Source organism: Stutzerimonas stutzeri (genome assembly GCF_002890895.1).
Classification (GTDB): domain Bacteria; phylum Pseudomonadota; class Gammaproteobacteria; order Pseudomonadales; family Pseudomonadaceae; genus Stutzerimonas; species Stutzerimonas stutzeri_AB.
Window position 1 is genome coordinate 57672 of record NZ_POUL01000006.1, and the last position, 55382, is coordinate 113053.

Annotated in this window: 61 protein-coding genes (2 of these 61 cut by a window edge); 26 read left to right on the forward strand and 35 right to left on the reverse strand. The window is 59.3% G+C overall.

From position 1 onward, the window contains the following. The 4 genes from CXK96_RS12815 to CXK96_RS12830 form a co-directional block, all read left to right on the forward strand. Positions 1 to 1369 carry the 3' portion of a penicillin-binding protein activator gene (locus CXK96_RS12815; RefSeq protein ID WP_102836841.1) on the forward strand. The gene continues 398 nt to the left of window position 1, outside the view, so only the last 1369 of its 1767 coding nucleotides appear in the window; the start codon falls outside the window, past its left edge; its stop codon occupies positions 1367 to 1369. Next, on the forward strand, positions 1366 to 1734 hold the full coding sequence (locus tag CXK96_RS12820) for a YraN family protein (protein ID WP_102836842.1): 369 nt from the start codon (positions 1366 to 1368) through the stop codon (positions 1732 to 1734). Before CXK96_RS12815 ends, CXK96_RS12820 begins: the two co-directional genes overlap by 4 nt. 108 nt (positions 1735 to 1842) lie before the next feature. Further along, entirely contained in the window at positions 1843 to 2436 is a 594-nt protein-coding gene (locus CXK96_RS12825) for a phosphoheptose isomerase (RefSeq protein ID WP_102836843.1), read from the forward strand. Next, complete coding sequence (locus CXK96_RS12830) at positions 2433 to 3011, forward strand: BON domain-containing protein (RefSeq protein ID WP_102836844.1); 579 nt, start codon at positions 2433 to 2435, stop codon at positions 3009 to 3011. The genes CXK96_RS12825 and CXK96_RS12830 overlap by 4 nt, the downstream gene beginning before the upstream one ends. Positions 3012 to 3128: 117 nt before the next feature. On the opposite strand, the gene CXK96_RS12835 is transcribed toward CXK96_RS12830, so the two are convergent. The 7 genes from CXK96_RS12835 to rplM all read right to left on the reverse strand — a co-directional run bounded on the left by CXK96_RS12835 (position 3129) and on the right by rplM (position 7969). Next, a complete protein-coding gene (locus CXK96_RS12835; RefSeq protein ID WP_102836845.1) occupies positions 3129 to 3542 on the reverse strand; it encodes a ClpXP protease specificity-enhancing factor in 414 nt (137 codons plus the stop codon). Positions 3543 to 3553: 11 nt separating this feature from the next. Continuing rightward, positions 3554 to 4171, reverse strand: a complete 618-nt coding sequence (locus tag CXK96_RS12840) for a glutathione S-transferase N-terminal domain-containing protein (RefSeq protein WP_102836846.1) — start codon at positions 4169 to 4171, stop codon at positions 3554 to 3556. A gap of 85 nt (positions 4172 to 4256) precedes the next feature. Further along, positions 4257 to 5066 (reverse strand): cytochrome c1, encoded by an 810-nt coding sequence (locus tag CXK96_RS12845; RefSeq protein ID WP_102836847.1) that lies wholly within the window; start codon positions 5064 to 5066, stop codon positions 4257 to 4259. Continuing rightward, positions 5066 to 6277: a cytochrome b gene (locus tag CXK96_RS12850; RefSeq protein WP_102836848.1), complete on the reverse strand. Its 1212-nt coding sequence runs from the start codon at positions 6275 to 6277 to the stop codon at positions 5066 to 5068. The genes CXK96_RS12845 and CXK96_RS12850 overlap by 1 nt, the downstream gene beginning before the upstream one ends. Continuing rightward, a complete protein-coding gene (petA, locus tag CXK96_RS12855) occupies positions 6277 to 6870 on the reverse strand; it encodes a ubiquinol-cytochrome c reductase iron-sulfur subunit (RefSeq protein ID WP_045424793.1) in 594 nt (197 codons plus the stop codon). The genes CXK96_RS12850 and petA overlap by 1 nt, the downstream gene beginning before the upstream one ends. A gap of 263 nt (positions 6871 to 7133) precedes the next feature. Then, positions 7134 to 7526, reverse strand: a complete 393-nt coding sequence (rpsI, locus tag CXK96_RS12860; RefSeq protein WP_021209313.1) for a 30S ribosomal protein S9 — start codon at positions 7524 to 7526, stop codon at positions 7134 to 7136. A 14-nt stretch (positions 7527 to 7540) separates the two neighbouring features. Then, positions 7541 to 7969 carry a 50S ribosomal protein L13 gene (gene rplM, locus CXK96_RS12865; protein WP_019342644.1) on the reverse strand — a complete coding sequence of 143 codons (429 nt, stop codon included), beginning with the start codon at positions 7967 to 7969 and terminating at the stop codon, positions 7541 to 7543. 398 nt (positions 7970 to 8367) lie between these two features. Between rplM and CXK96_RS12870 the strand changes: the two genes are divergently transcribed. Both CXK96_RS12870 and CXK96_RS12875 read left to right on the forward strand, forming a co-directional pair. Beyond that, positions 8368 to 9405: an NADP(H)-dependent aldo-keto reductase gene (locus CXK96_RS12870; protein ID WP_102836849.1), complete on the forward strand. Its 1038-nt coding sequence runs from the start codon at positions 8368 to 8370 to the stop codon at positions 9403 to 9405. A gap of 90 nt (positions 9406 to 9495) precedes the next feature. Further along, the gene (locus tag CXK96_RS12875) at positions 9496 to 10188 is read left to right on the forward strand and encodes an energy-coupling factor ABC transporter permease (protein WP_102836850.1); all 693 of its coding nucleotides are present in this window, start codon (positions 9496 to 9498) and stop codon (positions 10186 to 10188) included. A gap of 53 nt (positions 10189 to 10241) precedes the next feature. On the opposite strand, the gene yacG is transcribed toward CXK96_RS12875, so the two are convergent. The 5 genes from yacG to pilB all read right to left on the reverse strand — a co-directional run bounded on the left by yacG (position 10242) and on the right by pilB (position 15200). Further along, positions 10242 to 10439, reverse strand: coding sequence for a DNA gyrase inhibitor YacG (gene yacG / locus CXK96_RS12880; RefSeq protein WP_102836851.1), 198 nt, complete (start codon positions 10437 to 10439; stop codon positions 10242 to 10244). Continuing rightward, entirely contained in the window at positions 10436 to 11044 is a 609-nt protein-coding gene (gene coaE, locus CXK96_RS12885; protein WP_102836852.1) for a dephospho-CoA kinase, read from the reverse strand. Before coaE ends, yacG begins: the two co-directional genes overlap by 4 nt. Positions 11045 to 11399: 355 nt before the next feature. Continuing rightward, a complete protein-coding gene (locus CXK96_RS12890) occupies positions 11400 to 12263 on the reverse strand; it encodes a prepilin peptidase (protein ID WP_102836853.1) in 864 nt (287 codons plus the stop codon). A 4-nt stretch (positions 12264 to 12267) separates the two neighbouring features. After that, entirely contained in the window at positions 12268 to 13491 is a 1224-nt protein-coding gene (locus tag CXK96_RS12895; protein ID WP_102836854.1) for a type II secretion system F family protein, read from the reverse strand. Between the two features lie 2 nt (positions 13492 to 13493). Then, positions 13494 to 15200, reverse strand: a complete 1707-nt coding sequence (pilB, locus tag CXK96_RS12900; RefSeq protein WP_102836855.1) for a type IV-A pilus assembly ATPase PilB — start codon at positions 15198 to 15200, stop codon at positions 13494 to 13496. A 505-nt stretch (positions 15201 to 15705) separates the two neighbouring features. Here pilB and CXK96_RS21105 point away from each other — a divergent pair. From CXK96_RS21105 to CXK96_RS12930, 6 genes are all read left to right on the forward strand, one after another. Beyond that, positions 15706 to 15891 (forward strand): prepilin-type N-terminal cleavage/methylation domain-containing protein, encoded by a 186-nt coding sequence (locus CXK96_RS21105; protein WP_102836856.1) that lies wholly within the window; start codon positions 15706 to 15708, stop codon positions 15889 to 15891. A 19-nt stretch (positions 15892 to 15910) separates the two neighbouring features. Further along, a complete protein-coding gene (locus CXK96_RS12910) occupies positions 15911 to 16357 on the forward strand; it encodes a hypothetical protein (RefSeq protein WP_102836857.1) in 447 nt (148 codons plus the stop codon). Positions 16358 to 16653: 296 nt separating this feature from the next. Beyond that, positions 16654 to 17463, forward strand: coding sequence for an ABC transporter permease (locus CXK96_RS12915; protein WP_102836858.1), 810 nt, complete (start codon positions 16654 to 16656; stop codon positions 17461 to 17463). 2 nt (positions 17464 to 17465) lie between these two features. Beyond that, positions 17466 to 18305, forward strand: coding sequence for a hypothetical protein (locus CXK96_RS12920; RefSeq protein ID WP_102836859.1), 840 nt, complete (start codon positions 17466 to 17468; stop codon positions 18303 to 18305). Further along, positions 18302 to 19198: an ABC transporter ATP-binding protein gene (locus CXK96_RS12925; RefSeq protein ID WP_102836860.1), complete on the forward strand. Its 897-nt coding sequence runs from the start codon at positions 18302 to 18304 to the stop codon at positions 19196 to 19198. Before CXK96_RS12920 ends, CXK96_RS12925 begins: the two co-directional genes overlap by 4 nt. Before the next feature lie 199 nt (positions 19199 to 19397). Then, the gene (locus CXK96_RS12930) at positions 19398 to 19835 is read left to right on the forward strand and encodes a YtoQ family protein (RefSeq protein WP_102836861.1); all 438 of its coding nucleotides are present in this window, start codon (positions 19398 to 19400) and stop codon (positions 19833 to 19835) included. A 155-nt stretch (positions 19836 to 19990) separates the two neighbouring features. Here the strand turns inward: CXK96_RS12930 and cysN are convergent, their stop codons facing one another. From cysN to CXK96_RS12945, 3 genes are all read right to left on the reverse strand, one after another. Then, on the reverse strand, positions 19991 to 21889 hold the full coding sequence (gene cysN, locus CXK96_RS12935) for a sulfate adenylyltransferase subunit CysN (RefSeq protein WP_102836862.1): 1899 nt from the start codon (positions 21887 to 21889) through the stop codon (positions 19991 to 19993). A 12-nt stretch (positions 21890 to 21901) separates the two neighbouring features. Continuing rightward, positions 21902 to 22819, reverse strand: coding sequence for a sulfate adenylyltransferase subunit CysD (gene cysD / locus CXK96_RS12940; protein WP_102836863.1), 918 nt, complete (start codon positions 22817 to 22819; stop codon positions 21902 to 21904). Between the two features lie 177 nt (positions 22820 to 22996). Then, positions 22997 to 23755, reverse strand: coding sequence for a Nif3-like dinuclear metal center hexameric protein (locus CXK96_RS12945; protein ID WP_102836864.1), 759 nt, complete (start codon positions 23753 to 23755; stop codon positions 22997 to 22999). Positions 23756 to 23968: 213 nt separating this feature from the next. On the opposite strand from CXK96_RS12945, the gene algW reads away from it, so the two are divergent. Then, on the forward strand, positions 23969 to 25126 hold the full coding sequence (gene algW, locus CXK96_RS12950) for a Do family serine endopeptidase AlgW (RefSeq protein ID WP_102836865.1): 1158 nt from the start codon (positions 23969 to 23971) through the stop codon (positions 25124 to 25126). Between the two features lie 264 nt (positions 25127 to 25390). Here algW and hisC read toward each other — a convergent pair whose 3' ends face one another. From hisC to CXK96_RS13005, 11 genes are all read right to left on the reverse strand, one after another. Continuing rightward, positions 25391 to 26446 (reverse strand): histidinol-phosphate transaminase, encoded by a 1056-nt coding sequence (gene hisC, locus CXK96_RS12955; protein WP_102836866.1) that lies wholly within the window; start codon positions 26444 to 26446, stop codon positions 25391 to 25393. Positions 26447 to 26573: 127 nt separating this feature from the next. Next, positions 26574 to 27884 carry a histidinol dehydrogenase gene (gene hisD, locus CXK96_RS12960; RefSeq protein WP_102836867.1) on the reverse strand — a complete coding sequence of 437 codons (1311 nt, stop codon included), beginning with the start codon at positions 27882 to 27884 and terminating at the stop codon, positions 26574 to 26576. Positions 27885 to 28015: 131 nt separating this feature from the next. Then, positions 28016 to 28645 carry an ATP phosphoribosyltransferase gene (gene hisG, locus CXK96_RS12965; protein ID WP_102836868.1) on the reverse strand — a complete coding sequence of 210 codons (630 nt, stop codon included), beginning with the start codon at positions 28643 to 28645 and terminating at the stop codon, positions 28016 to 28018. A 111-nt stretch (positions 28646 to 28756) separates the two neighbouring features. Continuing rightward, a complete protein-coding gene (murA, locus tag CXK96_RS12970) occupies positions 28757 to 30022 on the reverse strand; it encodes a UDP-N-acetylglucosamine 1-carboxyvinyltransferase (protein WP_102836869.1) in 1266 nt (421 codons plus the stop codon). A 102-nt stretch (positions 30023 to 30124) separates the two neighbouring features. Continuing rightward, the gene (locus CXK96_RS12975) at positions 30125 to 30364 is read right to left on the reverse strand and encodes a BolA family protein (RefSeq protein WP_073298764.1); all 240 of its coding nucleotides are present in this window, start codon (positions 30362 to 30364) and stop codon (positions 30125 to 30127) included. Positions 30365 to 30464: 100 nt separating this feature from the next. Continuing rightward, positions 30465 to 30947, reverse strand: a complete 483-nt coding sequence (locus tag CXK96_RS12980) for a phosphate-starvation-inducible protein PsiE (RefSeq protein ID WP_102836870.1) — start codon at positions 30945 to 30947, stop codon at positions 30465 to 30467. Then, on the reverse strand, positions 30947 to 31273 hold the full coding sequence (locus CXK96_RS12985) for an STAS domain-containing protein (RefSeq protein ID WP_102836871.1): 327 nt from the start codon (positions 31271 to 31273) through the stop codon (positions 30947 to 30949). Before CXK96_RS12985 ends, CXK96_RS12980 begins: the two co-directional genes overlap by 1 nt. Further along, on the reverse strand, positions 31266 to 31916 hold the full coding sequence (locus CXK96_RS12990) for an MlaC/ttg2D family ABC transporter substrate-binding protein (protein ID WP_102836872.1): 651 nt from the start codon (positions 31914 to 31916) through the stop codon (positions 31266 to 31268). Before CXK96_RS12990 ends, CXK96_RS12985 begins: the two co-directional genes overlap by 8 nt. Before the next feature lie 11 nt (positions 31917 to 31927). Further along, positions 31928 to 32386 carry an outer membrane lipid asymmetry maintenance protein MlaD gene (gene mlaD, locus CXK96_RS12995; protein ID WP_102836873.1) on the reverse strand — a complete coding sequence of 153 codons (459 nt, stop codon included), beginning with the start codon at positions 32384 to 32386 and terminating at the stop codon, positions 31928 to 31930. Then, a complete protein-coding gene (gene mlaE, locus CXK96_RS13000; RefSeq protein ID WP_102836874.1) occupies positions 32386 to 33183 on the reverse strand; it encodes a lipid asymmetry maintenance ABC transporter permease subunit MlaE in 798 nt (265 codons plus the stop codon). The genes mlaD and mlaE overlap by 1 nt, the downstream gene beginning before the upstream one ends. Next, positions 33176 to 33991: an ATP-binding cassette domain-containing protein gene (locus tag CXK96_RS13005; RefSeq protein WP_102836875.1), complete on the reverse strand. Its 816-nt coding sequence runs from the start codon at positions 33989 to 33991 to the stop codon at positions 33176 to 33178. The genes mlaE and CXK96_RS13005 overlap by 8 nt, the downstream gene beginning before the upstream one ends. A 260-nt stretch (positions 33992 to 34251) precedes the next feature. Here CXK96_RS13005 and CXK96_RS13010 point away from each other — a divergent pair, with 260 nt between their 5' ends. From CXK96_RS13010 to CXK96_RS13055, 10 genes are all read left to right on the forward strand, one after another. Then, a complete protein-coding gene (locus tag CXK96_RS13010; RefSeq protein ID WP_102836876.1) occupies positions 34252 to 35226 on the forward strand; it encodes a KpsF/GutQ family sugar-phosphate isomerase in 975 nt (324 codons plus the stop codon). Continuing rightward, positions 35227 to 35748: a KdsC family phosphatase gene (locus tag CXK96_RS13015; RefSeq protein WP_102836877.1), complete on the forward strand. Its 522-nt coding sequence runs from the start codon at positions 35227 to 35229 to the stop codon at positions 35746 to 35748. Positions 35749 to 35756: 8 nt separating this feature from the next. Then, positions 35757 to 36329: an LPS export ABC transporter periplasmic protein LptC gene (gene lptC, locus CXK96_RS13020; RefSeq protein ID WP_102836878.1), complete on the forward strand. Its 573-nt coding sequence runs from the start codon at positions 35757 to 35759 to the stop codon at positions 36327 to 36329. After that, entirely contained in the window at positions 36316 to 36861 is a 546-nt protein-coding gene (lptA, locus tag CXK96_RS13025) for a lipopolysaccharide transport periplasmic protein LptA (RefSeq protein ID WP_102836879.1), read from the forward strand. Before lptC ends, lptA begins: the two co-directional genes overlap by 14 nt. Then, entirely contained in the window at positions 36861 to 37586 is a 726-nt protein-coding gene (gene lptB, locus CXK96_RS13030; RefSeq protein ID WP_102836880.1) for an LPS export ABC transporter ATP-binding protein, read from the forward strand. The genes lptA and lptB overlap by 1 nt, the downstream gene beginning before the upstream one ends. Before the next feature lie 145 nt (positions 37587 to 37731). After that, a complete protein-coding gene (locus tag CXK96_RS13035) occupies positions 37732 to 39249 on the forward strand; it encodes an RNA polymerase factor sigma-54 (RefSeq protein WP_102836881.1) in 1518 nt (505 codons plus the stop codon). A gap of 78 nt (positions 39250 to 39327) precedes the next feature. Continuing rightward, positions 39328 to 39636: a ribosome hibernation-promoting factor, HPF/YfiA family gene (gene hpf, locus CXK96_RS13040; RefSeq protein WP_102836882.1), complete on the forward strand. Its 309-nt coding sequence runs from the start codon at positions 39328 to 39330 to the stop codon at positions 39634 to 39636. 6 nt (positions 39637 to 39642) lie between these two features. Continuing rightward, positions 39643 to 40107: a PTS IIA-like nitrogen regulatory protein PtsN gene (gene ptsN, locus CXK96_RS13045; RefSeq protein WP_102836883.1), complete on the forward strand. Its 465-nt coding sequence runs from the start codon at positions 39643 to 39645 to the stop codon at positions 40105 to 40107. A gap of 131 nt (positions 40108 to 40238) precedes the next feature. Beyond that, complete coding sequence (gene rapZ, locus CXK96_RS13050; protein ID WP_102836884.1) at positions 40239 to 41096, forward strand: RNase adapter RapZ; 858 nt, start codon at positions 40239 to 40241, stop codon at positions 41094 to 41096. Between the two features lie 8 nt (positions 41097 to 41104). After that, positions 41105 to 41377, forward strand: coding sequence for an HPr family phosphocarrier protein (locus CXK96_RS13055; protein ID WP_102836885.1), 273 nt, complete (start codon positions 41105 to 41107; stop codon positions 41375 to 41377). Positions 41378 to 41469: 92 nt separating this feature from the next. Here the strand turns inward: CXK96_RS13055 and pmbA are convergent, their stop codons facing one another. After that, the gene (gene pmbA, locus CXK96_RS13060) at positions 41470 to 42816 is read right to left on the reverse strand and encodes a metalloprotease PmbA (RefSeq protein ID WP_102836886.1); all 1347 of its coding nucleotides are present in this window, start codon (positions 42814 to 42816) and stop codon (positions 41470 to 41472) included. A gap of 105 nt (positions 42817 to 42921) precedes the next feature. Between pmbA and yjgA the strand changes: the two genes are divergently transcribed. Further along, positions 42922 to 43443, forward strand: a complete 522-nt coding sequence (gene yjgA / locus CXK96_RS13065) for a ribosome biogenesis factor YjgA (protein ID WP_102836887.1) — start codon at positions 42922 to 42924, stop codon at positions 43441 to 43443. Positions 43444 to 43480: 37 nt separating this feature from the next. On the opposite strand, the gene tldD is transcribed toward yjgA, so the two are convergent. The 8 genes from tldD to mreB form a co-directional block, all read right to left on the reverse strand. Further along, positions 43481 to 44923, reverse strand: coding sequence for a metalloprotease TldD (gene tldD / locus CXK96_RS13070; protein WP_102836888.1), 1443 nt, complete (start codon positions 44921 to 44923; stop codon positions 43481 to 43483). A gap of 2 nt (positions 44924 to 44925) precedes the next feature. After that, the gene (locus CXK96_RS13075; RefSeq protein ID WP_102836889.1) at positions 44926 to 45771 is read right to left on the reverse strand and encodes a carbon-nitrogen hydrolase family protein; all 846 of its coding nucleotides are present in this window, start codon (positions 45769 to 45771) and stop codon (positions 44926 to 44928) included. Between the two features lie 45 nt (positions 45772 to 45816). Continuing rightward, positions 45817 to 49608 carry a YhdP family protein gene (locus CXK96_RS13080; protein WP_102836890.1) on the reverse strand — a complete coding sequence of 1264 codons (3792 nt, stop codon included), beginning with the start codon at positions 49606 to 49608 and terminating at the stop codon, positions 45817 to 45819. A 49-nt stretch (positions 49609 to 49657) separates the two neighbouring features. After that, the gene (gene rng, locus CXK96_RS13085) at positions 49658 to 51115 is read right to left on the reverse strand and encodes a ribonuclease G (RefSeq protein ID WP_102836891.1); all 1458 of its coding nucleotides are present in this window, start codon (positions 51113 to 51115) and stop codon (positions 49658 to 49660) included. 89 nt (positions 51116 to 51204) lie between these two features. Next, positions 51205 to 51795, reverse strand: a complete 591-nt coding sequence (locus tag CXK96_RS13090; RefSeq protein ID WP_102836892.1) for a Maf family protein — start codon at positions 51793 to 51795, stop codon at positions 51205 to 51207. A gap of 79 nt (positions 51796 to 51874) precedes the next feature. Continuing rightward, on the reverse strand, positions 51875 to 52363 hold the full coding sequence (gene mreD / locus CXK96_RS13095; RefSeq protein ID WP_102836893.1) for a rod shape-determining protein MreD: 489 nt from the start codon (positions 52361 to 52363) through the stop codon (positions 51875 to 51877). Further along, entirely contained in the window at positions 52360 to 53331 is a 972-nt protein-coding gene (mreC, locus tag CXK96_RS13100; protein WP_219807534.1) for a rod shape-determining protein MreC, read from the reverse strand. The genes mreD and mreC overlap by 4 nt, the downstream gene beginning before the upstream one ends. 123 nt (positions 53332 to 53454) lie before the next feature. After that, positions 53455 to 54492, reverse strand: coding sequence for a rod shape-determining protein MreB (mreB, locus tag CXK96_RS13105; protein WP_045424672.1), 1038 nt, complete (start codon positions 54490 to 54492; stop codon positions 53455 to 53457). 300 nt (positions 54493 to 54792) lie between these two features. On the opposite strand from mreB, the gene gatC reads away from it, so the two are divergent. Then, positions 54793 to 55080, forward strand: a complete 288-nt coding sequence (gene gatC / locus CXK96_RS13110; RefSeq protein ID WP_102836895.1) for an Asp-tRNA(Asn)/Glu-tRNA(Gln) amidotransferase subunit GatC — start codon at positions 54793 to 54795, stop codon at positions 55078 to 55080. Between the two features lie 14 nt (positions 55081 to 55094). Next, positions 55095 to 55382, forward strand: the 5' portion of a protein-coding gene (gatA, locus tag CXK96_RS13115) for an Asp-tRNA(Asn)/Glu-tRNA(Gln) amidotransferase subunit GatA (protein ID WP_102837054.1). 1164 nt of this gene lie beyond the right edge of the window; only the first 288 of its 1452 coding nucleotides appear in the window; it begins with the start codon at positions 55095 to 55097; its stop codon lies beyond the right edge, outside the window.

Consider the following 55382-nt stretch of genomic DNA (forward strand, 5'->3'; position numbering starts at 1 on the left):
AACCCAGCTCGCCCGCGCCCAAGCATTTCAAGCGAACAACCAACCCCTCGACGCGGCCCGCGAACGCACCTTCATCGCACCGCTGCTAAGCGGCGAGCCGGCCGAAGCCAATCACGAAGCTATCTGGTCGCTCGTATCGAACCTGCCGACCGGCCAACTGCAACCGAATGCAGACACCGATCTAACCGGCTGGATAAGCCTGGCAGCAGCCGTCAAACAGGCCGGCACCCTCAACCAGCAGCAACGTGCTATCGACGCCTGGCTACAGCAGAACCCCAACCATCCAGCCGCCAGACGACTGCCGACATCACTGAAGAATCTCAGGGAATTGGCTGACAAACCTTTGTCACATGTGGCGTTACTCCTCCCGATGGACGGCCCGCTGGCCAGCGTAGCGCGCGCGCTGCGCGACGGATTTCTCGCCGCCCACCTCGCCGAGCAGCAAGACCTCAAGATCGAACTGTACGACAGCACCCGGATGTCTTCGCTCGATGAGTTTTATCGGCAAGCAGCTACCGCAGGCGTCGAACTGGTCATCGGCCCACTGGAAAAGGACATGGTCCGCCAGCTGGCGGACCGCGAGCAGCTCCCCATTACCACCCTCGCCCTTAATTACAGCGATGCGAACCAAAAGGTGCCACCGCAACTGTTTCAATTTGGCCTTGCTGCAGAGGACGAAGCGCGCGAAGTAGCTCGCCGCGCCTGGGCTGACGGACACCGCCGGGCCGTAGCGCTGACGCCTCGTGGCGACTGGGGTAATCGTGTATTCGAGGCCTTCCGCCAAGAATGGCAGGCGCTAGGCGGCACCGTGGTCGCTGCAGAACCTTTGGCCGAACCCATTGAGTTGGCGAATCAAATAGCGGACCTGCTGCAGATACGCAGCAACGGAGCTGGTAATGAAACGCAGCCTTCGCGTCGCCAGGATATCGATTTCCTGTTTCTTGCCGCGACTCCGCAGCAGGCGCAACAAGTCAAGCCCACTCTGATCTTCCAGTACGCCGGAGACCTACCCGTCTACGCCACTTCACACCTTCACGCTGCCACCGATAACCGCACGCAGTATCTGGACCTCGAGGGCATCCGCTTTACCGAAACCCCCTGGCTGCTTGATTCACAGCTGCCACTGAGACAGGAAATCGAGCGGAAATGGCCGCAAGCCCGAGGCAGCCTCGGCAGACTGTATGCAATGGGCGCTGACGCCTACCAGCTGGCACCGCGCCTGAACCAGCTTCTAGCGCTACCGGACACTCGACTCGAAGGCCTTTCGGGCACACTCAGCCTGACTCCGCAGCAGCGGATCGAGCGGCAACTGCCCTGGGCCGAATTTCGTGACGGGGAAGTTCGTCCGCTTCCGGACACGTCCTATTGATAACGAACAGCAAGCAGACCAGCGGAAAGCTCGCCGAAGACTTCACCCTGCGGCACCTTGAGACGTGCGGGCTACGCCTGATCTGCCGAAACTGGAGCTGTCGTAGCGGCGAGCTTGATCTGGTCATGCTCGATGGCGATACAGTAGTATTCGTCGAGGTTCGGTACAGGCGTCACGCCGCATGGGGCGGCGCACTCGAGAGCGTGGACCTGCGCAAACAGCAGAAGCTGATCAAGGCAGCCCAGCTGTTCCTGCTAAAGGAGAGTCGTTGGGCAAAACATCCCTGCCGCTTCGACGTCGTCGCCATCAGCTCGACCGAAGGCGGAGCGCAGCCCAGCTGGATTCGAAATGCCTTCGATAGCTAAAGATGCCCTATGTGGGCTCGCACCATCTCGCGAATATCACCCCTATACCGAGGTTTCCTTGCGGCACGGCTAAAGCGGCCCGGCCCGTCACCTGAAGGTTTATTTCCGATGGACATGCAATCCCGTATACGACAGCTCTTCCTAGCCAGCATTGAAACCAAACAAAGCGCTATGGAAGTGCTCGCACCCTGCATCGAGCAGGCCGGGCAAGTGATGGTCAACACCCTGCTCAGCGAAGGCAAGATCCTGACATGCGGCAATGGTGGCTCAGCCGGCGATGCTCAGCACTTCTCCTCGGAATTGCTTAACCGATTCGAGCGGGAGCGCCCTAGCCTGCCAGCAATCGCGCTGACAACGGACAGCTCGACAATAACGTCCATCGCCAACGACTACAGTTACAACGAAGTGTTCTCCAAGCAGATCCGCGCACTGGGTCAGCCGGGCGATGTACTGCTGGCGATTTCTACCAGCGGCAATTCGGCCAATGTCATCCAGGCGATACAGGCCGCTCACGACCGGGAGATGGTGGTCGTTGCGCTTACCGGTCGCGACGGTGGCGGCATGGCCTCGCTGCTGCTGCCTGAAGACGTTGAAATACGAGTACCGGCGAAGGTGACCGCACGCATTCAAGAAGTACACCTGCTAACCATTCACTGCCTGTGCGACCTAATCGACAACCAACTGTTTGGGAGCGAAGAATGACTTCGGTTCATCTGCATGCGCTTACGCTCGCACTGTGCCTCGCCGTCACAGGATGCGGCTCAGTGCTCAACGCCACACGCGACGAGCCAATTAACGACAATCGGGGCACTCGCACGATCGGCAGTACGATTGACGACTCGCTAATCGAAACGAAAGCAGCTGTAAATATTGCCAAAGCCCATCCCGACCTTGACCAGGCGTCCCATATCGTCGTTGCCAGTTACAACGGCGTGGTGCTGTTGGCGGGGCAAACGCCGCGCGCAGAGCTTAAGCAGCTAGCCGAACAAGCCGCCAGCTCAGTGCAGCGGGTCAAGCGCGTACACAACGAAGTACAGGTATTGAAGCCCTCGTCGGGCCTGGCACGAAGCAACGACTCATGGCTAACAACCAAGATTAAGGCACAGATGCTGGCAGACGCGAGCGTTCCTGGCTCCCGCGTAAAAGTCATCACTGAGAACGGAATCGTTTATCTTCTTGGCCTCGTCACGCGCCAGGAAGGCAATCGCGCAACGAGCGTGGTGCAAGGCGTCTCAGGCGTGCAGCGAATCGTCAAGCTGTTCGAATATATCGATTAGAGAGCTTTGGCCGGGAAAGCGTAACAGGGGGTGTAAACTTGCGCCCCACCGACGCTCCCAGCCAGCCAGGGCCGACCTAGCCGGCAGCCTTGTCGGCTTAAGGGCCTTTCGCCCCTTTTACTTGACCACCTTCAAACTAGGGCGCCCACCCTGGGCCGGGCGTGACGCAGTACCGGCCCCAGCTGAAGTGTCATCGGAAGGCGTCGCGTCATCCGGCGGAGCAGGCTCAACCTCGAAGACCATCCCCTGCCCGTTCTCCCTTGCGTAGATTGCCATGATTGCCGCAGACGGGACGTGCAAGCTGTGCGGAACGCCACCAAAGCGCCCCTCGAAACTGATCGCCTGGTTATCCATCTGCAACTGACGCACCGCGCTGGGCGCCACATTCAAGACGATCTGGCCATCACTGGCAAAACCGTCAGGCACCTGAACGCCGGCATGATCAGCGTTGACCAAAAGATGCGGCGTGCAGTCGTTGTCGACGATCCATTCGTACAACGCCCGTACCAGATAAGGTCGACTCGATGTCATATACAACCCCCTTAGCGCATGCGGCGCTCAACGGCGGATAGACTGACCTGGAAGGCCTCGCGGGCAAAATTGATTTCCATGTAGTCGAGCAGCGGTTTCGCCGCCCGCGGCAAATCAATTCCAAGTGTGGGTAAACGCCACAGGATAGGCAACAGGCAACAGTCCACCAAACTGATCTCATCACTCATGAAGAAAGGCTTTTCAGCGAACACGGGCGACACGCCCGTTAGACTCTCACGCAACTCTTTCCGCGCCTGGGCACGCGCCGCCTCAGCGGTGCGGCGATCACCAATTCGATCAACCAGGCTGCACCAGTCCCGCTGCACCCGATGCACCAGCAGCCGGGTATTCGCTCTAGCTACAGGATAGACGGGAAGCAGCGGCGGGTGCGGATAACGCTCTTCGAGATACTCGGTGATCACGCTCGGCTCGTAAAGCGCCAAATCACGATCCACGAGCGTCGGCACACTGGCGTACGGATTCACCTCGCTCAGCCTGACCGGGCAGTGCGCCGAATCGACGTCGATTATTTCGACGCTTACGCCCTTTTCAGCAAGCACATAACGCACTCGATGCGAATAGTGGTCGGCGGGATCGGAATAGCAGGCCAACCGATTGGTAGCGGCCATAGGGTCCCTCCTTAAAAATATGCCATGGCAGAAAAAAACGCGCGCCCATAAGGGCGCGCGCGGGGTACAGCTAACAAGCAAGGAATCAGTGGATGTCTTTCCAGTATTCCCGCTTGAGTAGATAAGCAAACACGAAGAAGAACGCCAGGAACAGCAGTACATAGGTACCGATGCGCTGGCTCTCCAACTTGACCGGGTTAGCCGAGTAGGCCAGAAAGGCCACCAGATTCTTGATCTTCTCGTCGTATTCGGCCTCAGTCAGCTCACCAGTACCAGGCACAACCGTCATCGCATGGCAGTCTTCGTGTGTGATCGGAGTACCGGTCAGCGGGTCGAACTGCTTACGGCCATCTTCGACAATCTGAACCTGCTTGCATGCTACTGACTCGCCTTCAGGCAGTTTGCTTGGCAGAACCTGGCGCCCCTGCAACGGAGCCAACACGTGAGGCATGCCCACGTTCGGGAATACCGTGTTGTTGACGCCATAGGGGCGCGTAGGATCTTCGTAGAAACTGCGCAGGTAGGTGTACAGCCAGTCGTTACCCCGCACCCGCGCCACCAGCGTCAGATCCGGCGGAGCAGCGCCGAACCAGGTCTTGGCTTCATCAGGAGTCATGCCGATCTTCATGTGGTCGCCGATTTTGGCACCAGTGAAAACTATGTTGTCGAGCATGATCTCTTCGGGGATACCTAGATCTGTCGCAACACGCTCATAGCGCTGGTACTTCGCGCTGTGGCAGCCCATGCAGTAATTGGTAAAGGTCTGTAGACCGTCCTGCAGGGCCACCTTGTCGGTTAGGTCAATATCGACCGGATCAAGATGAACATCAGTACCAGCGGCGAAACCAAATGCCGGCACGAGAGCAAGAATCAATGCAGCAAATTGCTTTTTCATCAGCCAGCCACCCTTTGCGGAACCACTTTGGTCTTCTCGAGCTTGGTATAGAACGGCATCAGGATGAAGTAGCCGAAGTAGATAGCAGTACAGATCCGCGCGAGAAGCGTGCGCTCAGGAGTCGGAGCCAGTACGCCAAGCACACCGAGAATGATGAAGGAGATGCAGAACGCCAGCAGCGCGATCTTGCTCATCCAGCCCTTGTACTTCATGGACTTAACTGGACTGCGATCAAGCCATGGCAACACAAAAAGCACGGCAATCGAGGCGCCCATGGCAATCACGCCAAGTAGCTTGTCCGGTACGGCACGTAGAATTGCGTAGAACGGAGTGAAGTACCAAACCGGAGCGATGTGAGCAGGCGTCTTAAAGGCGTTCGCCACTTCGAAGTTTGGCTTCTCGAGGAAATAGCCGCCCATTTCCGGGAAGAAGAACACGATGGCGCAGAACACGAAGAGGAACACCACCACACCCACGATATCTTTAACCGTGTAGTACGGATGGAACGGAATGCCATCGAGCGGCACGCCAGCTTCGTTCTTGCTCTTCTTGATGTCGACACCCATCGGGTTGTTCGACCCCACCTCATGCAGCGCGAGGATGTGCAGCACGACCAGCCCGAGGATCACGATCGGCAGTGCGATGACATGCAGCGCAAAGAAGCGATTCAGGGTGATGCCGGAGATCAGGTAATCACCGCGAATCCACTGAGTCAGATCATCGCCGATGACAGGTATGGCACCGAACAGCGAGATGATCACCTGGGCGCCCCAGTAGGACATCTGTCCCCAGGGCAGCAGATAGCCCATGAAGGCCTCAGCCATCAACGCCAGATAGATCATCATGCCGAAGATCCAGACCAGCTCGCGCGGCTTCTGGTAGGAGCCGTACAGGATCCCTCGGAACATGTGCAGGTAGACCACGACGAAGAATGCCGATGCCCCCGTGGAATGCAGGTAGCGAATGATCCAGCCGTATTCGACGTCTCGCATGATGTATTCGACTGAGGCGAATGCACCCTCTGCAGACGGCTCGAAGCTCATCGTCAACCAAACGCCGGTCAGGATCTGATTCACCAGAACCAACAAGGCGAGGGAGCCGAAGAAATACAGAACATTGAAGTTCTTAGGCGCATAGTACTTGCTTAGATGGTCTTCCCACATCTTGGTCGCGGGGAAGCGCGCATCGACCCATTCCATGAATTTGCTCATCACGCGCTCTCCTGATCCACGCCGATAATGACCACAGAGTCAGTTTCGTAGGTGTGTGGGGGAACCGGCAGATTCAATGGCGCAGGTTGACCCTTGTAGACACGGCCAGCCATATCGTATTTCGAACCATGGCACGGACAGAAATAGCCACCAAGCCAATCAGCTCCGAGGTCAGCCGCCGCCACTTCCGGACGGAACGATGGAGCACAACCAAGGTGCGTACAGAGCCCGACGACAATCAGAACTTCCGGCTTGATCGAGCGAACCTGCGGATCCACATAGGCAGGCTGCACCGAGGCCTCAGACTTGGGATCGGCTACCGTATCGGTGAGCTTGTCCAGGTTCGCCAGCGCCTCATCGGTACGACGAACGATAAACACCGGCTGACCGCGCCACTCCGCCACCATTTGCTGGCCTGGCTCGATCTTGCTGATATTTACCCTAACCGGTGCACCGGCTGCTTTGGCCTTGGCACTTGGGAACCACGATCCCACGAACGGGACCGCGGCACCCACCGCTCCTGCAGCACCTACTACCGAAGTAGCGGCTACGAGGAAGCGACGCCGGCCAGCATTCACGCCGTCATTGCTCATTCAGTCGTCTCCCATCAGTTTCTTATGGCCTACCGAAAGCAGGCGTCTACTACGTGCGTCAACCGTAAAACGAGGCCGCGAAAAAATTCGCCAAATGGTAAAGAAAACCCCCTCTGATGACAAGGTAATAACAGGATACAACCCTGCGCGAACCCCCGAAAATCGGGGCCTGACGCGTGACAAGCTGTCGCAGCCGCGAAACGGCAGCCATAAAAAAACGCCCAGCTCCGTGAGAAGCTGGGCGTTCTTTTGAGAAGCCTGAATTAGCGCTTCGAGTACTGCGGACGCTTACGAGCCTTACGCAGACCGACCTTCTTACGTTCAACTTCGCGAGCATCGCGAGTCACGAAGCCAGCCTTACGCAGAGCAGGACGCAGAGTCTCGTCGTATTCCATCAGGGCACGAGTGATACCGTGACGGATCGCACCGGCCTGACCACTCACACCACCACCCAGAACGGTTACGTAGATGTCGAACTTTTCGACAGTCTCGGTCAGTTCCAGAGGCTGACGAACGACCATGCGAGCGGTTTCACGCCCGAAGAAGTTGTCCAGCTCACGGTTGTTGATGGAGATTTTGCCAGTACCCGGACGCAGGAATACGCGTGCGGTTGCAGTCTTACGACGGCCAGTGCCGTAGTTTTGAGTCGCCGACATAATGAACTATTCCGTTAAATCTTCAGTTCTTGGGGCTGCTGAGCGGTATGCGGATGATTAGCACCCTTATACACCTTCAGCTTACGGTACATGTCGCGACCCAGCGGGTTCTTAGGCAGCATGCCCTTGACCGCGGTCTCGATCACACGCTCTGGCGCCTTGGCGATCAGCTTCTCGAAGTTGATCGACTTGATGCCACCCGGGAAACCGGAGTGAGAGTAGTACATCTTGTCGGTGGTTTTCGCACCGGTAACACGCACTTGCTCGGCATTGATAACGACGATGTAATCACCGGTATCGACGTGAGGGGTATATTCCGCCTTGTGCTTGCCACGCAGGCGGCTAGCGATTTCGGTTGCCAGACGACCCAGGGTCTGGCCGGCAGCGTCGACGACGAACCAGTCGCGCTTGACGGTTTCCGGTTTAGCAGTAAAAGTCTTCATTCGTTATAGCCTCAGGGGCCGCCCTGAAAATAAGACGGCGAATCTTACTGAATGGTGCTCGCCCTGGCAAGACCAGGACAGCCGGAAACAGACGCTATCGGGGGCTCGGGTCAGCGCGTCCGCTACGGCAGTGTTCGGTAGGCTTGGCATCCCCTACCTTGTTTTTGCGTCAACGGGCTAGGCATCCCCGGCGACAGGCTGCGGAATTATCCGGATTACCAGGCAAATAGCAAGCAGCTTCTCGCCGTTCTGAGCAAACGGCGTGTCGGGGCGAAATCATTGAGCCGCTGCCAGTAGCCGCCTACGGCGACGGGTAGCCCCGCACCACTGCGAAACAGGAAACTTATCGCCAGCGTTACCATCCCAAACCGATATCTATTCAAACGCAAGGACACTGCATGGAAAAGCGCCAACTAGGCCGTACTGATCTTGATGTCACGGCGCTCTGCCTGGGCACCATGACCTGGGGCGAGCAGAATGATGAAAGTGAAGCTTTCGCCCAAATGGACTGCGCGAAAGCTGCAGGCATCAATTTCGTCGACACCGCCGAAATGTATCCGGTGCCACCTAAGCCTGAGACCTATGCCACCACGGAGCGCTACATAGGCAATTACTTCAAGGCACGCGGTAATCGCGCCGACTGGATCCTGGCCAGCAAGATCGCCGGCCCCGGCAACGGCATCAGCCACATCCGCGATGGCAAGTTGAAAATGAACCGGCAGCACATCGTTGCGGCACTTGACGCCAGCTTGCAGCGCCTGCAGACGGACTGGATCGACCTCTATCAGCTGCATTGGCCAGAGCGCAGCACCAATTTCTTTGGTCAGCTGGGCTACCACCATCAGGACCAAGACTTCACCCCAATCGAAGAAACCCTAGAAGTGCTCGACCAGCAAGTGAAAGCCGGCAAGATCCGCAATATCGGCCTGTCGAACGAAACGCCATGGGGCACCATGAAGTTTCTGCAACTCGCCGAATCCCGAGGTTGGCCCCGCGCCGTTTCGATCCAGAACCCATACAACTTACTTAACCGGACCTTTGAAGTCGGCCTCGCCGAAATAGCCATGCGCGAGCAATGCGGTCTCCTCGCTTACTCGCCACTGGCCTTCGGCATGCTCAGCGGCAAATACGAGCAGGGTGCACGACCAGCCGGAGCACGACTGACCCTATTCAGTCGCTTCGCACGCTACGCCAAGCCGGAGTCGCAGGCGGCATGCTCGCGGTATGTGGCGCTTGCCAGGGAGCACGGACTGAACCCTGCACAAATGGCCCTGGCCTATGTAACTCAACAGCCTTTCGTAACCAGCAACATCATCGGTGCAACTTCAATTGAGCAACTCGAAAGCAATCTCGCCAGTTCTGAATTGCGCTTGTCAGCCGAAGTACTCGAATCCATAGAAGCCATTCACACCGCGCAACCCAATCCCGCCCCCTGAGGAATCATGGACCAATCACGCGGCAATGGTGACACTGTGCAAGCCTTGCCGTCGCCACCAGTCATAACTCTTGGCGCAAGGAGCGCATAGATGATCGCTGCCGAATTGCTTGCCCCGACCAGCCTTGTGCTGGGGTGGCTGCTCTATGCCGCCGGACTGATATGGGCCTGCATGCGTGCACCCTGGGTCGAGCTGTTCAGCGATACGCGGCGCCAGCACCTGCTGTTCGGTGCGGTCCTGGCGATCTTTCTGCTTTGGTTGGTCCGCCGAGACTTCGATTCGGGTTTGTCTTTCCACTTCATTGGACTGACTGCGGTCACGCTACTGCTCGACTGGCCCCTGGCGATTCTCGCTGCCTTTGTCGCCCAGCTTGGATTGACGGTCACAGGCCACCAGCAATTGGTTGCTCTCGGCCTGAATGGCGTGCTGCTGGTATTGATACCGGTGACGGTCACCGAAGCTTGCGCCATCGCCGTGGAGCGCACCCAGCCTCGCAACCTATTCGTCTATATATTCTTTTCAGGTTTTTTTGCGGCCGGCCTCGCGACCCTGCTCTGCATCCTGGCAGGGCTCGGAATCTTGCTGATCGACGGCCTCTATCCAATGCCGCCCTGGCTGGACGACTTCGCTGGGTACATCTGGCTGGTGATGTTTCCCGAGGCTTTTATCAACGGCGCGGTCGTCAGTGCGCTAGTGGTGTTCTATCCGGACTGGATGGAAACATTCAACCGCAGTCGCTACCTGCAAGCTCCATGGAAAGACGACAGCAACGATTATATGTGAGTAAGCCGTAGCGCTAGCCAGCCGCACAACCAAGCCGGGACGCGAACGCGCCCTCAGTGCTGGCGCGGCGGCATATCGTCAGAGAACAGATCATCCTCAAGCTCATTACCCGGGATCGCATGCTCTTCCGACGCCCAGGCACCTAAGTCGATCAGTTTGCACCGCTCCGAACAGAAAGGACGATTCGGACTTTTCACACTCCATTCGACCGGCGCGCCGCACGTGGGGCATTCAACAACCGTAGTACTCATTCCTGACCTCCTCGTAGCGTCAGATAAAAATCATGTAGCCGTTTGACCTCGCTTTCCAGCCAAGCCCGATCCCGATCATTGACCAGCACATCATCAGCATGACGCAAACGTTCTTCGCGGCTGATTTGTGCGTTGAGAATGGCGCGGATCTGCGCTTCGCTGGATTGGTCACGCTGGATGGCGCGCTCCAGCTGCAGCGCCTCCGGCACATCGACCACCAACACGCGCGCAACTTGCTGGTGTTGACCGGACTCCACCAATAGGGGCGATACCATGATCGCGTACGGCGAGGTCGCCCGAGAGAGGTGCTCAGCGACTTCCCGGCGTATCAGCGGGTGCAACAGTTGCTCAAGCCATTTGCGCTGTTCAGGCTCTCGAAACACCAACTCGCGCAGTGCCGCCCTATCCAGCCCCCCGTCGGACGCAAGAACACCGTCGCCGAAACGATCAACAATCAGCCCCAGAGCCGGCCGGCCCGGCTCGACAACCCAGCGCGCAGCATGATCGGCATCGACCCAGTGCACACCGAGGCGGCCGAATGCTTCCACCACTGCGCTCTTGCCGCTGCCGATACCACCCGTCAAACCAAGCACCCAAGGCTTCATCAAAAAACGTCCCGAGGATTAAACGACGCGCAGTAGTAACGTTTGAAATGCAAGGATGCAAGCGCAAGGGCGATCCCAACAGAATCGCTCGACCTTTCTAGAACTGAGGAAGCCAGCTTTCACAGAGGGTGGTATGCCCATCAACACAGCACATCGCAGCCTGTAGAACCTTGAAGGGATGATGGACACCCGAGCGCAGGGACTCAAAATTCCCGGTCACCAGAAGCTGTGCGACAACTGCAAGCAGCAACGAGCTGCTGCTCAGTCAATGGAGCCCGCGATCGCCCCACCACTGCCACGGAGTGGCCAAATAGTGGGACGGGGAAACGATGATCAACCCCTAATGCCCAGGCCGTTAGAACCTGGCGAATTGAAGATAGGCCGACGTGATCTCATCACCCCAGAGCAGCGCGACCCATCCCGCAATCGCGAGGTACGGGCCGAATGGAATGGTCGTGCCGCTGTCCGCCTTTTGCATGCGCAGCATGATAGTTCCCAGGACCGCACCCACGACCGACGAGAGAAGAATGGTCAGCGGCAAAATTTGCCACCCCCCCCAAGCCCCCAGCATCGCCAGCAGCTTGAAGTCGCCATAGCCCATGCCCTCCTTGCCGGTCACGAGCTTAAACAGCCAGTACACCGACCAGAGACTTAGATACCCAGCAACTGTACCCCACATAGCATCGGGCAGCGGCGCAAACAACCCGAAATAGTTGACGATCAAGCCCAGCCAAAGCAACGGCAGCACAAGGGAGTCAGGCAGCAACTGATGATCGACATCGATCATGCTCATCGCCAGCAGGCCCCAGGTCAGCACCAGCATTGCGCCAGCTTGCCACGAGAAGCCGAAATGCCAGGCCACATAGGCGGACAGGAGCCCACAGAGCAGCTCGACCAACGGGTAGCGACGGCTGATCGGCGCACGGCACGACGAGCATTTGCCACGCAGCGCTAGCCAGCTGACCAAGGGAATGTTCTCCCACGGGCGTATTTCATGATCGCACTGCGGACAGTGAGAGTTGGGAAGAACGAGGTTGAAGGTAGACGCGGGCTCGGCTGGCAACTCGAGAAACTCACGCGCCTGAGCACGCCAGTCCCTCTGCATCATGATCGGCAGGCGATGGATCACCACGTTGAGAAAACTGCCCACCAGCAGGCCGAGCACCAGTACGCATAAAACAAAGGCCAGCGTATTGCTGGCCAAAATGTCAAAAATCATGGATTTATCCGACCACGCTACCCAACTGGAAGATCGGCAGATACATGGCAACGATCAGGCCACCCACGAGCGTACCCAGAACCACCATAATCATCGGCTCCATCAAGGTCGTTAGGTTATCGACCATATTGTCGACTTCGTCTTCGTAAAAGCCAGCAACCTTGTCCAGCATCTCATCCAGCGAGCCGGACTCCTCCCCAATGGCCGTCATCTGGATTGCCATCGACGGGAACACTCCGGTCGTACGCATGGAAAAGTTGAGCTGCACACCGGACGAAACATCGTTGCGAATTTTGTTTACAGCGTTACGGAAGACCACGTTGCCTGTCGCGCCGGCAACCGAGTCCAACGCGTCCACCAGCGGCACCCCTGCAGCGAAGGTAGTCGCGAGCGTACGGGCATAGCGGGCCACCACAGCCTTGTACATGATGTCGCCGACAATCGGCATTTTCAAAAGGCCACGGTCGAGCGAATCGCGGAACTTCTCCGATCGTTTGTAGGCGTGCTTGAACAGAAAAGCTGCGGCAAAGAAACCGCCCCCAACCAAATACCACCACTCCTGCAGCCATCGGGATAGCCCGACCACCATCATCGTGAACGCCGGCAGTTCGGCGCCGAACCCTTGGAACACACTCTCGAACTGCGGAACCACTTTTATCAAAAGTACGGCCGATACGATGATCGCCACCACGATGACCGCAATCGGGTAAGTCATCGCCTTTTTGATTTTAGCCTTGAGCTGCTCAGTCTTTTCCTTATAGGTCGCCACGCGGTCCAGCAGGGTTTCAAGCGCACCCGATTGCTCACCGGACTCGACCAGATTGCAGTAGAGATCATCGAAATACTGCGGCTTCTTGCGCAGCGAACCGGCAAAGCTGTTGCCCGCTGCTACCTCCTGCTTCACCTCGTCGACCAACTTGCGCATGTTGGGGTTGTCGAAGCCCTCGCCGATGATGTCGAAGGACTGCAACAGCGGCACACCCGCCTTCATCATCGTGGCCATCTGTCGCGTGAAGAGCGCGATGTCCATCGGCTTGATCTTCTTGCCTGCGCCAAACAGCGAGACGGCTTTCTTGCGCACCTTGAGCGGATTAATGCCTTGCTTGCGGAGTTGCGCCTTGATCAGCGCCTGGCTTTGACCCGAGAGCTCACCCTTGATCCTGCTGCCCTTGCGGTCGGTTCCTTCCCAGCTAAACACACTGGTTTTCAACGCTTTCTGCTGCGCCATGGTTAATCCTTGGTCACGCGGTTGACTTCTTCCAGGCTGGTAATGCCATTCATGGCTTTGACCAGACCGGAAATGCGCAAATCATTGAATCCATCCTTGCGCGCCTGGAGGGCGATATCGATGGAATTACCTTCCTCCATGATAAGCCGCTGCAGGGCAGGCGTGATTTTAACCACTTCATAAATACCGACACGGCCTTTGTAGCCGCCGTTGCAATTATCGCAACCTACCGGACCATAGAGCTGAAAGGTGCCGATCCTGTCTTCTGGTATCCCTTCCTTTAAAAGCGCCTCGCGTGGCACCTCGACTTCTTTCTTACAACTAGAACAAAGCTTACGAGCGAGCCGCTGGGCGATGATCAGGTTGACGGATGTCGCGATGTTAAAGGCCGGTACGCCCATGTTACGCAGACGGGTGAGCGTCTCCGCAGCACTGTTGGTGTGAAGGGTAGACATGACCATATGGCCGGTTTGGGCGGCTTTTACCGCAATCTCCGCCGTTTCAAGGTCCCGAATTTCCCCCACCATGATGATGTCCGGGTCCTGACGCAAAAAAGCGCGCAGCGCCTGGGCGAAATCCATGCCTTGGCGCGGATTGACGTTGACCTGGTTAATGCCCTCAAGGTTTATCTCCACCGGGTCTTCCGCGGTGGAGATGTTCACGTCCACCGTATTAAGAATGTTCAGCCCGGTGTACAGGGAAACGGTCTTACCCGAGCCGGTAGGCCCAGTGACCAAGATCATTCCTTGCGGCTGCTTTAGCGCGGCCATGTACAGCGCTTTCTGTTCTTCCTCATAACCCAGCGCATCGATCCCCATCTTGGCACTGGAGGAGTCGAGGATACGCATCACGATCTTTTCGCCCCACAGCGTGGGCAGGCTGTTGACGCGGAAATCGATGGACTTGGTCTTGGAGACCTTCATCTTGATTCGGCCGTCCTGCGGCTTGCGTCGTTCGGCAATATCCAGCGCCGCCATCACTTTGAGCCGTGCAGAAATCCGACTGACCAACTGCACTGGTGGCCTCGCGACTTCATGCAGGACACCATCGGTACGGAAGCGGACGCGATAAGACTTTTCGTAGGGCTCGAAGTGCAGGTCCGATGAGCCACGCTTGATTGCGTCCAGCAGCATCTTGTTGACGAAGCGCACGACCGGCGCATCGTCCGCCTCGTTGTGCTCGACGTCTTCCTTTGGGGCTGCACCGCCACCCATCTCAATATCCAGATCGTCGAGATCGGAATCGGTCAGCCCGTCCAATGCGCTATTTACCGACTCAAACAGCTTCTCGATGGCCTCGCCGAGCTTGTCGTCCTCCACCAACACTGACTCGACGGAGAGCCCGGTATTGAACTGGATGTCGCTAATGGCCTGGTGATTGGTCGGGTCGGATACGGCCACATACAGCTTGTTGCCGCGCCGCCGCAACGGAAGCACACGGTGCTGCCGGACCAGCTTTTCGCTGACAAGGTCCTGAGGTTGCGTTTCTTTATCCAGTGCACTCAGGTCAAAGTACGGCACCCCGAACTGCTCACCCGCGAATTCTGCCAACGCTCGGCTTTTTACCAGCTTGTTCTGAACCAGCCAGGAAACCAGCGGCACCTGGCTGCGCTGGGCTTGCTGCTGCGCCTGCAGCGCAATCTTTTCATCAAGCTGGCCGACCAGAACCAACTGGCGAGCCAAACCACCGAGGGGAGTGTTTTCGTTCATTGAACTGCCTATAAAGGCCGGGGAAATGTCGCGCCCTTATAACGCAGTTCCAAAGGCCTGCCAAACGCGCGAAACAGAGGTGGCAAATTTTGTCACTTGTTGACCGTGGAGGTTGCTGTCTAACCAAGCTACCCCGCCAACAACCACTAGATCAACTGACTTCTCCGCGGCACCAACTGCTGGAGGCGCGCCCCGCCCCGATACAATGCCGAGCATCTCTTATACAAGCGAAGGCATTCGACCGACGCTATTGCGCCCAAGTGGCAAAGACCCAAGCGCAGCGGGGCCTCAGACAAAGCTAGCCTCCCCCTGTAGAAGGTGCGCCCCGCAGCGAAAGCTAGCTGCAAGCTGGTTAGAAACCGCCCCCACACATTACGCCAACTCAGCCGCGGAAAGTGATACACCGCACAGCTGCAGCGCTTCACGTAACCACCCCGCCCCGATTGGCACAGAAGCTGCTCCTATCTCACTAGGTCCAACGACCTCACTAACAAGGAGCTTTTCAATGAAGTCCACTAAGAAACAAAAAGGTTTTACGCTGATCGAGCTGATGATCGTGATCGCGATCATCGGCATTTTGGCTGCCATTGCGATTCCACAGTTCAACGAGTATCGCCAACGCGCAAACGACACGTCCGCAGTAGCAGATGTCAAGAACGGAACTACTTCTATTATTGCATCTCTGAAGTGAAGACTAAGGACCGCATATTATGAAAAAAATCTCTCTCGCTTTGGCAGCTCTAACGTTCTCCGGCTTGGCTTCTGCAGTGCCGCTCTCGTCCTCCGGGACGGTAACAGTGCTGCAATGCACCAACTTGAATGAAGATGTAAAAATAAACTTGACCGCCGGCGTCGTTGCAGGAGTGGACTGTACAGCCACCAGGGTCGCCCTTGCTGCTTGCCATACCGCCGGCATGTTGAAGTCGCGCTCAGTGGGCCAAAAGACCATTACCGAGCAAGACGCTACTGGCGCGGATGTTGAAAAGACCGTTTCGTGCACAGTCGGAGAGGCGGATAAAGACTGCAAGTCGGTTCCGGTACAAGGCGCCGCCGTCCCCTCGTCCACTACCAATTATGGCACCGTTAATACCCAATATCCTGGGACTGGCGCTTGCAGTACAACCGTGGCCGAGAATGTTGCTAAGGCTCTTCAATAAAACCGTTAGCATTACATGAGAGGAGAGCGCAGCTCTCCTTTTTTTTCACCGATTTATTAGTAAAGGAGAGCCAATTAGCTAACTGTGTTTTAACGCTACGCCTCTCTCCTATCTGGTTACTTCGGATTGTCAGTGGTATGACTAACACAACCGCGAGCGGACTAGATCAAACCGGCCTTCAGCGCATGCAACTGCTCGCAGTAGCTCAGACCTATCGCGATGAATTCCACCTCTGTGCTATTTTCGATCTGTAAGCAACGGTCAATTTTTAACACCACCGGCACTCTACCTAAACAATGCAAATTCTTCCTGATTTTTTTACTGCATTGCGCCTGATCTCTAAGGCGAGAATCTCCTGGATAATCGCCGGCATAGTGCTGGTTGTAGCATTGACCACGCTGCTGTCTGCTTATTTCGGCGGCCGCCAACCGGCTACAGTTGCGCTGGATGTGGGCTTGTCGACCATTCGCCTGCTGCTGCCTCTGCTGATTGTACTGCTGGTGCAGGATTTGATGTCCCGCGAGTTTGACAAGCGCTATTACCTCAACTCACTGACCTATCCGCGCGCACGACACCGCCTGCTACTAGGTCGTTTTGTCGCGCTGTTTGCGCTGGTGCTGGGTGTATTGCTGACGCTGGGCCTGTTGCAGATCGGCCTGATACATCTTATTGGCGGTACCTACCCCCAGGCCACGCCAGTCGCCATGGGCCAGCCCTATCTGATCGTGATCGCTTTTATAGCGCTAGACCTGCTGGTGCTGAGCGCACTGGCGACCCTGCTGGCGGTGGTCGCTTCAACCCCGAGCTTCGTCCTGATCGGCACCTTCGGCTTTATGCTGGTGGCGCGCTCCTATGGCGCCATTATCGAATTGCTGAGCAATCAGGCAGGACTGGTGAGCAAAACAGAAGGCTACCGCGCTAGCCTCGGCGTGCTCGGTTATCTATTGCCAGATCTCGGCGCGCTGGATCTGCGCATGCTGGCGCTCTACGGTCAGCCGGCGTTTCTACCCCCCGACTGGCCCTGGCTGCTGCTAAGTAATCTCGCCTACGCCGCCGCCTTGTTTGCACTGGCGATCTGGGCGCTGCAACGTAAGCGGTTCGCCTGAGCATGCCACTCCAACGTTACTGGCCTCTGCTGCTGGCGCTGCTAGGTTTCACCCTATTCTCAGCCGCATCGCAGTGGCGCGCTCGCACGCCTGCGCCTGTGGCGCCCGCCGTAGAAGGTCGGGTGGTAGTCGCCGCGCCGGTATTGCTGGTGCTGTTCGGCGGTGACCGCTTTCTGGCGGCCAACCTGGAAACCATGCGCCTGGCAGCCACCGGTGTGGACTGGGGGCAGGCGGATACCGGCTATCTTGTGCGTGCCCAGCAAGTGGTGGCCGAGCTCAACCCCTGTCATGAAGACAACTATTACCTGGCTAACGGCCTCCTCACCTGGGGTGGCGCGGATCATGAAGGCACCGAGGTGCTGCGTCGCGCCATGCAGTGCCGCTTCTGGGACGAACTGCCGGCGTTTTTCTATGGCTTCAACCAGTGGTTCTTCAAAAAGGATATTGCCGAGGCCAGCCGTGCGCTGGAGTTGGCGGCCCAGCGTGCAACCGGGAATGCGGCAGGCTTTCGCAAAATGGCGGTGATGTTGCGCGCCGAGCAGTTTGCCGATGAGCGGTTGGCCCACAATTACCTGATTCAGCAGCGCGACAGCGCAGCCGACCCCAAACTACAAGACATGCTCGACAAGCGCGTCGTCCGCCTGCGGGGCCTGATTGAGCTGCGCGAGGCGCAACGCCGCTATGAAGAAGAACATGGTCCGCTTATAGCACTTGAGCAGCTGGTCGAGCGGCGCCTGATCGACAGCCTGCCAGCCGACCCCTTGCGCCTCGGCTATGAGCTGCGTGACGGGCGCATCGAACTAAAGAAAGTGAAAATCGCCGGATTGGAGGAACAACCTTGAGCGCAGCCGTTGAGTTTAAGGGTGTCAGCCATACCTACCGAGCCAAGGGTAAGCAGGTTCAGGCTGTACGGAACGTCAGCTTCAGCCTGTCGGAAGGAGAGGTGTTCGGTTTTGTTGGCCCAAACGGCGCCGGCAAGTCCACCACGATCAAGATCATGCTGGACATCATCAACGACTATCAGGGTCAGGTAACGCTTTACGGCATTGATGCCCGCCGGGCCGAAGCCCGACAGGGCATGGCCTATGTGCCCGAGGCGCCGGCGCTGTACGACCAGTTCACCCCGCTGGAAATCCTGCGCATGGGCCTGTCGATGTATGGCATCAAGCGCAGCGACGCGGATGCCTGGTGTTTGCAATGGCTGGAGCGATTCTCCGTGGACGGCACCGGTAAGCGGCGGATGCGCGAGCTCTCCAAAGGCAACGCACAGCGGGTCGCGCTGGCCCATGCCATGGCTGTCGAGCCACGCCTGCTCATCCTCGACGAGCCGCTGTCCGGCCTTGACCCGGTGGGCCGCAAGGATGTGGTCGAGATCCTCAATGAGTACAAGAAACAAGGTGGCGCGATCTTCTTCACTTCTCACGTGCTGCATGACGTGGAACGAATCGCCGACCGCTTCGGCTTTATCAACAAAGGCCAGCTGGTCACCGTACGCTCGCCGCGCGAACTGGCGGCCGAACGTGCTGACTGTTTTATCCTGCGTTACCAGGCGGATCAGTCGCTAACGCCCGAGTGCATCGCGCTTCGCCCCGGCGAGTTCGAGTGCGAGCTTGCGCAAAGCGAGCTTCCGGCCGCCATCGCGCAGCTGGGCAACACCGGCGGCCACCTGCTGACCGTCAAGCCTGCCGTATCGCTAGAGACTGTGTTCTTCCGCATTCTCGCCGAGGCCTCCTAGACGTATTCGTACAGACTGCCTTTTGACGGGATGCACCTTGTTGCGCCGAGCATAGGCCGCATTCGCCGCGAGGCGCGCCTCCTACAGAAGCTTGATCATCCGCTGAGCATTTGCCAGTGGCTGGCCTTGAGGCGCCTACCGGGCTAGCATCGAGCCCTCTTTGCCTAAGCGCAGCGCAGCCCAAATCTCAGGAGGATTCATGAGCTTTACCGTTTACCTGTCCGGCGAAATTCACACCGACTGGCGCGACGAGATCAAGCGTGGCGCCGCCGCAGCCGGACTGGATGTGCGATTCACCTCAGCCGTAACCGATCACGAAGCCAGCGATGCTGCCGGCGATTGCCTGGGCGACGAGCCGAATGCCTTCTGGCGCGACCACAAGTCGTCCAAGGTCAATGCAATCCGCACCAAAACGCTGATCCAGGGAGCGGACCTCGTGGTGGTGCGTTTCGGCGATAAGTACAAGCAGTGGAACGCAGCGTTTGATGCCGGTTACTGCGCGGCGCTGGGCAAGCCTTATGTCACGCTGCATGACGAGGTCATCGTGCACCCACTGAAGGAAGTCGATGCGGCAGCCATGGCTTGGGCCACCACCACCGAACAGGTCGTGGAGATTTTGAAACACGTGGTGCAGTAAAGCCGCGGATGGGTCGCAACTCCCGCAGATCGAACCCGCGACTCACTGTCCAGCAATGCGGTTGCCTCACAAAAAAGAAACCCCGCCACATGGACGGGGTTGATCATCAGCCTGAACGCCCTGGCTGCCCAGGGCTCAACATCTCATTTCATTGATCAGATAGCGCCGCGCTTGCGCAGCAGATCGATCACCTGCTTGGCGCTCTGCTCGACCGTAAGCGACTCCGTATCGATCACCAGATCAGCATTTACCGGCACATCGTAGGGGAAGGATTCGCCTGGGATGTTGTCACCACCTGCCGCATACAACCCCTGCGGATCGCGCTGCTGGCAGGTCTGCGGAGAAGCCTGAACATACACGGTGATAGCCCGGTCGCTGCCGATCAGCGCCTTGGCCTGCTCGCGGCCTTCGGCATCGGGTGCGACGAAAGCGGCCAGTGTTAGCAATCCTGCCTCATTGAACTGACGCGCCACATGCGCGGCGCGGCGCCAGTTTTCGGTTCGGCCGGCGCGGTCCTGCGGGAGACCTTTGTTCAGGTCGTGGCGCAGGTTCTGGCCATCCAGCACATACACGGCGCGGCCCATATCGAACAGCTTGCGCTCGACCGCATAGGCCAGGGTGCTCTTGCCGGCACCGGACAAGCCGGTGAACAGCACGGTTGCCGGCTGCTGACCGAAACGGCTTGCACGCTCTTCGGTGGAGACATGAGCCAGCGCACCGTGGTTCCCGAATGAGCCGTGGGCGACCGGGTCGGCAATGATCATGCCGGCGCCGACAGTACCGTTGGTGAGGCGGTCGATGATGATAAACGAGCCGGTAGCGGGGTTCCTCGCATACCCGTCCAGCGCGATCGGCGCGTCGAGGCTGACCTTGACCCGCCCGATCTCATTCAGCTGCAGGCTACTGGCCGGGCCATGCTCCAGCGTGTTCACGTCAACCCGATGAGTGATGCTGGCAATCGAGCCCGGTACATAACTGGTGGCACGTTTAATGTCGTATTTCTTGCCCGGCAGCATGGGCTCTTCGGCCATCCACACCAGCATGGCGTCGAAGCTGTCCGTGATGCGCGGTTGGTTGTCGGCGTGCACGAGCATGTCGCCGCGCGACACATCGATCTCGTCTTCAAGCGTCAGCGTGATGGCTTCGCCCGGGGTCGCCTGCTCCAGCTCGCCGTCAAAGGTGACGATGGATTTGACGGTGCTGCGCTTACCGGACGGCAATACCACCACCTCGTCGCCCTTGCGCACGATGCCGCTGGCCAGCGTGCCAGCGAAACCACGGAAGTTGAGGTTGGGACGATTGACGTACTGAACAGGGAAGCGCAAGTCTTCGAAATTGCGGTCGCCCGCGATCTCGACGCTTTCGAGAATTTCCATCAGCGGCTGCCCTTCATACCATGGCGCGCGCTCGGAACGGTTGACCACGTTGTCGCCCTTGAGCGCGGACATCGGCACGAAGTGCAGCGACGACGGCTTGAGCTCGATACGCTCGGCAAAGGCCAGGTAATCGGCCTTGATGCGCTCGAATACGGATTGGTCGAAGTCCATCAGGTCCATCTTGTTGATGGCCACAACGATATGCTTGATGCCCAGCAGCGAGGTGATGAAGCTGTGCCGCTTGGTCTGGGTCTGCACGCCGTAGCGGGCGTCGACCAGGATGATCGCCAGGTCGCAGGTGGAGGCGCCGGTCGCCATGTTGCGCGTGTACTGCTCATGACCGGGGGTGTCGGCGATGATGAACTTGCGCTTGGCGGTGGAGAAATAACGGTAGGCGACATCGATGGTGATGCCCTGCTCGCGCTCGGCCTGCAAGCCGTCGACCAGCAACGCCAGGTCGACATCGTCGCCGGTGGTGCCAGACTTCTTCGAGTCACGGGTGATGGCTTCGAGGTGATCTTCATAGATCATCTTCGAGTCGTGCAGCAGGCGCCCGATAAGAGTGCTTTTGCCGTCGTCGACGTTGCCGCAAGTCAGGAAGCGCAGCAGCTCTTTGCGCTCGTGCTGGGCCAAGTACGCGAGGATGTCCTCGCTGATCAAATCAGACTGATGAGACATAGTGCGGAATCCTTAGAAGTAGCCCTGACGTTTCTTTTCTTCCATCGAACCTGCGCCATCGTGGTCGATGACGCGGCCCTGACGTTCGGAAGTTCGCGTCAGGAGCATTTCCTGGATGATTTCCGGCAGGCTCGATGCAGTCGACTCCACCGCACCGGTCAGCGGGTAGCAGCCGAGGGTACGGAAGCGAACCATGCGTTTCTCGATGCGTGCCTTTTCCTCATCGGTGAGGTGCTCGAGGATGCGCTCGTCGTCGATCATGATCAGGGTGCCGTTCTTCTCGATGACTTCGCGTTCTGCAGCGAAGTACAGCGGCACGATTGGGATCTGTTCCAGATAGATGTACTGCCAGATATCCAGCTCCGTCCAGTTCGACAGGGGGAAGACGCGGATGGACTCGCCCTTCTTCACGTTGCCGTTGTAGACGTTCCAGAGCTCCGGACGCTGATTCTTTGGGTCCCAACGGTGCTTGTTGTCACGGAAGGAGTAGACACGCTCCTTGGCACGGGACTTCTCTTCGTCGCGGCGGGCGCCGCCGAAAGCGGCATCGAAACCATGCTTGTCGAGCGCCTGCTTGAGACCCTCGGTCTTCATGATGTCGGTGTGCTTGGCGCTGCCGTGAGTGAACGGATTGATGTCTTGCGCCACGCCATCCGGGTTGATGTGCGTGATCAGGTCCAGATCCATTTCATTGACCATCTGCTCGCGGAAGCGGTACATCTCCTGGAATTTCCAGCGGGTATCGACGTGCATCACCGGGAACGGCAGGCGCCCGGGGAAGAAGGCCTTGCGCGCGAGATGCAGCATCACGGCCGAATCCTTGCCGATGGAATAGAGCATCACCGGGTTGTCGAACTCGGCGGCCACCTCACGGATGATTTGGATGCTTTCCGCCTCCAGCTGTTTCAGATGCGTCAGTTTGTCGACCATGGCTACTCACGAATTTTGCAGGTGGGACGGCCGGCACGGCCGGAACGAGGGCGCAACTTTAACACGGCATTAGATTCTAATCAGGACGCCACTTAGATCTAAATGCTCTAGCTTTATGCCGGGCAAAACCTGCCTCAGTTGCACTTCAACCAGCGCCACAACCTTCCAGAGCGCCGATCACGCAGGGTTTGGGCAATCGATGAACAGATGCTCAATGGCAAACCGCTTCGCCAGATATTCACCCAACGCCTGCACGCCGTAACGCTCAGTGGCGTGATGGCCGGCGGCAAAAAAGCTCAGCTCATTTTCGCGCGCGACGTGCGCCGTCGGCTCTGAAATTTCCCCCGTCAGGTACGCATCGACGCCAGCAGTTACCGCTTGATCGATGTAACCCTGTGCGCCACCGGTGCACCAGGCGACCCGCCTGATCAAGCCAGCGCCTTCGACCATCACCGGCTCACGTCCGAGCGCGCTCTGAATCCGCCGCATGAACTCGGCAGGCGCGAGGGGCATATCAAGGGAACCGACAAGCCCGACCGAACGAGGATTATCCGGCTCCAGCGAACCCTCGACAGTCAACCCAAGCAGGCGAGCCAGCAGCACGTTGTTGCCCACCTCCGGATGGACGTCGAGCGGCAGATGGTAAGCCAGCAGGCTGATGTCATTGCTGAGCAGCGTTTTCAGACGGCGTTGCTTCATACCCACTACACGTGGGTCTTCGTTCTTCCAGAAATAGCCATGGTGCACCAGCACCACATCGGCATGCGCCTCGACCGCGGCATCGAGCAGCGTCTGGCTGGCGGTCACGCCACTGACGATGCGCCGCACCTGGGGACGACCCTCTACCTGCAGGCCGTTGGGACAATAGTCGGGAATCTTTGCCGCGTTCAGGAATCGGTCGGTTTCATCGACCAGGGTGGTCAGCGCGACGGCCATGCAGTCGTTCTCCTACGGAATCAGTGAATCGAAGTGGGTTCATCGGCGAATAGCAGACGGGACAAACAGCAGATATGTTGCGGATTAAGCAATCCACAGGTCGCGTTGCAGTTTTGCCGCCAGCAAGGCTGCATTTCACGGCCAGCTTCGTATAATGCCGCCACCTTAAGAGGCGCTCTCGCCTTCCGCAACCTGTCCGGACTTCCCATCGCGATGATCAATGCCCTGCGTTTTTTTGGCTGGCCGTTGCTGGTAGGCCTGCTAGTGGCCCTGCTGATCATTCAGCGTTACCCACATCTGGTCGGGCTTGGCGCCGAGCCGGAATACAGCCTGCAGCAAGCACCGCTGATCGGCACTCCCCAGCAAGGCCCCTACTCCTACGCCAATGCGGTTAGCAGCGCTGCGCCCGCAGTGGCCAATCTCTACACCACCAAGGTGATCGATAGCGCCAGCCAGCCGCCGATGCTCAAGGACGATCCGCTGTTTCGGCGCTTCTACGGGGACAATCTGCCGCGTCAACGCCGCATGGAATCGAGCCTGGGCTCGGCGGTGATCATGAGTCCAGAGGGCTACCTGCTCACCAACAATCACGTGACGGCAAATGCCGAACAGATCGTCGTGGCCCTGCGCGATGGCCGGGAGACGCTTGCCCGAGTGATCGGCAGCGACCCCGAAACTGATCTTGCTGTGCTCAAGATCGACCTGGCAAAGCTGCCTGCGATCACCATTGGTCACTCAGACGGCATCCGGATTGGGGACGTGACGCTGGCAATCGGTAACCCGTTCGGCGTTGGGCAAACCGTAACGATGGGCATCATCAGCGCGACCGGACGCAACCAGCTTGGGCTCAATACCTACGAGGATTTCATCCAGACGGACGCGGCGATCAACCGCGGTAACTCGGGTGGTGCTCTGGTGGACACCGCAGGCCAACTGATTGGTATCAACACTGCGATCATTTCCGAGTCCGGCGGCTCGCAAGGCATAGGCTTTGCCATCCCGGTGAAGCTCGCCATGGACGTGATGAAGTCCATCATCGAGCACGGCCAGGTCATTCGCGGCTGGCTCGGCGTGGAGGTGCAATCGCTCACACCGGAGCTGGCTGAATCATTTGGTCAGGCCGGCCGGCCCGGGATCGTGGTGGCCGGCGTGTATCGGGATGGGCCTGCTGAACGCGCCGGCCTGTTGCCCGGCGACCTTATCCTCAGCATCGATGGGCACCAAGCCAGCGACGGTCGCAGCTCGATGAACCAGGTTGCCCGCGTGCGGCCTGGAGACAAGATCGATATCGACATTCTGCGCAACGGCAAGCCGCTGACGCTGACGGCCGAAGTGGGCATGCGGCCACTGGTGGAGAAAACTACGCAGTAACCGCCTGTTCGGCCAAAGCGGTCACTGTCGCTGATCGCACTCGACGCTCATCAAGTAGGTTTCTTCGAGCTGCCACAAAGCGAAACCCTTAGCGCCGCCTCAACAAGGTAGAGAGGCCGCCGCAGATGCTCGATACGCTCTTGCAATTACCTTATTGCCCGGTTCTGCACCGAGCACAAGGCTCGGAGACAGCGAGCCGCGCTGCAATCGCCACCGACCAGAGGCAGGCGCTGCAAGCAACACGAGGCTCGCAGCGCGCACGGGTTAGCCGATGCGCTTTAGCGCATCGAGCAATGCCTGATTTTGCTCCGGCGCCCCGACACTGATCCGCAGAAACTGGTCGATTCGCCCCATCTTGAAATGCCGCACGATGACGCCGTGCTCGCGCAGCCCGGCCGCCAGCGCAGCAGCATCGTGCTGCGGATGGCGCGCGAAGATGAAGTTCGCAGCCGAGGGCAGTACCTTAAAGCCCAACGCCTGCATCGCTACCGTGACGGCCTCACGACTCGCAATCACCTGCTGACAGGTTTGCTCGAAATAGGCGCGATCTTCGAATGCTGCCGCTGCGCCGGCAATGGCAATACGGTCTAACGGATAAGAGTTGAAACTGTTCTTGATGCGCTCCAGCGCCTCGATCAGATCCGGATGCCCTACCGCCAGACCGACTCGCAGCCCTGCCAGGGAGCGCGATTTGGAAAGCGTCTGGGTGACCAGCAGGTTCGGGTAGCGGTCCACTAGCGTGATTGCTGACTCACCGCCAAAGTCGATGTAGGCCTCGTCGACCACAACCACCGAATCGGGGTTTGCCTGCAGCAGCTGCTCAATCGCCTCAAGCGCCAGCAAGCAACCCGTCGGCGCGTTGGGATTGGGGAAAATGATGCCCCCGTTGGGCCGGGCGTAATCGGCCACCTCGATCTGAAAACGGTCGTCCAGCGCGATGGTCTCGTAGTCGATGCCATACAGGCCGCAATAGACCGGGTAGAAGCTGTAGGTCACATCGGGGAACAGCAGCGGCTTGCCATGCTGGAACAGCCCGTGGAAAACGTGGGCGAGCACCTCGTCGGAGCCATTGCCGACGAAAACCTGCTCAGGGCGAACGTGGTAGTAATCAGCAACAGCGCGCTTGAGGCGCTCGCCGTTCGGATCGGGATACAACCGCAGGTTGTCATTCAGCTCGGCCTGCATCGCTGCAAGCGCCTTGGGCGAAGGGCCGTAGGGGTTCTCATTGGTGTTGAGCTTGACCAGATTGGTCAGCTTTGGCTGCTCACCCGGCACATAGGGAACCAGCGCCTTGACGAAGGGGCTCCAGAATTTGCTCATCCGCCCTTCTCTCCTCAGAAAATGATCGATTTGCCGCCAGTGGAAGCGAAGAACAGCTCCCTACCGGTGGGGCTGGCAAAACAGAACAAGCGAAGCCTCGACCGCTCCGCTTGGTTGCGACGCTCAGTTAGCCCTTGATTCGGTACTCGGCGCTGCGGGCGTGAGCGGTAAGCGACTCGCCGCGCGCCAGCACCGAGGCGACCTTGCCCAATTCTGACGCACCTTCAGCCGAACAATTGATGATCGACGAGCGCTTCTGGAAATCGTACACCCCCAAGGGTGACGAGAAGCGCGCAGTCCCCGACGTGGGCAGGACGTGATTCGGACCCGCGCAATAGTCGCCCAAAGCCTCGGCCGTGTAGCGGCCCATGAAGATCGCCCCTGCGTGTCGAATCTGCGGCAGCCACGCATCGGGATCAGCCACCGACAGCTCGAGGTGCTCTGGCGCAATGCGATTAGCGACATCGATCGCTTGCTGCATGTCGGCAACCTGAATCAATGCCCCACGCCCTTGCAGCGACGCGCGAGCGATCTCGCTACGCTCAAGGCTGGGCAGCAAACGGGAAATACTTTCAGCGACACGATCAAGAAAGGCTGCATCCGGGCTGACCAGTATCGACTGCGCATCCTCGTCGTGCTCGGCCTGGGAAAACAGATCCATGGCGATCCAGTCGGGATCGGTCTGACCGTCGCACACCACCAGAATCTCGGAAGGGCCAGCGATCATATCGATGCCGACTTTGCCGAATACGTGACGCTTGGCCGTCGCGACGTAGATGTTGCCTGGCCCGACGATCTTGTCGACTGGCGGCACGCTTTCGGTCCCGTAGGCCAGCGCCGCGACGGCTTGAGCGCCACCGATGGTGAATACCCGGTCGACGCCAGCAATGCACGCCGCTGCCAAGACCAGTTCGTTGATTTCACCGCGAGGCGTAGGGACCACCATCACGACTTCCGGCACCCCGGCAACCTTAGCCGGAATGGCGTTCATCAAAACTGATGAAGGATACGATGCTTTGCCACCCGGCACGTAAAGCCCCGCGCGATCGAGCGGTGTCACCTTCTGACCGAGCACGGTGCCGTCAGCTTCGGTGTAGGTCCAGGAGTCCTGTTTTTGCTTTTCATGGTAAATGCGGACACGCTCAGCGGCGGCTTCCAACGCCTGACGCTGAGCCGGGCTGATCCGCGTCAGCGCCAGTTCAAGCCGTTCGCGCGGCAGAATCAGGTCAGCCATGGAGGCGACTTCAAGGCCGTCGAAGCGCTGGGTCAGCTCCACCAACGCGTCATCACCACGCTCGCGTACTGCCCTGATGATGTCCAACACACGCTGATTGACGCCATCATCAGACACGCTTTCCCAGCTCAGCAGATGATCCAGATGTCGCGCGAAATCGGGATCAGCAGCATTGAGTCGGCGGATGTCGATGGGAGCAGTCATAACGGGCCTCATGAAGGGATGAGTACAGCGATGGTCAGGCGCCCTAGACTAACAAGCCGACCGCGCGGGCACCTGAAAATTTAGGCTATGACGCGGATCGGCTGGCCGGCTGTGAACCGTCCGGCCTTTAATCAATCGTGGTGTGCAATGGCGCTCTGGAGCGCATCGATCAGGGCCTGGATGCGCGCATGCTGCATTTTCATCGAGGCCTTGTTGACCACCAGGCGCGAGCTGATCATTGCGATCAGCTCCTGAGGCTCCAATCCATTGGCGCGCAGCGTATTACCGGTGTCGACAACGTCAATGATCTTGTCTGCCAATCCCACCAGCGGCGCGAGTTCCATCGAGCCGTAAAGCTTGATGATGTCGACCTGCCGCCCTTGCTCGGCGTAATAGCGCTTGGCAACGTTGACGAATTTAGTCGCGACTCGCAGCCGTCCCTTGGGCTCTGCGGCGCCGACCTTTCCAGCCGTCATCAGCTTGCAGTTGGCGATCCGCAGGTCGAGGGGCTCGTATAGCCCCTGCCCGCCATATTCCATCAGCACGTCCTTGCCCGCGACGCCGAGATCCGCTGCGCCGTGCTCGACATAGGTCGGCACATCGGTGGCCCGCACGATCAGCAGACGCACATCGTCCTGCGTCGTCGGGATGATCAGCTTGCGGCTTTTTTCCGGGTTCTCGGTGGGTACGATACCGGCGGCCGCAAGCAACGGCAGGGTATCGTCGAGGATGCGGCCTTTGGACAGGGCGATGGTGAGCATTAACGGTTTATTCCTTGAAGCCTATTGATGGCGACCTTGGCAGCGGCCCGAACAGGCGCAGCAGGTCTCGGCCCTGGCCGCCAGCAGTGAGCCGGCGGCCTATTCCGGCAGCTAGCCCGGGACGCGGCGAATCTTGGCGCCCAACAATTGCAGCTTTTCCTCGATGCACTCGTAACCGCGGTCGATGTGGTAGATGCGGTCGATCAAGGTATCGCCCTCAGCCACCAGGCCCGCGATGACCAGGCTCGCTGACGCGCGCAGGTCGGTCGCCATGACCGGAGCACCTTTAAGCTTGGGTACACCGGTCACAATAGCGGTATTGCCTTCGACGAGAATCTGCGAGCCCATGCGATTCATTTCGTAGACGTGCATGAAGCGGTTTTCGAACACGGTCTCGATAACTGTCCCAGTGCCTTCAGCAACCGCATTCATGGCAATGAACTGCGCCTGCATGTCGGTCGGAAAAGCCGGGTACGGCGCTGTGCGGAGATTTACCGCTTTGGGCCGATTGCCCTTCATGTCGAGCTCGATCCAGTTGCTGCCAGTATCGATGTGGGCACCGGCCTCCTCGAGCTTGTGCAACACCGCCTCAAGCAAGGTTGCATCGGTGTCCTTGAGCTTTACCCGCCCGCCGGTAGCGGCAGCAGCCACTAGATAGGTGCCGGTCTCGATGCGGTCGGGCATCACGCTGTACCGGCCGCCCCCCAGACGCTTCACGCCGTCGATGGTGATGGTATCGGTGCCGGCGCCGGAGATCTGCGCACCCATGGCGTTGAGGAAGTTGGCCAGGTCGACCACCTCCGGCTCACGCGCGGCGTTCTCCAGCACGGAACGGCCGTTGGCCAGTGCCGCGGCCATCATGATGTTCTCGGTACCGGTGACGCTGACGATGTCGAAGAAGAAGTGGGCACCACGCAAGCCACCGGCTGGCGCCTTGGCTTTGATGTAGCCGCCCTCGACGTCGATCTGAGCGCCCATCGCCTCCAGACCGCGAATGTGCAGATCCACAGGACGCGAGCCAATGGCGCAACCGCCAGGCAGGGCCACTTCGGCTTCGCCGAACCGAGCCACCATTGGCCCCAGAACGAGGATCGAAGCCCGCATGGTCTTGACCAGCTCGTACGGCGCGACCAGTGTCTGGATGCTGCTGGCGTCGACTTCGACGCTGAGTTTTTCGTCGATAACCGGTTGCACGCCCATGCGACCGAACAGCTCGATCATGGTGGTGATGTCGTGCAGGTGCGGCAAGTTGCAGACGGTCACCGGGGTGTCGGCCAGCAAGGTAGCGGCCAAAATCGGGAGAGCCGAGTTCTTCGCGCCGGAGATGCGAATCTCGCCATTGAGGCGGGCACCGCCGGTAATGATCAATTTATCCATGAATGTTCCCGTAACCCGCAGGCTCGAAGCACTGGCGAAGAAGAGCCGTGCGCGATATCAGCAATCGCGCGCGGACGGAGAGATGCCTGTAGTGACCGACAATCAGCTGCGCGCAAGCCAGTCGGCACGACTGAAGAATTTCATCGTAACGGCGTGGATGCTGCCATCCGCAATCCACGGATTGAGATGTGCATAAATCTGCTGCTGACGCTTGACCGGGCTCAGGCCTGCCAATTCGTCGCTGATCACATTCAACTGGAAGTTGCAGCCCTCGCCTTCGACTTCCACCTGAGCGCCTGAAAGTTTTTCTTCCAGGAAATTCTTAACTTCTACGGCCTGCATGTTCAACCTCGATCGGCGCCGGACGCGCACGGCCGGCCATCATACAAAAAAGCCCGGAGACTGCGAACCCCGCAGCCACGCTGGCTGACGAAGCCGCATATCAGTCGAGCGTTTCGGCATCGGCGTCACGCCGCTGCGGATGCCGGCTGGCTGGCGTTACAGCGGGAAAACGGGATGACGCGAAGCGCACCACCAGGATAGCCACCGCCAGTAGCAGGATTGCTCCGGAAATATAGACGACACCCATGTCCGGACGGTGATGGTGCGAGACATCAGAGATCAGCAGCCGGGTCAATGCTGTGATTGCCACATAGATCAAGAACCGCACCGGCATGTGGTTGGTCTTGAAATAAATACCCACCATCGCACCGAGTTCGAGATAGATGAACAGCAGCAGAATGTCATCAACGCTGATGCTGCCCTTTTCCACCATCCCCAGAAACGCGACTAGACCAGCCCAGGCGGTCACAGCTCCAATCGCGAACAGCGACAGGTAGTGGAAGGTCTCGACCAGAAGATTACCCAATGACTCGGCGGCCGAATGCACCTTGGCCCGCGTCGATTCCGCCCAGCGCAGCAACATCAGACAGCTCCCTCTGTTTCGCTCGCAAACGAAAAGACATCAAGCAAACCGGACACCCGGGCGAGCTCCCGCATATCTCCAGGCAGCCCGGTAACGACGAGCTCATCGCCCTGTTTCTGCGCGTCGCGCGTGAAAGCCAGCAGCAACGACAAGCCGACACTGCTGGATCGCTCAACCGCACTGCAATCAACCGAGATACGTGTGCCCTTGGCCTGACGAATCAGTGCCTGGCCTTGCCGTCGCAGAGCCGGGCCGGACTGGTAGTCAAGCACGCCGGCCAGGCGAAGCTCACCGCCAGCGCCTCGCTCAACCCGTCCGTCACTCATCGCCCGCCGCCCGCTGGCCCGCCTCGGTGTCCTTGGCGCGCGCCACCACCTCGGACCAGCCATCGATGGTCTTGTCCAGGTCGCCGTTGTTTTTCTGCATGGCGTCGGCAAATTGGTCACGGAACAGTTTGCCGATGTTGATGCCGTTGATGATCACGTTGCGAACCATCCAATTCCCGCCATGATTGACCATGGTGTAGGAGACCGGATAGATCTCGCCCTGGCGACCGGTCACCTCCATGCCGACACTGGTGCGCTCGGGATCCTGCCTGCCACTGGCGGGCAGGACCTTGATCTGCTGATTGTTGTATTCCAGCAACGCGTTTCCATAGAACTGCATCAGGCTGCGCTTGAAGTTTTCCTGGAAGCGCGTCATCTGCGCCGGAGTGGCATTGCGCGAGTACTTCACAGTCATGATGCTCCGTGAAATCCCTTCGGCATCCACCACCGGCCCGAGAATGTCGTTGAGCGAATCGTAGAACGCACTAGGATCCTGTCGATACTGCTCCTTGTTTGCCTTGAGATCGGCAAGCAGTTCGTCGGTGGTCCGTTGGATCACCTCATGGGCGCTAGGCGCCGCCTGGACCAGCAGTGGAAAGGCCGCCAGCAGTACCAGCAAACCGCGACGCAGGGCAGTCATCATGGGGTTGCACCTCACTCTTTATTGACCGAATTGAGTAGAAACTTGCCGATCAGCTCTTCCAGCACCAAAGAGGACTGGGTATCGCGGATCGTATCGCCATCACCAAGCGTTTCTTCTTCACCACCGACGCTGATGCCGACGTATTTCTCGCCGAGCAACCCGGCCGTCAGGATCGAAGCGGTTGAGTCAGTCGGCAGGATATCGACGTCTTTCTGAACCTCCAGCGTGACACGTCCCGTATAGCTTTCGCGGTCCAGATCGATGGCGGTCACCTTACCGATGGTCACGCCAGCCATGGTGACCTTGGATCGGACACTCAGACCGGCAATATTGTCGAAATAGGCATAAAGCTTGTAGGTGTCGGTACTGTCGGCGTTCAGGCCACTGACCCGCAGCGACAGCAACAGCAAGGCCAGAACGCCCGCCAGCAGGAACAGACCAACACCTATTTCCAGGGTGCGGATACGCATCAAAAATCTCCAAACATCAAGGCGGTCAGAATAAAGTCGAGGCCGAGCACGGCCAGCGAGGCATAGACGACGGTTCGTGTGGTGGCGCGACTGATGCCTTCGGAAGTGGGCTCGCAGTCATAGCCCTGAAACACCGCGATCCAGGTCACCACAACGGCGAATACCAGGCTCTTGAGGACGCCGTTGAGCACGTCAGTGGCAAAGACAACACTGTTCTGCATGTTGGCCCAGAACGAGCCTTCGTAAACTCCGAGCCAGTCCACCGCAACCATAGCCCCGCCCCAGATGCCGACCACGTTGAAAATCAGGGTGAGCAATGGCAGGGATATGAAGCCGGCCCATAGTCGCGGTGCGACGATGTACTTCAACGGATCGACACCGATCATTTCCAGACTGGACAACTGCTCGGTGGACTTCATGTTGCCGATTTCGGCTGCCAACGCGGATCCCGCGCGGCCGGCGAACAACAGCGCGGTGACCACAGGTCCCAATTCGCGCAACAGCGTAAGCGCCACCATCTGCCCAACGGCCTGCTCAGAGCCATAGCTGCTGAGAATGCTATAGCCCTGAAGGGCCAGCACCATGCCGATGAACACACCGGAGACCACAACAATCGCAAGCGAGAGCACACCTATGGAATAGAGCTGCCGCACCAACAGCGAAAATCGATTATCCAGGCCACTAGGACCGAACAAGGCGTGAAAAAGAAACAGCGTCGCTCGCCCCAGCGCTGCGACCACATTCATTCCACCCTCACCAACCAGACGGATCCGTTCGATCAAGGAACGCTTACGCATCGGTGCCTCGCAACAGATCATCGGCATACGCCGGCGCCGGAAAGTGGAAAGGCACCGGACCGTCCGCGGCACCTTTCATGAACTGCCGAATCCGCGGATTGGTCGACTCGTGAAGTTCTGCTGGCGTGCCCTGCCCCAGTACCTGGGCGTCTCCCACCACATAGATGTAGTCAGCGATGCTCGCCGTTTCGGCCAGGTCGTGGGAGACAACGATGCTGGTGATCCCCAGCGCGTCGGTGAGCAATCGAATCAGCTGCACCAGAACGCCCATGGCGATTGGGTCCTGCCCCGCGAACGGCTCGTCATACATCAGAATCTGTGGATCCAGCGCAATCGCGCGCGCCAACGCTACCCGCCGCTTCATCCCTCCCGACAGCTCTTCGGGCATCAGCTCGACCGCGCCGCGCAAGCCAACCGCCTGAAGCTTCATCAGAACGATGTCCCGGATCATCTCTTCAGGCAGCTTGGTGTGAACGCGCAGCGGAAAGGCGACGTTTTCGAACACATCCAGGTCCGTGAACAAGGCGCCGCTCTGGAACAGCACACCCATCTGCTTGCGCATGTCGAACAGCTCGCGGCGCGACAGCGTCGGCAAATTGGTGCCCGCCACCCAGACCTCGCCGCAAGTTGGTTTTAGCTGGGCGGCAATCAGGCGCAGCAACGTAGTCTTGCCGCAGCCGGAAGGGCCCATGATGGCCGTCACCTTGCCGCGGGGAATGACTATGTCGACGTTATTGAAAATGCTCCGCTCACCGCGCTTGAAGGTGACACCCTTCAGCTCGACGGCGTTAGCGTTGGCGGCGCTCATTGGATCTCCTCGAATACAGCCTGCGAATCAGACGCCCTCCGCTCTTTCGGAGGTACTTCGCAGAGCCGTTTTTTGCGGCGCGAACTATAGCACCGCGCTATGGGCCTCCCAAGCCGGTCTCTGTATCGATGCATGAGTGAGCGCACATTTGTTCAGCCTGGGTTCAGTTACAGGCGCGACGATCAGCACGACGCTTTTCAGTGGGCAGTGCCAGGTTTGCCGCTATAATCCCGCGTTTTGATTCAGGCGATCACACAGACATGAGCCAGAGCAGCCAGCTGATCGAAACTGCCCAACGCACCATTCGCATGGAAATTGAGGCGGTGGAGCAACTCAGCACACGCATCGATGAACATTTCGTCAAAGCCTGCGAGCTCATCCTGCAGTGCAAGGGCCGCGTCGTCGTCGTCGGCATGGGTAAGTCTGGGCACGTCGGCAACAAGATCGCCGCCACGCTCGCCAGCACCGGCACCACGGCATTCTTCGTCCACCCGGCCGAGGCCAGCCATGGTGACATGGGCATGATCACGCATGACGACGTGGTGCTGGCCCTGTCCAATTCAGGGACCACCAGCGAAATCGTGACATTACTGCCGCTGATCAAGCGCCTCGGTATCACCCTGATCAGCATGACGGGCAATCCCGAGTCGGTGCTGGCCAAGGCGGCGGCGGTCAACATCGATGCGAGCGTCGCCATTGAAGCCTGCCCGCTGAACCTGGCACCGACTTCATCGACCACTGTCAGCCTGGTACTGGGTGACGCGCTTGCGATCGCGCTATTGGAAGCACGCGGTTTCACCGCCGAGGACTTCGCTTTTTCACACCCCGGCGGCGCATTGGGCAGACGCCTTCTGCTGAAAGTTGAGCACGTTATGCACGCTGGTGATCGCCTACCACTGATCAGCCGCGGCACATCGCTGCGTGAGGCCTTGCTGGAAATGACTCAAAAAGGCCTCGGCATGACGGCGGTTGTGGAGGCAGACGGCCGCCTGGCCGGGATCTTCACTGATGGCGACCTACGCCGCACGCTGGACAAGGGCATCGACGTTCGCCAGGCAAGCATCGATCAGGTCATGACGCTTCACGGCAAGACAGCGCATGCCGACATGCTTGCCGCCGAAGCATTGAAAATCATGGAAGACAACAAGATCAACGCGCTGGTGGTGGTTGACGAAAACGACCGGCCAATCGGTGCGCTGAACATGCACGATCTATTGCGCGCAGGGGTGATGTAAGTGAACGATCTGCTACGACGTGCCCGCGACATTCGCCTGGCCATATTTGATGTGGACGGCGTGCTAACCGACGGCAAGCTGTACTTTCTTGTCGACGGCAGCGAATTCAAGACATTCAATACCCTGGACGGCCACGGCATCAAGATGCTTATCAACTCCGGCGTACGCACCGCGATCATCAGCGGCCGCAAGACGCCTGTGGTTGAGCGCCGGGCGCAAAACCTGGGCATTCAGCACCTGTATCAGGGACGTGAAGACAAGCTGGTGGTGCTCGACGAATTGCTCGGCGAACTCGGTCTCGACTACGCTGAAGTCGCCTACCTGGGCGATGACCTGCCTGACCTGCCGGTAATGCGCCGGGTAGGCCTGGGCATGGCGGTCGCCAGTGCCGATGCGTTCGTTCGCCAGCATGCCCACGGCGTGACAGCCGCCCGTGGTGGCGAGGGCGCGGCACGAGAGTTCTGCGAACTGATCATGCGCGCCCAGGGCAATCTCGACGCGGCTCAGGCCGCTTACCTCTAGAGGCAACCATGCTAAGCAGGCTCCGCTTCCCCGCCATTCTGCTGCTGATCGCACTGCTTCTGGTCGCGATCGGCTACTGGAACGTTCGCCCTGAGAGCTTTATGCAGGAGGCGCCGATAACCCAGGGCATAGCGTCGCCCATTGACTTCTACGTCACCAATTCACGCACAGTCCAATACCAGCCGGACGGCAAGCGTAACTATGAGCTGACTGCGGAAAAGGTGGAGCATATCAAGGCCAGCGATGTCAGTTTACTGACCCGCCCGAACCTGCGCTCATTTCGCGGTTCCGAGCTGCCGTGGCATGTCACCAGTGAACGCGGCGAGGTCGGCCCGCAAGGCAAGGAAGTTGAGTTGATCGATAACGTCAAGGTCGAACGCAACGATGCCAAGGGGCGCCCGACCATCATCACTACCAGCCGGATGACCGTCCTTCCCGAGAAGGATTATGCCGAGACCAGGCAACCCGTTAGAATCGTCGCCGCAAACGGTGTGACGACCGCTACGGGCATGAAAGCGTATCTAGACGAAGGCAGGATGCTCCTGCTATCCAACGTAAGAGGCCAGCATGAGCTGCGTTAAGACCCTCCCCCTCCTGATCGGTTTAGGCATTTTTCTACTTGGCGCGAACGCCCACGCACTTCCCGAGGATCGCAACCAGCCTATCCGTGTTCAGGCCGATACCGCTGAGCTGGACGACAGGCAAGGCGTAGCCGTGTACCGCGGCGACGTGGTCATTACCCAGGGAACAATGAAGATCACAGGCGACACCGTGACCATCACTCAGAACCAGAATGGCGATGTCGAGGTGTTCACCTCCATCGGCAAACCTGCCTACTACGAACAGAAGCCGGCTGCAGACAAGGAGATCGTCAAGGCTTACGGCCTGACGATTCAGTATTTTGCCGCGAACGAACGCATCGTCCTGATCGACCAAGCCAAGGTCGTTCAGGAAGGCAATACGTTCGAAGGCGAGAAGATCGTCTATGACACCCAGCGACAGATCGTCAATGCTGGTCGCGCCACCAATACTGATGTCACCACACCCCGCCCACGCGTGGACATGGTCATCCAGCCTCGCAAGAAAGAGCAGGCAACGGAGCAGCCCGAGTAATGGCGATTCTCAAGGCCCAGCATTTGGCGAAGAGCTACAAGAGCCGTCAGGTCGTACGTGATGTCAGCCTGTCCATCGAAAGCGGACAGATCGTCGGACTGCTGGGGCCTAACGGCGCCGGCAAAACCACTTGCTTCTACATGATCGTGGGATTGGTCAAAGCCGATCAGGGCCGTGTACTGATCGACGACCAGGATGTGACGCACCTCCCCATGCATGGCCGTGCACGCGCGGGCATTGGTTACCTACCGCAGGAAGCATCGATCTTTCGCAAGCTTTCGGTCTCCGACAACATCATGGCCATCCTGGAGACGCGCAAGGACCTTGACCGCAACGGCCGCCAACAGGCGCTGGAAGGTCTGCTGCAGGAATTTCACATCCATCACATCCGCGACAGTCTCGGCATGAGCCTATCGGGTGGCGAACGGCGCCGCGTTGAAATTGCCCGCGCGCTGGCCACGGCGCCCAAGTTCATCCTGCTCGATGAACCCTTTGCCGGCGTTGACCCTATTTCGGTCGGCGACATCAAGCAGATCATCCATCATCTCAAGGCCAAGGGCATCGGCGTCCTAATCACCGATCACAACGTCCGCGAAACTCTGGATATCTGTGAAACCGCCTATATCGTGAATGACGGCCAGTTGATCGCCGAGGGCGATGCAGAGACCATCCTCGCCAACCAACTGGTGAAGGAAGTCTATCTGGGACACGAATTCCGACTTTGATAGCGGTATTTTCTGCTCTACGCACCTACAGGGCTAGGCAAAGGCTTCGTTGCCAGGCATATAATTTGCTTACATCGGCGCGCGGCGCCAGCGAAATCGGAACAGGCGCGGTTGCGCCGGCAAACAAGGTTCGAAGTCCTCTGCCATGAAACCATCGCTAGTCCTGAAGATGGGCCAGCAGCTGACGATGACACCGCAGCTGCAACAAGCCATACGATTGCTCCAGCTATCCACACTCGATCTTCAGCAGGAGATTCAGGAGGCGCTGGATTCCAACCCCATGCTCGAGCGCGAAGAAGACGGAGAAGATTTCGATAACTCCGACCCGATGGCCGAGTCGATCGAAAAGAAAAGCGAAAGCCCGACGACCGACTCGCCCGAGCACAGCGAGCCCGACAATCATTACGAGGAGCCCATCAACACGGTGGAGAACCTCGAGGACGGCGATTGGGCCGACCGTATCCCCAACGAGCTTCCAGTCGACACCGCCTGGGAAGACATCTACCAGACCAGCGCCAGCAGCCTGCCGAGCAACGACGATGATGAATGGGATTTCACTACCCGCACATCATCAGGGGAAAGCCTGCAAAGCCACTTGCTCTGGCAGCTCAACCTCGCACCGATGAGCGACACCGACCGTCTCATAGCAGCCACCCTGATCGACTGCATCAACCCCCAGGGTTATCTCGACGAAACGCTCGAGGAAGTCCTCGAGTCGTTTGACCCGGAACTTGGAATCGAACTCGATGAGGTCGAAGTGGTGCTACGCCGCATCCAGCAGTTCGAGCCCGCCGGCATCGGCGCGCGCGACTTGCGCGAATGCCTGCTGCTGCAGCTTCGCCAGCTCCCCGAGCGTACCGAGTGGCTAAGCGAAGCGGTGCGCTTGGTCAGCGATCACCTGGATATTCTTGGCGCGCGTGACTACAGCCTGCTGATGCGTCGCATGAAGCTCAAAGAAGACGAGCTGCGCCAGATCATCGACTTGATCCAGAGCCTCAACCCGCGCCCGGGCTCGCAGATCGAAGCCGGAGAGCCTGAGTATGTCGTGCCTGACGTAATCGTGCGCAAGCACAATGGCCGCTGGTTGGTCGAACTGAATCAGGAGGCGATGCCGCGCCTGCGGGTGAACGCTCAGTATGCCGGGTTCGTCAAACGTGCCGACTCGAGCGCCGACAACACCTTCATGCGCAACCAGCTTCAAGAAGCCCGCTGGTTCATCAAAAGCCTGCTCAGCCGCAACGAAACGCTGATGAAAGTGGCCACCCAAATCGTCGAACACCAGCGTGGCTTTTTCGAACATGGCGACGAAGCCATGAAACCACTGGTGTTGCACGATATCGCCGAAGCGGTGGGCATGCATGAGTCGACGATCTCACGGGTCACCACGCAGAAGTTCATGCACACGCCCCGCGGCATCTACGAACTCAAATACTTCTTCTCGAGCCATGTGAGCACTGCTGAAGGCGGCGAGTGCTCATCCACCGCCATTCGCGCAATCATCAAGAAACTGGTAGCCGCGGAAAACCAGAAAAAGCCATTGAGCGACAGCAAGATCGCTGGTCTACTGGAAGCACAAGGGATTCAAGTTGCGCGCCGCACCGTAGCCAAGTACCGCGAGTCACTCGGGATCGCACCCTCAAGCGAGCGCAAGCGGTTGATGTAACACTAGGCGACCTGGTGGATTTGTTCCGGCGACGGGTGTTCAGCCCGTCAATTCGCACGTGGCAATAGGAGATGCAGTATGCAAGTCAACATCACTGGCCTTCACCTTGAAATCACTGAAGCCCTGCGTGACTACGTCGAGGAGAAATTCGAGCGGATAGAACGCCATTTCGACCGCATCATTGCCGTACAAGTCATCCTTCAAGTCGAAAAGCTCAGGCAAAAGGCCGAGGCCACGCTGCACGTAGCGGGGCGAGAGGTCGTTGCCAATGCCGAGCATGAGGATATGTACGCAGCCATCGACTTGCTTGCCGACAAACTCGATCGGCAATTGATCAAACATAAAGAAAAGCAGCTCGACCACCATCAGGGCGCCCTGGCTCGCTGACCCATCATGATCCGTATTGAAAACATACTGACCCCCGGACGCGCCCTGGTTAGCGTTCCGGGCGGCAGCAAAAAGCGTGTCCTGGAACAGATTGCCAAGGTTCTCGGCGCGGACCTGCCCGATATCGACAGCCAAGCGATTTTCGAAAGCTTCATCGCCCGGGAAAAACTTGGCTCCACCGGCTTCGGCAACGGCATCGCGATACCGCACTGCCGTATGCCTGGCTGCACATCACCGCTCAGTGCAGTGCTGAAGCTCGATACACCGGTGGACTTCGACGCCATCGACGGCGCGCCTGTCGACCTCTTGTTTGTATTGTTGGTGCCGGAGGCAGCCACCGACGAACATCTCGAGCTACTCCGTCAGATTGCAAGCATGCTGGACCGCGAGGAAGTTCGTGACCGGCTACGCCGCGCCACGACGGGTCATGAGCTGTACCAGGCCGTGGTCGACATCCAGAACGGTTACTAGGGCGCAGCAACCCACCATCGCCCAACGCTGAGTGAGGAAAGAGACGTGCCCCCTATCTGCCTGCACACCACCTGCTGCGGCTACGCGCAGCAAATCACTCGTGGCCGAGCCCGGCCCTTCGGCGCTGCTCGATGCGCCTGATCATCGTCAGTGGGCGCTCTGGATCCGGCAAGAGCACTGCCCTGAACGTACTTGAGGACAATGGTTTCTACTGCATCGACAACCTGCCCGCTGGCCTTCTTCCAGAGCTGGCGGAAAGGGCCCTGTTGCACACAGAGTTGCTGCAGCCCCAAGTCGCAGTGTCGATCGACGCGCGCAACCTGCCGAGTCAGCTGAAACGTTTCCCCGAGCTGCTCGAGGACGTCCGTGCCCGCTACATCCAATGCGATGTGCTTTATCTAGATGCGGCGGACGAGACGCTGCTGAAACGCTTTTCGGAGACGCGTCGGCGGCATCCGCTGACCAATCAGAACCGCTCCCTGGCCGAAGCTATCCGTGACGAAGAATTGCTTCTAGCGCCCATCATCGATCATGCCGACCTGAAGATCGACACCACACACCTGAATCTCTATCAGCTACGAGACACGCTAAAGCTGCGCCTGCTAAACAAGCCTGAACCGGGTACCGCTTTTCTCTTCGAGTCCTTCGGTTTCAAGCGAGGCATGCCTGTCGATGCCGATTTGGTGTTTGATGTGCGCTGTTTGCCTAACCCTTACTGGAAAGCCGATCTGCGCGATTTTTCCGGACTGGACCAGCCCGTGATCGACTATCTCTCCGGGCAGGCGGACGTAGAGGAAATGTTTCAGGACATCCTTGCCTACCTGAGCAAATGGCTTCCGCGCTTCGCTGCCAGCAACCGCGCCTATGTCACTGTCGCCATTGGCTGTACCGGTGGGCACCACCGTTCGGTGTATCTGGCCGAGCGGCTGGGCCAAGCGCTGCGCGAACCTCTGAAGAACGTCCAGGTCCGGCATCGCGACCTGGCTTAGGAACCCACATGCCTTCGTGCGAAGTTACCATCATCAACAAGCTTGGCCTGCATGCCCGAGCGGCAGCGAAGTTCGTCGGAGTTGCCAATCAGTTTCCCTGTGACATTCGGGTCGGTCGCAGCCCTGCAAGCAGGGTGGACGGCAAAAGCATCATGGCAGTCATGATGCTTGCCGCCAGCAAAGGCACCACGCTGCACCTGCACACCCAGGGCGACCAGGAGCACGAAGCGCTTGCAGCGCTGATCGCCTTGATCGAGGACTATTTCGAGGAAGGCGAATAGCGCTGCTAGCGCGGCCGCTACTTCGGGCCAGATACCTGCCGGCATCTCCTAGTAACTGCCTTGTTGCTCTGCATGCCGCTTGCAGCTAATTGCTACTGCCCCGCCACTTTCATTCGCTCGATCAATACCGACCCGGTGTGAATGCTACTGCGCCGCTCAACATCACACCCCACCGCAACGATCTGGCGGAACATATCTCGCAGGTTGCCCGCAATGGTGACTTCCTGCACAGGGAACTGGATTTCGCCGTTCTCAACCCAGAAACCGCCAGCACCACGCGAATAGTCCCCGGTCACCAGATTCAAGCCCTGCCCCATCAGCTCGGTAACCAACAGCCCGCGGCCCATACGGCGGATAAGCTCAGCCTGGTCCTCGTTACCCTGGGTAACGAACAGGTTATGCACCCCGCCCGCATTGGCGGTGCTGGGCATGCCCAGCTTGCGGCCTGAATAGGTACCCAGCACATAAGAGACCAGCTGGCCATTTTCGACAAACGGCTTGGCATAGGTCGCCAAGCCATCGCCGTCATATGCCGAGCTGGCCAGACCACGAGGCACAAGCGGTCGCTCGTCCAAATTGAGCCATTCAGGAAACAACACCTCCCCCAGCGCGCCTTCCAGATAGGACGACTGACGATAGAGATTGCCTCCAGAAATCGCCGCAAGAAAGTGCCCGAACAGCCCCGTAGCAAGCTCCGCAGAAAACAGCACCGGCACATCGCAGGTCGGTACGGGACGCGCGCCCAAGCGGCGAACGGCGCGCTCGGCAGCACGCCGGCCAATCGACTCCGCGGAGGCCAAGTCACCTGCTACCCGGGAGACATCGTAGTGATAATCCCGCTGCATCTGCCCATCGGACTCGGCGATCATCACGCAGCTGAGGCTGTGACGCGAGCTGCAGTATGCCCCGATGAAGCCATTGCTATTGCCATAACCGCGACAGCCCTGATGCGTGCTCAGGCTGGTGCCATCGGCATTGAGAATGCGTTTGTCCGTGGCGAAGGCCGACGCCTCACAGCTGAGCGCGAGTTCGATAGCTTGGTCGGGGGCGATTTGCCAGGGATGATAAAGGTCCAGATCCGGCACATCTTGAGCCATCAGTGCCGGGTCGGCGAGCCCGGCAAATTCGTCGGCCGACGCATGTTTTGCAATCGCCAGCGCCGCCGCAACGGTTTCGCGAACCGCTTCGTCGCCGCTACCGGTGGTGCTCGCCGACCCTTTGCGCTGGCCGACGTAAAGCGTGATACCGAAGCCCTGATCGCGATTGAACTCGACTGTTTCCACTTCCCGCTGACGAACCGTCGTCGACAGGCCCTGCTCCATCGAGACCGAGACTTCACAGGCACTGGCCCCTTGTCGGCTGGCCTCTTCTAGGATTTTCGCGACCTGTTCACGCAAGCCTGGCAACGCGTGCGGACCGATACCCTCGACTTCATTCATACATACTCCAACGCTGATTCGATCAAGTTGCAGCCAGCTGTGCTCGGCTGAGCCCCGTCGCCAGGCTGCTGTTATCATGGCGGCATTACCTACTGGACCAGCCCCATGTCTGATATTTCCGATCTCGACGGTTTCGAGGAAAAAAGCAAAACCCAGGTCAAGCGCGAACTGCATGCTCTCCAGGATCTGGGTGAACGCCTTACTACCCTCAAACCCGATGTGCTAGACCGTCTGCCGCTTACCGATGCACTGCGCAAAGCACTCGCTGACGCGCCAAAACACACCGCGCATATCGCGCGCAAACGCCATCTGCAATACATCGGCAAGCTGATGCGTGATCAGGATGTCGACGCCATTCTCGCCCTGGTTGACCAACTCGACGCCTCAACCCGCCAGTACAACGAGCGCTTCCACGCTTTGGAGCGCTGGCGAGACCGCTTGATCGCGGGCAACGACGAGACTCTCGAAGCCTTCGTCACCGAATATCCTGAAACTGACCGTCAGCACCTGCGCAGCCTCATCCGTCATGCCCAGCACGAAGCGGCGCGAAACAAACCGCCGGCGGCCAGCCGCAAGATTTTCAAATACATCCGCGAGCTGGACGAAACCCAACGAGGCTTGCGCTAACCAATAGCGCAGGCCTACTCGCGTCCAGTACGGCGCTTCAGGCCCCGGTTCCTCCGACTGTGATCCCATCGATTTTCACAGTCGGCTGGCCTACACCGACCGGTACCGACTGGCCGTCTTTTCCGCAGGTACCGACGCCGCTGTCCAGCGCCAGATCGTTACCCACCATTGAAACCCTGTTCATTACCTCCGGTCCGTTGCCGATCAGGGTCGCGCCCTTCACCGGCGCGGTAATCTTGCCGTCCTCGATCAGGTACGCCTCGCTGGTCGAAAACACGAACTTGCCGCTGGTGATGTCCACCTGCCCGCCGCCAAGACTCGCGCAGTAGATGCCCTTCTTGACCGACCGAATGATCTCCTCGGGGTCGCTTTCGCCCGCCAGCATGTAGGTGTTGGTCATCCGCGGCATAGGCAGATGCGCGTAGGACTCGCGACGCCCGTTTCCGGTAGGGGCAACCCCCATCAAGCGCGCGTTGAGTTTGTCCTGGATATACCCCTTGAGTATCCCGTTCTCGATCAGCGTGGTGCACTGCGTCGGCGTGCCTTCATCGTCCACGCTCAGCGAGCCACGACGATTGGCCAGCGTGCCGTCATCGACGATAGTGCACAGCTTGGACGCAACCTGTTGGCCCGTCCGGCCGCTATAGGCCGAACTGCCCTTGCGATTGAAGTCGCCTTCCAACCCATGTCCGACTGCCTCGTGCAGCAAGACCCCGGACCAGCCGGGTGCCAACACCACCGGCAGTGTGCCGGCGGGAGCAGCAATGGCTTCCAGATTCACCAGTGCCTGACGCAGGGCCTCACGGGCATAGCCCATCGCCCGATCCTCACTGAGAAAATACTCATAACCGGTACGCCCGCCACCGCCCTGGCCGCCGCGCTCGCGACGCCCGTTCTGCTCGACGATGACACTGACATTGAAGCGCACCAGGGGTCTTATGTCGGCTGCCATACCGCCGTCCAGACCGGCCACCAGAATATGCTCCCAGACGCCCGCCAGGCTCACCGTGACTTGCTTGATACGCGGATCCAGGGCCCGTGTGGCAACGTCGATCCGCTTGAGCAGCTCGACCTTTTCCGCCCGACCAAGTCCGTCCAGCGGATTATCCTGACCGTACAGCGGCGAAAAAGCGGCTTTGGACAGGACCTTGACGCGCCCCTGCTCACCGCTTCTGGCGATTGATCGCGCCGCCTCGGCGGCTTGCCGTAGCGCTTCAGCGGTGATTGCATTGCTGTAGGCGAAACCGGTCTTCTCGCCGGAGAGCGCGCGAACCCCAACGCCCTGCTCGAGATGGAAGCCACCCTCCTTAACGATTCCATCTTCCAGCACCCAGGATTCGGTGACCTGATCCTGGAAATACAGATCGGCGGCGTCGATCCCTGGGCCCGCCAATTCGCCAAGCAAGTCGGGCAGATCATCAAGACCCAGCCCGCCGGGGGTCAGCAAACGCTCGGTGACAGGTAACAACAGTTCACTCATATCTACTCCAAAGTCCCCGAAACGATACAGGGCGCGGTAAAACGACGATGATCCACCACCGGCATACGTTGACGCGTCGCCGCCTGCTCAGCTGTGTCTCGTCCGACAACCAACGTCGCCTCGCCGACAGCTTGCTCGCTTATCACACGCCCCCAATAATCCACGATAGACGAATGGCCATGGGTCAACCGTCCGCCCGGGTGTTCGCCACCCTGCGCTGCCGCCAGCATATAGCATTGCGTCTCGATAGCCCGCGCACGCAACAACATCTCCCAATGCGCCTGGCCAGTCACGGTAGTGAACGCCGATGGCACACTGATCAGCTCGGCCCCGGCCAGACGCAGGGCCGTATACAGCTCGGCAAAACGCAAGTCGTAGCAGACGCTCATGCCCAGCCGACCGACCGGCGTATCGACCACCACCAGGCGATCGCCGGCCGCGTAATCATCCGACTCCCTATAGCGACCGCGTGAATCGCTGACCTGCGCATCGAATAGATGCAGCTTGTCGTAGCGCGCCACCTGCTGCCCCTGATCATCAACGAGCAGAGAGCAGGCCCTGATTTTTGAACGCGGCTGCCCATCGGCGGGCAGCGGCAAGGTGCCAGCCACTATCCATAACCTGAGGTCTATCGCTGCCTGTTTCAACCACGGGAGAATCGGGCCGGCGCCCTCGGCTTCGGCGCGTCCGACCGCCGGCAAATCGGCTCGCCCCATGGCTGCGAAGTTTTCCGGTAGCACCGCGAGCTGCGCACCCGCTTCAGCGGCGCTTTCCAAAAGCCTTCTGGCGTTAGCGAGATTCGCCTGGATGTCGGCCTGACTGGCCATCTGAATAACCGCGAGGGTCATGTTAGGTGCTCACTTGAACGCAGCGCCCGACTGCCGGAACGAGGCTCAGTTGGGCTTTTCAAAGGGCTTGTCGAAGGTGATTTTCGGCGACTTCCAGGGTCCCTCGACGTTGTATTGAACAGTCGCGAAGCGTGCGACCTTATCGCCAAGCAATTTGTCGACCACAAACAGCGCGCCGCCGATGGCTGGCGCGCCGACAATCAGCGCGGCCAACGGTAGGTTGTTGCTGACCGGAAGTGTCACCAACAGCTTGGCATCGATCCGATCTTCGACAAGATTCAACCGACCGTCTAGCTCCAGGTTGCTGGACGGCCCGTCGACCGTTAGCGGCTCAGCCGTCACATAAACGCCCTCTGTCGCACGCAACTCGGCCTTGATTCGGTCATAGCTCAACCCCTTGCTGAACAGATCGGAAAAATCCAGCCGCAGCCGTCGACCAATCGAGTCGAAATTCAGCAGACCGAAGACCCGCAGCGCCTGCGCGCCACCGTCTACTTCCCTGAGCTGACCTTTACGCAACCGGGCGTCGAGCCGGCCGGAGAATCGATTCAAGGCGAAGAAGGCCGGTGAGCCGGACCAGCCCCCGTCCACGTCCAGCCTGAAGTCCTCGCTTGTGGTCGAAGGAGCAAAACCCCAGGCCTGCAACACGTCGGCCAGATTGCCGCCCTGAAGCCGCCCCTTGTAAGTGGTTCTTTCACCGTCCCATCCGCCGCTCCCCGTGAGCTTGATCCCCTTGAGATCCAGGTCGAGGTCCTGAAATGAGACCCCCTCGGCGCTGGGGCGCATTTTCATTGCACCCGACCCAAGTAGTTCGTCGCCCAAAAACAACCCATCTACCGAGATATCCACTGCTGGCAGGTCCTTTGGCGCGACGCCGGCTAGGCGATCCTGCGGCGGCGCGGCACCTTCCTTTGGCTCGGCTGCAGGAAAGCGCAAGTGCGACAGGCCCAACACAATCGGGCGGTCTTCGGCATCTGGCAAGCGGACGTTCCCGGCCACGGTCTCGCTCTGCAAGCCAAGCAGCCACCCCGCAGAACGACGCCGCAAGTCGACACGAAGATCATCAACTTCGGTGCCGAATCCGGAGAAAACGCCTATCTGGAGCTGTGCTCGTCGTAACATTGAGCTATCTGGATTTGTCGCCGCGCCAGCATATTGATCGCTCAACGCCTGCCATTCGCTCAGATCAAACCGCGGCACACTGCCACGCACGTAGAATCCCTGGTCGGTGCGCAGGTTCGCCGCGGCGCCACCGAGCACCAGCTCGCCGCCCCCGTCGCGCCAGTTTTCGCTTGGCGCAACAAAGGTGAGAGCTGCGAGGGCGTCATATCGGAGCGTATAGCGCTGCCGCTCACCGCCAAAGGTCATTCGCAATGTGGTGTCGCGCCGATCCCCAGCTAATTTACCGAAGGGTTCAGGCAACGCCAGAGAGGTTCCCAATAGCGAAGAATCAACCTGCAGATGATTGTCAGCGCTGCTCAGAAAGAGGCTCAACCGAACGGGTAGTTGCCCAGAAACGGGGACGGGCTGTTCAATCTTTCGCCATGCCAACAAGGGTGACACACCAACTGTTCCTGCCGCCTCGATTCGCGTGCCCGGCGCGCCGGTCGCCGTCGCCCTGCCCTTGATCGCACTGCCCAAGGTTTGGCCACTGAACGTCTTCGCGCTGAACCCGCGCTCGCTTTCATAGCGAAAGTCACCCTCTAACGCGTCAACCTGCAGATTCGCCTGTGCAATGAACAGTGAGGCATTGGCGGTGGAAAACTCGGCATCAACCTGAGGCTGTCCGCCTTTTGCCAACGGAATCCCCAGCCTGAGCTTACCGTTCAGGGGCCCATCGCCTCGCCAGTCGGCGAATATCCCGTTTGTGCCGATGGGCGCGACCTGCATCAGGGTCAACGCATCCCGAACATGGCCGTCCACCTGTCCATCGATATCCAGCCGAGGCGGCTGGCCGTCGTGGTTGCGGAGAATCTCAGCCGTGGCGTCGTGCACGCGGCTGTCGAGCATCCGGGCCTCGGCGAGGCGCACGCGCACACCGCTGTTCTCGATGAGCACCTCTCCGCGACCTTCGCGCAACACTGGCCAACCGGGCTGAAACGCCAGCTCGGCGTCTTTCACCTTGAAATACAGACTCAGGCTGCGCGCTGTGGCAGCCGCTTCGCCGGCCAGCGCCCCCTGATACTCGAAATAACCCTGCTCAATGGTGCCGCCTCGAATCGCCGTATTGAGCCATTCGGTCAAAGCAGGGCTGAGCGCCGGCGAACGTGTCGGCAAATATTTTTCGGTGAAGCGCGCATCGCCATCCGAGAGCCCGACACGCAGGTCCATGTAGTCTTCTGCCGCGGGATCGCGCATCAGACGTATCAGGAAATCACCAGCGATATCGCCTTCGTCGCCCTCCACCTGCAAATAAGGAGCAGCAAGGGTGACCGCCTCATTACCAATGGCCCAACGAAAGGTCCCACGGGCACGCCGATAGTCCCAGGGACGTGGAAACAGCTTGGCCAGATGCAGCTCGAAATCACGGTTGTCGAAACGCAGCTCTCCACCGCCCAGATTGCCTCGTACCGAGCCGCTCACATTGCGAATCGCCGGCACCCATTCATGCGCCGCGATACTGATCGCATAAAGATTGGCAGTGAAAGCCAGACGCTCGTCGCCACCCAGCGCAGGCCGGTAGTCGACTTGCAGATTGCGCAGCGTTCCGCTGGGCGCAAGGCCTTGCAGATATTCACTGGCCCGCTCCGGCAGCGGCATCATTGCCTGGACCAGCTCAGCCACAGGGGCAACAGCGATGCGGTCTGCCAGCAGATGCCAGCTGTCTTTGGCCATGTCTTGCCTGGCAACCAGCGTCGTATCCCGCCAGCGACCTTCCTCGAAGGTAAAAGCCAACCCGTCAAGTTGAAGTCGATAGCCATCGCTCGCGTGATCCAGGTAGGCGTTGACCACCAGATCATTCATCTGCACCGGATCGCGGGACAGCCGACCCAGCCGCAAAGCCGGTGCATTCAGCCGAGCCACCGCCCGGGACAAGCGGCGGTCGTGCCACTCGAACCACATCTCGCCACCGGCCTGGAGTTTGGCGAGCTTCCAGCTGCCCGTCAGACTGGCCGGCAGCCAGTTGGCCCAATCACTTTGCGGCAGGCTGAGGTACAGTTCTGCTCTACTCCCCAGCCAGTCGTTCGACTGACCCCACGCCTCGGCATGCAAGCTCAGGGGCTGACCGTCGGGCAGCAGAAGACGACCGTCCAGCCACAGACGCTCCCCTTGGGTTCGCAACTGAAGGTTGGCATAGGTCAAGGTCATCGGCGCTTGATCGTGAGCCTCGACGGTAACTTGGCTGTCCAGCAGCCGCAGACGCCCGACGCTCTGCAACTGGGTGACCAGCTTCTGCGGGTCCGGCGGCGGCTGATCGCCACGCTCGGGTAGCCCATCGACCCGCCATTGACCGTCAGCGCTTTGCACCATGCTGAGGTGAAGGCCGGCAAACTCCACGGTGTCCAGCTTCAGCTGCCGCGCCACGAGACTGCCTGAAACGTCAGGGACCAGTGCCAAGCGATCCAGCCGTACCGCCCCGTCGCCTACACCAAGCATCACGTTGTGCGCCACCAGCTCTGGAGATAAACCCTGCCAACGGCCTTCCAGCTCGCCGAGCGTAACCGGCATATGGAGCAGGTCGCGAGCGGCGTTCTGTACCTCGAGGCGATATTCAGCCGCCAGCGGCACGAGCTGCCGGCCAAGGCTCACATAGAGCGCAAGCATTATCAGGCCCATTGCACCCAGCCAGAGACTGCGGCGCAATGCGGCGAGTACGAAAGCCAAGAGCCGACTCATACGGAAATGCCCCGCACACCTAGGCCCGAACGGTCAGGCTTGCCTCTCTTCAGAGCAGCACCACGTCGTACTGTTCCTGGGAATACATGGTCTCGACCTGGAATTTGATCGAGCGACCGATGAAGCTCTCAAGGTCGGCAACGTTGCCCGATTCCTCATCGAGCAGCCTGTCGATAACCTTCTGGTTCGCCAGCACCCGATAACCCTCGGGCTGGTAAGCGCGCGCCTCGCGTAAAATTTCGCGGAAGATCTCGTAGCAGACAGTCTCCGGGGTTTTCAACTTGCCCCGCCCCTGGCAACACATGCACGGCTCGCACAGCACCTGCTCAAGGCTTTCGCGGGTGCGTTTGCGGGTCATCTGCACCAGCCCAAGCTCGGTGATGCCAATGATGTTGGTTTTGGCGTGATCGCGCTCCAGCTGCTTTTCCAGCGTTCGCAGCACCTGGCGTCGATGCTCCTCGTCCTCCATATCGATGAAATCGATGATGATGATTCCGCCGATGTTACGCAGGCGCAGCTGGCGTGCAATTGCTGTCGCGGACTCGAGATTCGTCTTGAAAATGGTTTCTTCGAGGGTGCGATGACCGACGAAGGCGCCGGTGTTGACGTCGATGGTGGTCATCGCTTCGGCCGGGTCGATGATCAGATAACCGCCGGACTTGAGCATGACTTTACGCTCGAGCGCCTTCTGTATTTCGTCCTCCACGCTGTACAGGTCGAAAATCGGCCGCTCGCCGGGGTAATGCTCAAGGTGCTCACCAAGCTCGGGCATGAGCTCGCCGACGAACTGGCTGACCTTCTGAAAGTTCTCCCGCGAGTCGATGCGAATTTTCTCGATACGCGGATTGACCAGATCCCGCAGGGTGCGCATGGCCAGCGACAGGTCTTCATAGATGACCGAAGGCGCGCCAGCGGTTTTCATTTGCCCGTCGATCTGCTCCCACAGGCGGCGCAGGTAGCGGATGTCCATCAGGATTTCATCGCTGCCGGCGCCTTCCGCTGCGGTGCGCAGAATGAAACCGCCGGTTTCCTTGATGCCTTCGGCAGCAACGCACTCAGCAACTACCTGCTTGAGGCGCTCACGCTCAGCTTCGTCCTCGATCCGCAGTGAGATGCCTACATGGCTGGTCTTGGGCATGTACACGAGGTAGCGCGAAGGTATCGACAACTGGGTCGTCAGCCGCGCGCCCTTGGTGCCGATCGGATCCTTGGTAACCTGCACGACCAGCGCCTGCCCGTCATGGACCAGGGCGCTGATAGGTTCGACAGCGTTACCCTCGCGACTGGAAATCTCCGACGCATGGATGAAGGCTGCGCGCTCTAGTCCGATATCGACGAAAGCCGCCTGCATGCCAGGCAGTACCCGCACTATCTTGCCTTTGTAGATGTTGCCGACAATGCCCCGGCGCTGGGTGCGCTCGACATGCACCTCCTGCAGGACACCGTTTTCCACCACCGCCACCCGTGACTCCATGGGGGTGATGTTCATCAGGATTTCTTCGCTCATTATTGTTCTCGGCCGATGGCGGTGGGTATAGCAGCCGAAGCTGACGAGTTGCCTCGATTCTAACGGCATAAGCCGCCAAGCCACAGGCTCTATACCGAGCTTTTACACCAGTACGGAAGTTCGTATGCCTTGAGCAGCTGGGCTGTTTCACACAACGGCAGCCCGACCACGGCCGAATAGCTGCCTTCCATCGCACTGACGAAAACCGCGCCCCAGCCCTGAATTGCGTAACTACCGGCCTTGTCCTGGGGTTCGCCACTGGCCCAGTACGCCTCGGCTTCATCGACACTGATCGGACGGAAGCGCACCCGACTGGTAACCAGACGCACCTCGCAACCCGAGTTGTTAGCTATCGCAACGGCGGTCATGACCCGGTGCTCACGTCCGGATAATGCCTTCAACATTGCCAGCGCATCGGCCTTGTCGACTGGTTTGCCCAGGATTCGCTGATCCAGTACGACCGTAGTGTCTGCACCCAGTACACAGGCCGAGCCGTCGCTGACGAGTGAAAGGCCGGCCAAGGCCTTCTCCCGCGCCAAGCGCTGAACATAGTCGTCGGGCGTTTCCGCCGCACTGGGCGTTTCGTCGATGGAAACAGCAAGAAGGGAGAATGGAACGCCGATCTGGGTCAGCAATTCACGGCGTCGTGGCGACGCGGAGGCGAGAAACAAAGTGGACATGCCGGCTCCTTGGTGGGCGAGCGCAGCAGATTCACACATCCGGACAACGACCGAAAGCCGTCCAGCGTGGACGGAAGGCTCAGTAAACGTTGAAGCGCCGACGCGCCCATTCCAGCCCGACGAAAACCCAAGGCCAGAAGAGTGCACTCACCGGCACGGGGACGAGGAACAACAGTGTCGGTGGACGGTTTCCGGTCAGGGTGTTGAGCCACAACTGCACCAGTTGCCCGATGCCGAGGATCACCAGCAGCACCAAACTCTGCTGCAGCAATGGGAACATGCGTAGGCGCTGCTGCAGGCTCAGCACCAGAAAGATAATCAGCAGCAGCGGCAGGCCGTTCTGCCCAAGCAGGGTCCCGGACAGCACATCCAGCATCAGCCCAAAGAAAAACGCCGCCGCCATGCCGCCGCGATGAGGCAGGGCAATTGCCCAGTAGGCGATGAACATGCCGAGCCACAGCGGACGCGCCAGTCCGAAACTCTGGGGCATGGGGGCTACGCTGAGCAGCAGCGCCAACAACAGCGACAGCCAGATAACCCATCCGTTGTTTGAACGACCGTGGATCATGGTCGCTCCTCCGATCCCGGCGCTGGCGTCGGCGCATCGGTCGATGTTGATGCGGCGGACTCGACGGAGGCAGGCGACTCTGATGCAGGACTTTCAGCGGCTGCTCCCTCTTCTGCCTGGCGGTCGGCGGACTCCTGGGCCTGGGCAGCAGCAGTGGCCCGCTCTTCAGGTGTTCTCGAGTCACTGAACACCAGCAGCAGGTAGCGGCTGCGGTTGAGCATGGCGGTGGGAATGGCACGAACGATCAGGAAAGGTTGACCGGAGCCCCGCACCACCTCAGTAACCTGGGCAACCGGATAGCCACTGGGAAAGCGCTGCCCCAAACCGGAACTGACCAGAAGATCGCCTTCCTTGATGTCTGCCGTTTCGGCGACATGGCGCAGTTCCAGATAGTCGGGGCTGCCCGTACCGACCGCGATGGCGCGCAATCCATTGCGATTGACCTGCACCGGGATGCTATGGGTCACATCCGTCAGCAGCAGCACGCGTGCGGCGTAGGGCATGACCTCAACGACCTGCCCCATCAGCCCGCTGGCATCAAGCACTGGCTGGCCAAGAAACACGCCGTCGCGCTCGCCCTTGTCGATCAGGATGCGGTGCGTGAACGGGTTCGGGTCCAGGCCGATAAGCTCACTGACGATTACCTTGTCATCCACCAGCGCAGCAGAATTGAGCAGCTCGCGCAGGCGCACGTTCTGCTCCGTCAGCATCGCGAGCTTTTGCAAACGCCGCTGCATGAGCAATGCTTCGGCCTTCAGCTTTTCGTTTTCGGCCACCAGACTGGTGCTGCTGCTGATCTGCTCGGTGGCGCGCTGCCAGGTGCGCACCGGCAGATCGGCAAGCCAATAGAAGGGTGTGAGAACCAACCCCATCTGACTGCGCAGTGGCTTCAAGGTATCGAAGCGCGCATCCACCACCATCAGCGCGACACAAAGCACAGCGAGCACCAGCAGGCGCACACCGAGCAGCGGTCCTTTTGCGAATAGTGGTTTGATGGAGGGATCCTCGCAGCTGCACGCTTCAAACTAAACGCGACAAGCCGAGAGCAGAGCCTGCTGTCGGCTTGTCGCTTGGAGCTTACCGCTTCTGGGTCACTCGGTGGACAGCAGGTCCATGGCGTGACGGTCCATCATTTCCAGTGCGCGGCCGCCGCCACGCGCTACGCAGGTCAGCGGCTCTTCAGCGACGATGACCGGCAAACCGGTTTCCTGCGCCAGCAGCTTGTCCAGATCACGCAGCAGCGCGCCGCCGCCAGTCAGGACCAGACCACGCTCGGCGATATCGGAAGCGAGCTCTGGTGGTGATTGCTCCAGCGCACTCTTGACTGCCTGGACGATGGTGGCCAGGGACTCCTGCAGCGCTTCGAGAACCTCATTGGAATTGAGGGTGAAGCTACGCGGCACGCCTTCAGCCAAGTTGCGGCCACGGACGTCGACTTCACGGATGTCGCTGCTGGGAAAGGCGGTACCGATTTCCTGCTTGATGCGCTCGGCGGTGGACTCGCCGATCAGGCTGCCGTAATTACGGCGCACGTAGGTCACGATGGATTCGTCGAAACGGTCACCACCGACGCGAACGGATTCGGCGTAGACCACGCCATTCAGCGAAATCAGGGCAATTTCAGTGGTGCCCCCACCGATATCCACAACCATGGAGCCACGTGCTTCGTCTACTGGCAGACCGGCACCGATGGCGGCGGCCATGGGCTCTTCAATCAGGAACACTTCACGCGCGCCGGCGCCCAAAGCGGATTCGCGAATCGCACGACGCTCAACTTGAGTGGACTTGCAGGGAACGCAGATCAACACTCGGGGGCTGGGCTGCAGGAAGCTGTTTTCGTGAACCTTGTTGATGAAGTACTGAAGCATCTTTTCGCAGACGCTGAAATCGGCGATGACGCCATCTTTCATCGGGCGGATGGCGTTGATGTTACCCGGGGTACGACCAAGCATGCGTTTGGCGTCGGTGCCCACGGCGACAACACTCTTCTGGTTGCCATGGGTACGGATGGCAACGACTGAAGGCTCGTTCAGGACGATGCCGCGATCGCGCACATAAATAAGGGTATTGGCAGTGCCCAGGTCGATCGACAAATCGCTGGAAAACATGCCACGCAGTTTCTTGAACATGGGAAAAGGGCCCTGGGGCAAACGCGTGGGGAAAAAAGTGCCGCAAACTCTAACAATGGTGCGAAGTTAGGGCAAGGCGAGAGTCCGCGGTTATCGGGGCATACGTGAGCCACTGCGCGAAATACAGCCATCCCTGAAAAACCCCGCAAGCCGCAGCTGCGCTACCGAGAAGCCCCTCAGGCATGTAAGATTGACGGCTTTTCCGGGCTCGAATGCCCACCGCTGCGACTCGAACCCGCCGCCACTCGCCGCGCTTTGCCGACGAAAGGCACCCGACTCGCTTCCCGCTGGAGAATTCCGATGGCGCTTGAACGCTCCGAGGTGGAAAAGATCGCTCATCTGGCCCGCCTGGGTCTGAATGAAGACGACCTGCCCCGCACCACCGAGACCTTGAACAACATCCTCGGCCTGATCGATCGCATGCAGGCCGTGGACACCACTGGCATCGAGCCTCTGGCCCACCCGCTGGAGACCAGCCAACGCCTGCGCGCCGACACGGTCACCGAAACCAACCAGCGCGATGCCTACCAGGCCATTGCCCCGACCGTGGAAGATGGCCTGTACCTGGTTCCAAAGGTGATCGAGTAATGAAGGACGCCGACATGCATCAATTGACCCTTGCAGAGATTACTCGCGCACTGGCTGCTAAACAGTTCTCGGCCGAAGAGCTGACCCGCTCGCTGCTGACCCGCATCCAGCAGCTCGACCCACAGCTCAACAGCTTTATCACCGTCACCGAAGAGCAGGCCATCGCCCAGGCCAAGGCCGCCGACGCACGCCGCGCCAAGGGTGAAAATGGTGCGCTGCTAGGTGCGCCGATCGGTCACAAGGACTTGTTCTGCACGCAGGGCATTCGCACCAGCTGCGGCTCGAAGATTCTCGACAATTTC

Excerpts from the sequence above, each read along its gene's own strand:
- CXK96_RS12825 (WP_102836843.1), top strand. The coding sequence starts at position 1,843 with ATGGACATGCAATCCCGTATACGACAGCTCTTCCTAGCCAGCATTGAA.
- CXK96_RS12830 (WP_102836844.1), top strand. The coding sequence starts at position 2,433 with ATGACTTCGGTTCATCTGCATGCGCTTACGCTCGCACTGTGCCTCGCC.
- CXK96_RS12835 (WP_102836845.1), bottom strand. The coding sequence starts at position 3,542 with ATGACATCGAGTCGACCTTATCTGGTACGGGCGTTGTACGAATGGATC.
- CXK96_RS12840 (WP_102836846.1), bottom strand. The coding sequence starts at position 4,171 with ATGGCCGCTACCAATCGGTTGGCCTGCTATTCCGATCCCGCCGACCAC.
- CXK96_RS12845 (WP_102836847.1), bottom strand. The coding sequence starts at position 5,066 with ATGAAAAAGCAATTTGCTGCATTGATTCTTGCTCTCGTGCCGGCATTT.
- CXK96_RS12850 (WP_102836848.1), bottom strand. The coding sequence starts at position 6,277 with ATGAGCAAATTCATGGAATGGGTCGATGCGCGCTTCCCCGCGACCAAG.
- petA (WP_045424793.1), bottom strand. The coding sequence starts at position 6,870 with ATGAGCAATGACGGCGTGAATGCTGGCCGGCGTCGCTTCCTCGTAGCC.
- rpsI (WP_021209313.1), bottom strand. The coding sequence starts at position 7,526 with ATGTCGGCGACTCAAAACTACGGCACTGGCCGTCGTAAGACTGCAACC.
- rplM (WP_019342644.1), bottom strand. The coding sequence starts at position 7,969 with ATGAAGACTTTTACTGCTAAACCGGAAACCGTCAAGCGCGACTGGTTC.
- CXK96_RS12870 (WP_102836849.1), top strand. The coding sequence starts at position 8,368 with ATGGAAAAGCGCCAACTAGGCCGTACTGATCTTGATGTCACGGCGCTC.
- CXK96_RS12875 (WP_102836850.1), top strand. The coding sequence starts at position 9,496 with ATGATCGCTGCCGAATTGCTTGCCCCGACCAGCCTTGTGCTGGGGTGG.
- yacG (WP_102836851.1), bottom strand. The coding sequence starts at position 10,439 with ATGAGTACTACGGTTGTTGAATGCCCCACGTGCGGCGCGCCGGTCGAA.
- coaE (WP_102836852.1), bottom strand. The coding sequence starts at position 11,044 with ATGAAGCCTTGGGTGCTTGGTTTGACGGGTGGTATCGGCAGCGGCAAG.
- CXK96_RS12890 (WP_102836853.1), bottom strand. The coding sequence starts at position 12,263 with ATGATTTTTGACATTTTGGCCAGCAATACGCTGGCCTTTGTTTTATGC.
- CXK96_RS12895 (WP_102836854.1), bottom strand. The coding sequence starts at position 13,491 with ATGGCGCAGCAGAAAGCGTTGAAAACCAGTGTGTTTAGCTGGGAAGGA.
- pilB (WP_102836855.1), bottom strand. The coding sequence starts at position 15,200 with ATGAACGAAAACACTCCCCTCGGTGGTTTGGCTCGCCAGTTGGTTCTG.
- CXK96_RS21105 (WP_102836856.1), top strand. The coding sequence starts at position 15,706 with ATGAAGTCCACTAAGAAACAAAAAGGTTTTACGCTGATCGAGCTGATG.
- CXK96_RS12910 (WP_102836857.1), top strand. The coding sequence starts at position 15,911 with ATGAAAAAAATCTCTCTCGCTTTGGCAGCTCTAACGTTCTCCGGCTTG.
- CXK96_RS12915 (WP_102836858.1), top strand. The coding sequence starts at position 16,654 with ATGCAAATTCTTCCTGATTTTTTTACTGCATTGCGCCTGATCTCTAAG.
- CXK96_RS12920 (WP_102836859.1), top strand. The coding sequence starts at position 17,466 with ATGCCACTCCAACGTTACTGGCCTCTGCTGCTGGCGCTGCTAGGTTTC.
- CXK96_RS12930 (WP_102836861.1), top strand. The coding sequence starts at position 19,398 with ATGAGCTTTACCGTTTACCTGTCCGGCGAAATTCACACCGACTGGCGC.
- cysN (WP_102836862.1), bottom strand. The coding sequence starts at position 21,889 with ATGTCTCATCAGTCTGATTTGATCAGCGAGGACATCCTCGCGTACTTG.
- cysD (WP_102836863.1), bottom strand. The coding sequence starts at position 22,819 with ATGGTCGACAAACTGACGCATCTGAAACAGCTGGAGGCGGAAAGCATC.
- CXK96_RS12945 (WP_102836864.1), bottom strand. The coding sequence starts at position 23,755 with ATGGCCGTCGCGCTGACCACCCTGGTCGATGAAACCGACCGATTCCTG.
- algW (WP_102836865.1), top strand. The coding sequence starts at position 23,969 with ATGATCAATGCCCTGCGTTTTTTTGGCTGGCCGTTGCTGGTAGGCCTG.
- hisC (WP_102836866.1), bottom strand. The coding sequence starts at position 26,446 with ATGAGCAAATTCTGGAGCCCCTTCGTCAAGGCGCTGGTTCCCTATGTG.
- hisD (WP_102836867.1), bottom strand. The coding sequence starts at position 27,884 with ATGACTGCTCCCATCGACATCCGCCGACTCAATGCTGCTGATCCCGAT.
- hisG (WP_102836868.1), bottom strand. The coding sequence starts at position 28,645 with ATGCTCACCATCGCCCTGTCCAAAGGCCGCATCCTCGACGATACCCTG.
- murA (WP_102836869.1), bottom strand. The coding sequence starts at position 30,022 with ATGGATAAATTGATCATTACCGGCGGTGCCCGCCTCAATGGCGAGATT.
- CXK96_RS12975 (WP_073298764.1), bottom strand. The coding sequence starts at position 30,364 with ATGCAGGCCGTAGAAGTTAAGAATTTCCTGGAAGAAAAACTTTCAGGC.
- CXK96_RS12980 (WP_102836870.1), bottom strand. The coding sequence starts at position 30,947 with ATGTTGCTGCGCTGGGCGGAATCGACGCGGGCCAAGGTGCATTCGGCC.
- CXK96_RS12985 (WP_102836871.1), bottom strand. The coding sequence starts at position 31,273 with ATGAGTGACGGACGGGTTGAGCGAGGCGCTGGCGGTGAGCTTCGCCTG.
- CXK96_RS12990 (WP_102836872.1), bottom strand. The coding sequence starts at position 31,916 with ATGATGACTGCCCTGCGTCGCGGTTTGCTGGTACTGCTGGCGGCCTTT.
- mlaD (WP_102836873.1), bottom strand. The coding sequence starts at position 32,386 with ATGCGTATCCGCACCCTGGAAATAGGTGTTGGTCTGTTCCTGCTGGCG.
- mlaE (WP_102836874.1), bottom strand. The coding sequence starts at position 33,183 with ATGCGTAAGCGTTCCTTGATCGAACGGATCCGTCTGGTTGGTGAGGGT.
- CXK96_RS13005 (WP_102836875.1), bottom strand. The coding sequence starts at position 33,991 with ATGAGCGCCGCCAACGCTAACGCCGTCGAGCTGAAGGGTGTCACCTTC.
- CXK96_RS13010 (WP_102836876.1), top strand. The coding sequence starts at position 34,252 with ATGAGCCAGAGCAGCCAGCTGATCGAAACTGCCCAACGCACCATTCGC.
- lptC (WP_102836878.1), top strand. The coding sequence starts at position 35,757 with ATGCTAAGCAGGCTCCGCTTCCCCGCCATTCTGCTGCTGATCGCACTG.
- lptA (WP_102836879.1), top strand. The coding sequence starts at position 36,316 with ATGAGCTGCGTTAAGACCCTCCCCCTCCTGATCGGTTTAGGCATTTTT.
- lptB (WP_102836880.1), top strand. The coding sequence starts at position 36,861 with ATGGCGATTCTCAAGGCCCAGCATTTGGCGAAGAGCTACAAGAGCCGT.
- CXK96_RS13035 (WP_102836881.1), top strand. The coding sequence starts at position 37,732 with ATGAAACCATCGCTAGTCCTGAAGATGGGCCAGCAGCTGACGATGACA.
- hpf (WP_102836882.1), top strand. The coding sequence starts at position 39,328 with ATGCAAGTCAACATCACTGGCCTTCACCTTGAAATCACTGAAGCCCTG.
- ptsN (WP_102836883.1), top strand. The coding sequence starts at position 39,643 with ATGATCCGTATTGAAAACATACTGACCCCCGGACGCGCCCTGGTTAGC.
- rapZ (WP_102836884.1), top strand. The coding sequence starts at position 40,239 with ATGCGCCTGATCATCGTCAGTGGGCGCTCTGGATCCGGCAAGAGCACT.
- CXK96_RS13055 (WP_102836885.1), top strand. The coding sequence starts at position 41,105 with ATGCCTTCGTGCGAAGTTACCATCATCAACAAGCTTGGCCTGCATGCC.
- pmbA (WP_102836886.1), bottom strand. The coding sequence starts at position 42,816 with ATGAATGAAGTCGAGGGTATCGGTCCGCACGCGTTGCCAGGCTTGCGT.
- yjgA (WP_102836887.1), top strand. The coding sequence starts at position 42,922 with ATGTCTGATATTTCCGATCTCGACGGTTTCGAGGAAAAAAGCAAAACC.
- tldD (WP_102836888.1), bottom strand. The coding sequence starts at position 44,923 with ATGAGTGAACTGTTGTTACCTGTCACCGAGCGTTTGCTGACCCCCGGC.
- CXK96_RS13075 (WP_102836889.1), bottom strand. The coding sequence starts at position 45,771 with ATGACCCTCGCGGTTATTCAGATGGCCAGTCAGGCCGACATCCAGGCG.
- CXK96_RS13080 (WP_102836890.1), bottom strand. The coding sequence starts at position 49,608 with ATGAGTCGGCTCTTGGCTTTCGTACTCGCCGCATTGCGCCGCAGTCTC.
- rng (WP_102836891.1), bottom strand. The coding sequence starts at position 51,115 with ATGAGCGAAGAAATCCTGATGAACATCACCCCCATGGAGTCACGGGTG.
- CXK96_RS13090 (WP_102836892.1), bottom strand. The coding sequence starts at position 51,795 with ATGTCCACTTTGTTTCTCGCCTCCGCGTCGCCACGACGCCGTGAATTG.
- mreD (WP_102836893.1), bottom strand. The coding sequence starts at position 52,363 with ATGATCCACGGTCGTTCAAACAACGGATGGGTTATCTGGCTGTCGCTG.
- mreB (WP_045424672.1), bottom strand. The coding sequence starts at position 54,492 with ATGTTCAAGAAACTGCGTGGCATGTTTTCCAGCGATTTGTCGATCGAC.
- gatC (WP_102836895.1), top strand. The coding sequence starts at position 54,793 with ATGGCGCTTGAACGCTCCGAGGTGGAAAAGATCGCTCATCTGGCCCGC.